The following is a 46,850-nucleotide window of genomic DNA, read 5'->3' as shown; positions in this document are numbered from 1 at the left end:
TCGCATACCTGCGTCTCTCATTTTTCTGTATCATACCCTCATTATAGCACCTTTTTATCTATTGGTACAGCTTCTCATAATTGACAGGCTCTCCAGTTTGCTCAGTCCGGACAGCGGTGCAAGACTGGGGTTGGCCCCCGAGCCAACGCCATCCAGTGTCAGCGTCCGCAGCTCCGTCAGACTGGACAGAAAGGACAGCTCGCCGGAAATGAAGGAGACGGACAGATCATGCAGCTGGGTGAGCCCGGACAGCGGTCCCATATCGAGAAAGGCCAGGGTCTCATCGTCCCAGTGGTTCCACGCCAGATTCAGTGTTTGCAGTCTGGTCAGGTGCGCCAATGGAGTCAGATCCGCGCCCCGGGCTACACAGACATACAGATCTTCCAGTCCGGCCAGCGTCTCCAATCCGGTCAGGTCCGTTAGGTTGATGCCCTGCAAATGCATGGTCTTCAGCTTCGTCAGCCCCGCCAGATCAGAGGCAGACACTTTCCATCCAGCATCCCTTCCGTTGTTCCATCCCGCCCTGTCGTCAATGTACAGTTCCTCCAATTCCGTCATGCCGGAAAAGGATGGAACAGAGACATTCCCGATCTCACCCTCCAGGTGCAGACTGTGCAGATTGGTCAGGCCGGACAGAGCTTCCATGCCATCCGGGAAATACAGATCCCTGATGACCAGTTCTTCCAGGCCGGTCAGACCGGTCAGAAAGGACAGGTCAACGTCCCCGTATTGAGATTCGTGCCGCAGTGTCAGGGAACGAAGTTCAGACAGATTCGCCAGCGGGGAAAGGTCGGTGATTTCGTCATTCAACGTAAGATTCAGTTCTGTAACAGCAGTCAGCTGCCCCAGCTTGTCAATATCCGCCTGAGTCCACCTGATATCCACAGGGATTTCCTTTGTGTCAATGGGAACGGACCTTCCCCCCAGGGTAACTGTGGGTACAGGCTCCTGTACGGACTGGTCCCGCACTGCGGGTATCTGCTGGCCCTGCGGCACCGACGCTTCATTCTGCGGCTGCCCGCCGGTCCCGCCGCCCAGGAACACGCCTGCCCCTACCGCCGCAGCCACGGCCAACGCTGCCGCAGCCAGCAAAATGGGATTCCGTTTCTTTTTGGGCGCGGCGGCAGGCTCTGCCGCCGGAGCAGCTCCAGATACATCCACTGCAATCTGGTTCTCAACAGCATCCAAAAACTCCGCCGCAGACTGGAACCGGTCCTCCGGCTGGACGGCAAGCCCTTTCAGGATCGCCCGGTCCAGCCAGTCCGGGATATCGATCCCCGCCCGGGACACCGGCACCAGCTCATCCTGGTCCAGCCGCTCCAGAGATTCCGGCGGCAGGAAGCCGGTGAGCGCAGCATAAAAGCAGGCCGCGCAGGAGTATACGTCTGTGTAGGGCCCCTGCCGCCCCCGGCGGCTGTACTGCTCCTTTGGCGCATACCCCACCTTCAGGATCACGTCCAGACTTTTGCTCTTGTCCCCGATGAAGTACCGAGCGGAACCGAAGTCCAGCAGCTTCACATTGCCGTCCTTGGATATGTAGATGTTGTCCGGGGTAACGTCGCGGTGGATGAACCCCTCAGCGTGGACCGCCGTCAGCGCCCGCAGGACGGGGATCATCACGTTCAGCGCCTCGTCCACCGAAACCTTTCCGCCGTTGTTGGCGATATAGCTCTTGAAGCTGACGCCCTCGATGTAGTCCATGACGAAATAGGAGGTATTGTTTTCGTCAAAACAGCTGGACACACCGGCAATATTGGGATGGCCGATGAATTTCGCCAGGGTCCGGGCCTCCTCCCGGAACCGCTCCGCGCCGTAGGCGAAATCGTCCGCCCGAGTACCCGCCATAACGGAGACCGTGCGTCCCTCCACCCGGGCCGCCATCTCGCCGGGCATGTATTCCTTAATGGCCATCTTGGCCTGGAGTTGGGCGTCAAAGGCTACGTAGGTGATGCCGAAGCCGCCCTGGCCCAGGACGCGGCCGACGACGTATCGGTCATTCAGCACCGTCCCGGCCCGGAGGGCCACCGGGAATTTCTGCTGGTTTTCCGCTAAGTCAAAGCCGCAGTACGGGCAGGGGGCGGCGGGGTCTGTCACCTGCCGAAAGCAGTTGTAGCATAGGGTTTGGGTGGTTGTCATAGCGGGCTCCTCCTTTCTTAAAACAGCGTTTTTTCGTTCTCGCTGAATAGCTTGTCATTGATTTGTGCCAGAGAGGTGCGGTGGAGGATACCGCGAACAATGATGGCGTCCCGCTTCAGCTTGGGGTAAAGGGTGGGGAATACCCCACCCGCTTGAGCAGCTGCTGCGTTTCCTCCAGACTGGTCTCCATGCTGATGCACAGGCACAGCAACCGGTCCCGGGAGGGCCTGCGCCGCCCGGAAAAAAACTGGTGGAGATAGACCTCGCTTATCCACGCCCGCCGGGCCAGCTCCGCTTTGGACAGGCCGGATCCCTTCATGGAGCCGTGTCAAAAAGACTGAGATATCCGCGTGCCTCCAATAACCCTCGTTTTCTGTCAGATACTGGTCCAGGTTGGGCTGAGCCATCAGCTCCTGGTTCAGGTCATCGCTGGATTTCTCCCACATATTCGTTCCTCCCCTTTGCTTCCGCTAAAAAGCCAGTATAATATAATTGCTGTTGCCTCTTTTTTTGGATAAGCTCCTTCTGGATTTCCTTCAGAATCCTGTGACCTCCCGCCGTTTCTTCCTTAGCGGCCAACTTAATGACATTATATAAGCAGAGAGTCAGTTAGCACCTCGGAAGCCTGTTCCCAGTACATTCCAGGCCCACAAAGGCCAGCGGCGTAAAGCGGGGACCGGGTGCGTCACGCAGATCAACGAGAAGCTTTGGGAAGGGCGCTACTCTCCCATCTGGCCGGATGGCAAAAAGCGCCCTCGGAACATCTACGCTCACAGTGAGGAAGAGTGCGAAAAACTGCTGGCAAAGATGATGGCAGAAATGAAAAGGGAAATTGCCGCCGAAAGGGAGCGTCTGAAAGCAGGCTGACAAAAATCTACGGCTCAACGAGTGGGATATCCCCTCGGAGAGCCGTTTTTCTCTGTCTGTGGCTAATTATGAGGTAAATCCCTCGACATCTGAAAGATGAGGGACTGCCCATAGGGAGAACGATAAAACAGCCGCTTAGAGTATATTTTTCAGGCAGGACCCATACTACACCCCTACAAAAACATCTTCTTGTTCCTCGCTGCACTCCATCCGCCCGATCCACTGGGACAGGAATGCAGCAGCCTTTTTCCGATCCAGGTTATCGTGGATTTTCTGGTTATAGTAGTTACGCAGACAGTGATAGCAGGAGCTGTCACAGCCGCAGCGCTCCACAACATACAGCGCCCGTCTCAGCACCGCTTGGAGGGCTGCGCCATCTTCTGTGGCGATGCGGCGAACGTGTCCTGCGCCACCGGCTACCGCGTCGTAGAGGACGACGGAATAGACCATTGTCCCCTCTACTGCGGTGCGGAAGAGACAGCCCTTGATATCGGTGCGCTCAATGCCCATCTCTTGGGACAAGCCCTCCAGCAGAGCGTAGAGGACAGACAGCATGGTGTCATAATCTGCCGCCTCGCCCGTGGCAAAGGTGAGTTTGGCAACATCCGTTTTGAAGTCGTGGGACAAGCGGTATGCTGTGCCCGTTCCCTCTTTGTTGATGCAGGGATATCCCCGCATATTTTCGTGTTTCAAGGGAATATCCCCCTTTTTGCTGTCTACCGCATAGCCGCAGACAGCACACACCTTATACTCGTTTTGTCCGATGACCACCAGGGAATCGTTGGAGGTGGACTCTACTCCCAGCTCCTGCCCGTTCACCTGGAAAGCCAGTTTGCATATCAAATTTCGCTGGGGGTCGCCAATGTAGTAGTCATCTGTTTTATAGTCATGCTGAGGACGGCTTAACGGAGCATCCACAGCCCCCTTTTCCGCGCAAAAACCAAAGCGCGGCTCTAATGTCCTCTGCCACGCATATTTTTTGATGACCTGATGGCAGGACACGCACTCCCGCCCTTCCCGGGTGACAGGCTCCTTGGTAAAATTGGGCTGGCCGCAGTGGGGGCATTGATAGCAGTAATATCCCTTCTCCCAAGAGGAATCCCCGTTTTTGCCGGGCATACGGCGGATATACCGGCTGGTATACATCTTTCCGTCGGCGATCACCTGGGCTCCGGGGGCGTACTCCGCCACCGCCATTTGCAGGTCCCGGGCCAGTTGGAGGGCCTTGTCCCGGCCTATGGCAGAGGCATCCGGGACTAATTCTACCGTATCCACCGGGAAACCATATTTGGGCAGTACGTTATTGCGGACCAGAAAGCCGATCAGACTCTTTTTGCCGCTTTTGTCGTCTTTGGCACAGCGGAAATTCCGAAGATTGCGGCTCCATTTTCCCGCCTCCTCCAGTTCGCCGCTCCGCTTACAGGCGGCGATGGTCTTTTCCAGCTCGGCCACCGTTCCTCGAAAGTCCTGAACAGCCAGTTCCAGCACTCCATCCGAACCGTAGAGGCGCTGGGTCCAGCTCCAGTCCTCCAACCCAAGCCGGCGGTGCATCTGGACAGGGATGGAGCGCAGCAGCAGCGATTGCAGATACTCCGGTTTTCCCTCCAGATAGTTCTTCAGCCTTTCATAGCCTTCCTCGTTGAGGAGTACCGTCTGGTCGTCTCCCGCGTACACCTCCGGGAAACGGGCAAAGAACGCGCTGAGAGCCACAGCGAAGACATGACGGCTCAGAATTTTCTCATTCTCCAGCTCGAACACTGGTACCTTGATTTTTCCGGAAATCATGGCAGCGGGGTCCTGGTAGTAAGTAAAGTCGTGGGAGGACAGCTTGGCGTAGGTGAGAACGAAAGCGGCGGAGTGCCGGGCACGGCCCGCACGGCCCGCACGCTGAACATAGTTGGCTGGGCTTGGGGGCACATCCCGCAGATAGACCGTCTCCAGGCTGCCCACGTCCACGCCCATTTCAAAGGTGGTGGAACAGCTGAGAGCGTTGATCTTTTTCTGGACAAACGCCTCCTGATAACGGGTCTGCTGGTCCTTGGCCAGCTGGGCGGTATGCTCCTTGATGAACAGCGGGTCAGCCTGTTCGCTGCGATACAGCCGGGCATAGTGATTGTCCTGGTTGGCGGACAGGGGCTCATAGGGCTCCAGTGTCCCTGCGCATTTTACGCTGGCGCACCGCCCCTTCACGCGGAAGGGGGTAACCCGCCCGCATTTTTTACAGCGGTAAAAATTTGTCCTCTCGGTACCGCCGATACGGACACGGAAGTCGCCGGCGTTCAGAGCAAACTCCTCGGTGTCCGGAGCAAACACGCCATCCCAGTAGTCCCCCAACAGGGTATCAGCCTCCTCATCCGGGATGTCCAGCGCCCGGGTCAGCCGGGTCATGCGGGTGTTGGGATAGTAGGTTCCGTTGGGCCTGGTACGGCCCTGCCAGCCAGACAGCCAGCTCTTTTTTGCCGCCGAAGCGGTACGCACCTTGACCAGCTTTTTGGGGTTCGGTGAAAAGAATATGTACTCTCGTTCTGCCTCGTTCAGCTTGACCGCTTTGGTATCCACTGCGCCGCTGAACACCCCGTCCTGGGCCAGCAACTCCAGCAAGGCCCGGGCGTCCGGCAGCTCCAGGCCGTAGCCCTTCTGAAAGCGCTCTGCCACAGGACTATTCCGGGTATATTCAAAGTACAGCACCCCCATAGACACCAGGCTGGTGCTCCGCCTGGCATTGAACATCTCGTTCAGCACCCCAATCCAGGCGTTCCGGCGGCTGACCGCAGTCAATGAGCCGGACTCCTGTTCCTCCGCGGCGTCCCACTGGACGAAGCACCGCTTGTCCTCGTACCACCGGGCCAGTTCGTCGATAAACTCTTCCATCCCCACAGAGGACCGGCCCGCCGCCCGGAACTGTCCGGCAACGTGCCACAGCCCCCGGCGGCGCAGAAATTCCTGATAGGAGCGCTCCATATAGGAGGCGAAGAAAGCGGCCTCGCTCCGGCTGTCGGAGAAGCAGAGGAACTGTCGGGCGGTCTTTTTCCGAATCTGCCGCCGCTGGGGCACAGGGGAAAAAATGTTCCGCCGCCCCTGGGTAGGGGCTGTCTCGGTAAGGACCACCTCTTCGCTGGGCAGCTGCTCATACAGCTGGGTGCCCAGTACGGCGGTGGCAGCCTCCGCCCCCAAGTAGAAACGCCGGAAGCTGCCGAAGCCGCAGGCGGGACACCTCGCTGTGCCCTGCTTGGTTTTTCCCACATGGCAGACCCTCACATACCTTGCTGGGTCATGCCCACAGGGCTTTTGAAATTCGCTGTCTGCCTGAGGCGCGATGGCCCCGCACTCCGGGCAGAGGACGTAGTCCTCCGTTCCGTCCCGGGACGCTTCGTCTTCGCCCTCCGGTTCCTCCAGCAGCTCGCCGTCTGTGTCCTCCCGAAGATAGTAGAACTCAGCATCGTCCTCTCCGCCCTTGCGGGCCGTGTGCTTGAGGCAGTTCCCCGCCGTCTTGCCCACCACGGCCAGCCGTCCGCAATCGGTACACACTGCACCCTCGAAGACGGCACGGCCCGTCTCCGGCTCGGACAGCTTTCGCTGGAGGTACAGACGCTTGGGCGCGGTCAAGGTGATGTAGGCCCCCTCCAGTGCTCGGACAAAGAAGTGATACCGGGGCTTGATGAGGCTGGCGCCGTCCCGCTCCGCCCGGGCGCAAAGGGACACCAGGTCCACCACGGCTTCCTCCGTCACAGACAGGGCCTGCCGCAGCTGCGCCACGGTGACCGGCTGGGCAGCCGCCTGACGTAGCAAAGCAAACAGGCGGGCATGGAGAAACAGGGCGTACAGCTTCTCTCCCGCGTCCCCTTCGGGAGCGAAGTCCGCCCCGTACCGGGCCAGGATAGCCCCGGTCTCCTCCGGGGACTGGCACAGCTCCCGGAACAGCTCCGGGGGAAAGTCCCGCGCCTCCTCCATGGGGGGACGTCTCTCTTTTGAGCGAATGATGCCGCCGGGCTGAAAGTCCACGTCGCACAGGCTGTGGGCGAAGGCCAGGATATCCCCGTCCGCCTCCGGCCCACCCAGGGTGGCGCTGGTGAGGATGTACTGCACGCTGTCCGGCTCGCTGATCTGGGCGCGGAGGCGGCGCATGAGCAGCGAGGTCTCCATGCCGGTGGCCCCCTTGTAGATGTGGGCCTCATCCATAACGATATACCGCAGCCTGGCACCCCGGAACACCGCGTCGTCCTTGGGGCGGAGCATCATGTACTCCAGCATGGAGTAGTTGGTGATGAGGATATGGGGCGGTGCGGCCTGCATCTCCTCCCGGGAGATGATCTCGTTGGGCTGGGGGTCGGTCTGGAGGGTGCGGCGGTAGGCCTCCAGGGCCCGGGCCTGGGTGTGCTCGGTGTTGCCGTTGTACAATCCAAAGGTGATGGCGGGGTGGCCCTTGAGCAGGGCCCGCATCCGCTTCATCTGGTCGTTGGCCAGGGCGTTCATGGGATAGATGATGATGGCCCGGACGCCTGGGCCCAGCTCCCCCCGCTCCTCCTGCCGGAGCAGGTGGTCCAGGATGGGCAGCAGAAAGCTCTCCGTCTTGCCCGAGCCGGTGCCGGTGGTGACCACCAGATTTTCTCCGCTGGAGGCCAGGGTCAGTGCCCGCTCCTGGTGGCTGTACAGGGGCCGGTCCAGCTTCAGCTCCCGTTCCTTCTCCGGGACAGGCTCCAAAGTGCGGAACAGGGCGCTGGTTTTGCCCTCCGCCATCAGCTGGGACAGGGCGGCCCCCGCCTCGTAGGAGCCGCCGATGTCCAGATAAGGCCCCTTGGCCACCATTCCCTCCCGCTGGAGCTCCGAGCGCAGGGCCTGGGCGTAGTCCGGGTCCGCCAGGTCGAAGGTGGTGGTAATGTAGTCGATATAGCTAGCCTTGATCTCACGGGATGCCTTGATAGGGTCAAACATGGGGGTGCGCCTCCTTCCAGTTCTGCTGTAAATGTATATCCATACAACATACTTGTGCAGCTTTCGTACCTGCTCAAAATCTCCGCCAGTTTTTTTGCTTGTGATCGTGATGCTAAGTACATATTTTCATTCTTTTGCCGTGCATTAAGAAATCCATTTTATAATCATATCACAGTTCATACAACAAAACCATATGCCCGTTGCATAGGATCACGGCAAGCCCCTTTCCATAGCCTCTGCCGCAGTATATTCAAAGTAATCCGGCGTATCCAAAAACCGCTGGGCGGCCCTGTCCAGGCTCCGGTTGATAATGGTGTTGTATCGGGTGTCGATGTCCACGCCGCCGCCGTCCGCATCGTGACATTGCAGGATAAGCAGACGGTCGTTGACCAGCCAGACGTGGACCGGGTTGACCAACTCATATCCCTTGGAATTGGGATTGCCGTTGAAGGAGTGCCGCCGCCCCCGGGCATCCTCAAAATGGAGGGCGGCGGTGTAGTGGGGCATGGGGACTTTCTCCCAGGGAGGAGCGCCAGTTCCCACATAGGTCAAACCGCACAGGATGCCGCAGCCGTCCCGCATTTTCACCTGCTTCAGCGCCTCCTGGCCGAAGTCCCAGCACAGGGCGTTCTGCACATAGATCTCCTGGTTCTGGAAACGGAAGGAATCGGCCTCCCCAACCAGTAAATCGCCCCGATAGAGCACCACCGCCGAGCCGGGGGCAAAAACGCTCCCGCTCTTTTGGATCACCCGGTAGGCGTACCGCCCGTCGGGGCAGGAGAAGGGCTCCTCCAGCGCCTTGTCCTCCCCGGCGGCGGTCTGGAAGGCCCGCGTCCCGCCGGGCAGGTCCAGCTCCAGGGTGAACCGTCCCCCGGCGGTGCCCAGGAAAGTGCCCTCCCCCCGCCACAAAAGGCGGTCCTCCTCCAACTCCAGCGGCGGCTGGAGGAACCGGGGCACAAAAACGATATTGGTCAGCTTGATCCGAACCCGCTCTGCCCCCTTGGACAGCACCAGCCCCAGGGGCTCCGTCTCCCGGAGATCCCGGCCCGCCCGCAGCTCGTTGCCCAGCTCACAGTGGACGCCGTCGGGGGCGGGGATCTCCCAGGTCCCCAGCATCAACCGGCAGCTCCAGCCCTCCGGGGGCCGGACCGCCGTAAACTCTTCGGCGGGGATGTCCTTGTGCCACAGGGCCTCCGGGGCCTGGAAAGCGTTTTTCCCCAGCAGAGTGCAGTGGAGGGCGGGAACGTCCAACTCCAGGGTAAAGTCCAGCTCCGGCAGGTCAAAGCTGACGGTGTTCTCCCCCTCGGGGATGGGGAGGGTCAGCTCGACCTCCCGGCCTGCCCAGGAGAAGCCGGCTCCCGCCTCGTCTACCCCGGACCGGTAGAGGGTCTTGTCCAGCCGGCAGGCACAGTTGGGCAGGACGGCGTAGCGGTACTCATACCGGACCAGTCCGGACCGGATATCCACCAGCCGGACGCTGTGGACTGCGCTGTCTTTGGGGGCACACGGAATGGTCAGCGCTCCATCATCCCCCTGAAGCTCTTTCAGATGATGGCGCCCGCCATCCAGCGACAGCTGATAGAGCAGGGGATTCTCCTCCCGGGGCAGGACCAAGGACAGGGTGAAGGCACCAGGGAATATGTCCAGCGTTCCACTGCCATCCAGACCGCGGAGGTTTTTGACCGGGCCGGGAATCGTGTGCCGGCGGAACTGGGTGGAAGCATCAGGCCCGACAAAGATCTCCCGTCCGTCCACCGCCACAGAGGAAGCCTCCCCCAGATCCAGCCGGTAGAGCTGGCCGGGATGGGGCAGCTGAAGGACGCCCTCCTCCTGGGAAAACTCCACATCAGCCCCATCTCCTGTGAATAAGTAAGCCCGTCCGGCTTTGACGGTCCGGTCACTGCCAGAGGTGTCAAAAAGCAGATAGTCCCGCTCCAGCTTCCAATCAGAGCTGTAGAGAGGCTTGCCCATGTATAGGATCTCCACCTGGAGACGGGGCGGGACGCTGAAGTCGAAACCGGTCTCCCGCAGAGAGAGAAAGCGGCTCTTGGTGGTCAGGCACAGGTCATTGCCGGTGACCTGAAGCTCTCCCTGCCAGATCACGGCCTCATTTTGCAGCACACGGAAAAGGGGACGCCGTCCCCCCACCTCCTGGAGGCGGATGCAGGGGACCCGCAGTCCCACCAGACCGTCCTCCAGGGCATAGCGGACAAAAATGCGCTCCGCCGTGGTAGCCACAAATTCCGCCTTCTTTTCCCGACGCTCCCCCTGGACCCGGCTGCGCTCGGCGCTGCTCTTTTTCCGGTACCACTGGACCAGCAAGAGGTCCCAGCCGTTTCGGATGGGGTCCAGTCTGTGCTCCTCCCCCCGGAGCAGCGCGTCCATCTTCTCTACCAGGCTGTCGCACAGCACGGCCATATAGCCGGGCCGCTGGTTGAACAGGGCCTGGAGACCGGAAAACACCGCGTCCGACCGCAGCCGCAGGTCGTCCTGGACCGCCACGCCGCTGTTCCAGCGGGCCCGCATCCCCTTGGTGAACTGCTTGTAACTGGTGTCCTCCGGGACGTATTGAAAATCCAGATTTTCCACGTAGAAATCAAACAGGATATTGAACAGCCCCTCGATGCTCCGCCGGGGGGCCAGGGCGTGGAGGAGGAGGGTGGTGTAGTAGCGCTGGGTCTTTTCCGCCGGGGCGAAGAATCGTTTATAGCGGCCCAGCGTGTCCCGGACGGCCTTGCGGAAATGGGCATACAGCCGGTCCCGGGCCGCGTCGGAGCGTCCGGCCTGGAAGCCGTACTGCATAAAGATATAATCCCAAAAGGAAACGGATTCCTCCCCGTCCTCAGCCAGATCGTTGGACCAGCATTTCAGCAGGTCGATGGTCTCCAGCACCAGCACCGCGTTTTCCCGAACCGAGATGCGGGTATCATTGTTCAGCACCTTCTGCACCGTCTGTCTGGCTGACTGGTACAGCAAATCGGCCTCCCCATCGGTGAGGACGTACTCCCCGGCCAGGGGGTATTTTTTGAATACCCAGTCGGCCAGAGCGAAGGCGTCCTGGGGCGGATTGGGAAGCTCTATGTCCCGGACCAGCATATCCGGCTCGATATAGCCGGTTTCTTTCCAGGTATAGCCGTGGGCGGCCAGCCATTGGAGCCGGGTCTGTCCCGCGGCCCGGAAAAGCCGGTGTATCTCCCGGGTCAGCGGGATGCCCAGCTTTTTCAGATATTCCTCGTTGTAGATCACTCCGTCCGGAAACACCGCTTTCAGCCGCTCCAGGACCTGTTCTTCTGTCATTGCCAATGTACTCACCGCCTGTTATGTAGTCATTTCAGGAATTTGAACAGCGTTTCCTCCGTGATGATCTTGATATCTTTCCCATTTTCCTGGAGAGCCTGGGCCTGCTCTACCTTCTTCTCGCCGAAGCTGCCCTGGCTGCCCAAAACCAGGTAATTGGTTTTTCCGCTGACTGAAGCGGTACAGCGTCCACCCTTAGCCACGATCAAGGCTTTTATCTTGTCCCTGTCGTCGTTGTAGTGGACAAAAGTTCCTGAGAGGACGAAAGCGCTGCCTTGAACTGTAAGCTCCGTGACTTGCTCGGCATAAATTGCTCCATCTTGGACTGAGAAAACGAGTTTTTTCCACTCATTAGCTGTGAGATGAACATTACTATCCTCTTCCCAGGAGAATTCGCAATCAAAAGAAACCATTTTACCAAAGAAATACTCATTCCCATCCGTATCCAAAAAATGGGGGACACTTTCGCATTCCCGCACAGACAATGTTCGGTCAGGCAGGGCGGCGCACAAAATCTTCAGCAGAATATCAGAAGGACAAAGCTCATACCAGGGGCAGTCACCATCGCCAAACAGCCAAAAATCCCAAAGTGAATCGAAATATTCCTCGATGCTGCCCTGATTCTCCACATCTTCCTCACTGATCTCTGTGGACAGGCAGTGCCACTCCTCATCGGGGCTAAGCTGCAACAAAACACGTCCACCGCTTACGGTCAAGCCCATATCCATATCTTCCCGCACGATTTCGAAATCAGAAGGAAATCCCACTATTTTGTCTACATTAACCTGATATTCCTTTCCATGGATATCCACCATACCGCTGACCTGATAGGGGATGTTGTAGCTGCCAGCGAATTCGTTCCAATCTTCATCAGGCCACACCCGTCCAAACTCTCTGTGCTCAAGTCCAAATCGTGTCACATCCACGCTCAAATAAACCTCCAGCTGGGCAAATTCCGGCTATGCCTTACAAAGCTTTCTAAATTGTACCTTTACATCTTCCGCATCACAATAGGTATAGACTTCACCGCACGTTCCATTTAAAGTTGCAATCTGATTGTCTTTCAGCCCTTTCAGCGAGTCAGTTCCGCCGAATCCATAGGAATCGAATTGAAACGGCATCTCAAGCTCTATACTTTCAATGAACTCAGGCATCTTCCGCAGAATTTTTACTGGTCCCTGAAACCGAACATCAAAAAATGCCTCTGTTGCCATAATAAAAAACCACCTTTAAAAAATGTTGAGACTGTACGATATTTTGTTTAATACTTACCATACCGCCGGGCGATTTCCTCCAGCTCCTCCGCGTCCGCGTTCCGAATTTCGTCCGCGTCCAGAAGCATGGCCCCAAAACCGGCGAAGGCCCCGGCACAGGCCTCGTCTAAAAGCTCCCGGCGCAGGGCCTCTGTCTTGTCATACGGTTTCATAACCAAACCTCCCTTGATTTTGGGATGGAGCGCGGCGGTTTGCCGCGCTCCATGTGGGATCAGAGGAACTGATACAGCGTTTCCTCACTGATGCCCTGAATAGAAGAACCTTTGGCCTGTAACTGACGAACCGTCTGCCCTGGAAGTCCAGGGCGGACAGCTCCACGGTGGTCAGATCTACGGAGTCTTCCCACCCGTTGACCTAGGGCTCTTCCTGGCAGGTCCCCAGGGCGGACGTCAGCTCCTCCTCCCCGATCAGGCGCAGTCCGCCGCCCTGCTCCGTCTGCTCCCTGGCCTTGACATAGTTCTCCCAGTCGGACCAGTTCAGACCGCCTTCACGGCCCAGGACAACGTAGTCTGTCGCTTTGGTGACCCTGTCTGTGCAGCGGCCTTTCATACATTCGATCATGTGGGTGATCTTCGCCTTGTCGCCGCCGCAGAGGCTAAACTGGCCGGCCAGGACAAAGCGGGAACCTCTTACCGTGACAGGCTCGCCGCTGTCAAGGGGGATGCACACCGGTCCCAGCTCGTATTCCCGGCTTTCTTGACCGCCGTCATATCCGGTATCCTTTTCGGAACTCCACGCCTGATACCATGCCTCGTCCTCCTCAGTCCAGTCCGGGCTTTCATCGTTCTGGAGCGCGTCCATGAGAAAGCCCAGCACCTGGCCCTGCTGCTCCTCGGTAAGCTCTACCGTATCGCCTGTTTCGGTATGAGCGTCCCCCAGCGAGAGGTTGATCTTCACAGTAAATATTGCAAAGCCGAAGAAATACTCGTTGCCTTCCCCGTCCAGGAAGTGGGGCAGCTCACTGCTTTCCAGTTCTGTTGTCTCCATGCGTAGCTCCATGCCCAGCAGCAGCTCCATGGCTCCTTTGAGAAAGTTCCCGTAGTCCGCCGATTCATCGTCCCCGTTGTCGTCATCCTCGCTGTCGTCGTCCTCGTCCGGCGCGGCAAAAATCTCATCAAACTTAAACTGCCCGCCGAACTGTTCCTCCAGCCGAGCCACCTTTTCCAAAAGCTGCCCATAATCCGCCGGGTCGAAGCTGTTGGCCACCCGCCGCCATGTTCCCTCGGGATCAAGGCGGAAAACCATTCCCCGGATGGTGGTGTCTGTACCGTCGGGATCCTCCAGTTCATTGCTGGAGAAAGTACGCACCTCTCCGGCGTGGTCCACCGTGGCCAGGATCATGTCAGGCTCCAGCTTCCCGGCGGAGCCGTTATGGACCACTTTGCTCTTGACGTTCAGCCCTACCGACAGATCCTGCTCCTCCCGGACGAATCGCGCACCGGCGCAGAACGCAGTGCCGTCCGCCTTGATGCCGATGCTGACGGCGTTCCCGGCGGCGATGGAGACTACCCCCGTCCAGTCCGCCACCTGGCATTGGCCCTTGTTGTCCAGGCCCGCGGCCAGCACTGTGCCGTCCGCCTTCAACCCCAGGATGTGCCAGTCCCCGGCGGCGATGGCGGTGACGCCCGTCCAGCTCAAAGCCTCCTCCATGCCCTGAGACAGCTCGCCCGCCAGCAGCACCCTGCCGTCCCGGGTCAGGCCCGCAAGGAACTCTTCCCCCGCGTCCAGCGCGGCCACGTCTGTCCATTGGGCCGTTGCCTCACAGCCCTTTGCGCCCGCGATGATTACGGTGCCGTCCCCGCGCAGGCCGAAGGTCCGGTTCCCTCCGGCGGCGACGGCGGCGATGCCCGTCCAGCCAGCGGTGTCACACTGTCCGTCCCGGTTTTCTCCGGCGGCTTTCACCGTGCCGTCCGCCTTCAGGCCGACATAGTGGCCGGCCCCCATGGAGATGGCGGTGATGTCCGTCCAGTCCTCGAACTCGTCGCTGATATAGCCGTACTCGTCATTGCTCACGGTACCGTTTTCCCTCAGCACCAGTATGCCTTTTCCGCCGGCGGCCACATCCACGATGGGCGAGTTTCCGTCTGTAAAAATGGTAAACGCATCAAATTTGTTAAAATATCCCTCGTTCCATGCGGAAATGGCGGTGCCGTCCGTTTTGAGCCGGATCACATAGTCCCGGCCCACCGCCGCCTGCTTCACATCCTTCCAGGTAGGTACGTCCCAGGGAAACTCGTCCCGCCAGCCGTACCGGCGGCGCAGCTCCTCGTGCTCCGCAATGTTGGTGAAGGCAACTGACAGGCCGCCCCCGTACCCAACGGTATAGGTCACCGTTCCCTCTTCCAGTTTTACCTCCAGTTCGTCCTCGTGCTCCACCCAGAAGGGGACCTCCGGCTCCGCCGGATGAGTTTCCGGGGCGATGTGCCAGCCAAACTCTTGTTCGCACTCCTCCACAACAGCGTCCCACGCTTCGCCTTTGGGCGAGAAGGTGGCGCAGAAATCCTGGAAGCGCTCCTCGTCGAAGGTGCCCTCAGCGTTTTCCGCGTAGAGATCTCCCAGGTAGGCCGTCCCTCCGTAGAACAGGTAAGACGGCCCAATGTTGACCTTGACCCACTTTTTGATTCGTCCCGGGTCTGCGTCAGGGGCGAGACGCTGAAAATAGAGGACGGCCCCGTCAAAATAGCTGCGGCTCAGCTCCGTCCAGCCGTGCTCGGCCTCCTGGCAGGACAGGGTCTCATAGTTCAGGCTCTCGCCGTCGCTGGTAAACACGCCCACCTCGTCCAGATCATAACCCTCTTCACCCTTGTCGTTGAACTCCACCCGGATGGACAGGTCGTTCTCATTCATGACCTGGAGGAGGGCGTCATACTGCTCCTGGGTAAGCCCGTCCTCCTTTTCGACCCAGTCCCGGGTCCAGTCGTCGAAGCTTCTCAGGGTTCCGGCGAAGGACCAGCGGCCGCTTCCTGTAAAACTCACGCTGGGTCGGTTGGACGTGGGCATCCCATATGCGCTCATCCCGTATGCGCCGTAAAACTCCCAGCTTTTCAGAACCGGCTGGAACAGCTCCACAGCCCTGTCGCTCCAATATCCCACCAGGGTCAAGGTCCCGCTTGCACTGGATATATTAGCCATTGTCTTTGCCTCCTTCTTTGTTCAGCAGCAGATCCGCCATGGCGGAATTGATCACCCAGAGCTGGCGCTCCCCCAGCTCCAGCCTGCGGGCCCAGGGCTCCTTGCCGGGGTGGACGCCAACGATCCAGTCCAGCTCCGTCAGCGTCTCTCCTCCCACGCGGCCCCCCAGGGCCTGGATGCGCCGGGCCATCTGCTCCCGCTCCTCCGGGGCGGCGTGCCGCCCGGTGACGAAAACCCGCTTTCCCTCACAGGGGAGCTCGTCCGGATAGTTGAAATTGTCGTCGGCGGCGCGGGTCCAATACCGGAAGCACTCGTATTCCCAGAGCTTGTCTGGGGCCATGTCCAGCACGCCCAGCTCCAACAAATATTCGGTGGAGCCTTTCCCCTGACCGTCCCGGGTCCACTGCCAGAAGTCTTTGAAGGGCAGGTCCGGGCTGTCCCGCCGGACCGCGCAGATGGTGGACGGTTTCACGCCGGCGGAGGCATACCGCTTTTGCAGAATGGCCGACATCTTCGCCATCCGTTCCGACAGCGACCCGCTGTCCAGGTCCATCAGCAGTCCCCGGCTGAGCAGATAGTCATTCGCCCTTTTTTTATGTACGCTCATGATCCAATTGTCCAGCTCGGCCAGCTCCAGGTCGCTGTTTTCCCGCTTGAGCTGCGCCGCGCTCTCCGGCAGGACAGAACCCTCCGGATAACGGCTTTGCAGGACCGCCACCATATCGTTGAGCTGCCGCTCCTTCCGCGCCAGAACCTGCTGCTGGGACTCGATGATGCCCTCCCGCTGCAAAAGCGTCTGCACCATCAACCCCTGTTCCTCCGCGTACAGCCGCAGGGCTTCCCGGTTAATATCAAAGTTTTTCGCCCAAAACCGGACAATCGGTTCTTCACCGTCATAGGGAGCGTCCTGATAGCGTTGGCGCAGCTTTTCCAGCTCGCCGGGGGCGGTCTCCAGGGCCTGCTGCTTTTGGGAGGCGGCCCGTTCCTGCGCTTTCGCGGCAGCAAGCTCCTGTCTCTGGGTACCGCTGGCAAGGATGCCCTCCTGCTGGAGGTATTTCGCCAAGGTCATACCAAACAGCTCGGACGCCTGATTGCCCAGGTTTTTGAATTTTGGAGCCAGGTCTGGATTTGCCGCCTTCAACTCATTCAACGTGCAGCAATTGGGCCCACCGACATAGCGTTTTTTCAGCTCGTTGATGATGGCCATGTGGTCCCCGACCGGGTGGCCGCCCTTGTCGTCCCGCACCGTGTAGCCGTAGGCGGTCAAAAACGCCTTGCCGTTCGGGTAGCCCAGCAGGCGGTACAGCTGGGTCACGGCCTCGCCCCACTTTTTATGGTCGTGATACAGGCGGAAAATCACCTTGTCCGGATAGGCGGAATCCAGCTTTTCCTTGAGCCGCTGAATCTTCTGCCGGATGGCCTCCGATTCCTGCCCTGGCTCATAAAGGATCTGGGCCGTGGTGTTGGGATCGTTGTTCATGTTGCTGCCTCCTTGTGATTTTCAGGTGAAGCCTGATTTTGTGATATACGCGGCATGAGATTATCTGCGCTCTTTTATTTACTATATTAACACTGTAGCTGGATATTGTAAATACTATACAGTTTGCATAGTGCAATCAAAGCGGCATTAGTATGAAATACAAAAAAATCCAGTTTTTCCCGCAGGAAAAACTGGACTTTCTGGAGCTGCTGGGCGGATTCGAACCGCCGACCCCATCCTTACCAACGCCAAAAGACAATTTTTTGCAATATTTTTAGGCGTTTTTAATTATTTCTGCTCCGTTGCATTTGCTTTCCGACACTCTTCACAATCGGTGTTTCCGTGTGTTCCACGTCTGTCTGTGGCTGGTTGTGTGGTCAAACTATAATACCACCCAGCGGCCCTTCCGATTGGAACCCTCATGACGGACGACACCAGCCTCCCTGAGATTTTTCAGGATTCGATCTACTGCGAACCTTGGAATATCTAATTCTTCAGCCAATGAGCGCATTGTGATATTCGGGATCTCCGAAATAGCCGAAAGTATTCGCTCGATCCGAGCAGTAGCAAAGATTGCTCTCCCCTCATTTTCGACCCCATTTCTACCTTCATGTGTAGGCAGAAATCGAGGGTGGACAAAGATCGTTGTACAGAAAGACAGGCGCTCAGGGTCTGTTTCAAAGATCGGAGCAGGAGATGCTGACCTTCTGGGTGGCTGTCGCCAAGGCAGAGGGGACCGCAGAGATCACCGCCTTCAACAGCGCCGGGGAGCGCGGGAGCATGACGCTGACAGTCGGCTCCGCCGCCCCTGCCGCGCCGGAAGCACCCGCCAGCGGGGACAGCATCGGCCTGACGGACAATCTGGAGATACGGCAGGAGATGATCCGGCTCATCAACCAGACCCGCAAGGCCAATGGAGTGTCAGAGCTGCCGATCAACGAGGCCCTGATGAATGCCGCCCAGATCTGCTCCAACCGGCGCTACACCTGGCATCACGCTCCGGAGGAGAGTCAGGCCGCTGTTGACGCCGGCTACCCCTACGGCTTCGGGTCCAATCTCACCGTGTTCACCGGCACTGCCGATGCCGCTCAACGCACCATCAACAACTGGATCAACTCTCCTGGACATTTCGAAACAATAATTGACCCCAGATGTGACTGCATCGGCGTGGGAGTAACCCAGCACGATGGTATAACCTACTGCTACATGTTCGTCGGGATACCCAACAGTGTCAACTTCTATGCGTAATGTGGAAATTCCAAAAATGCAGACCTAAAATCAGGAGCAGATCGTGATCATGATCTGCCCCTGATTTTCAGGTACCTTATATACCTTTAATGAATTGGAAATTGGACTTCAGTAGACAAAAAGGAGTCAATCAATTTTCAAAATCAACCCCAACACTCTCCGGGCGCAGATTTCCAAATCGGCACGGCTGATCGCCCCCAGTTTTATGGCCTCCTCCACCCGCTCCGGGTAGCCGTTGGCCATTTTCAGGTCGTTGCCGGCCAGGAGCTCCTTGTAGTGCTCCCCCCGGGTCCACCAGTCGGACATCACCAGACCGGCGTAGCCCCACTCCTCCCGGAGGATGGTGGTCAGCAGCTCCCGGCTCTCCGAGGCCCGCTGGCCGTTGATGACATTGTAGGAACTCATAATGGCCCAGGGCTGTTCCTCCCGGACGATAATCTCAAAGGCTTTCAGGTAAATCTCCCGCAGGGCCCGCTGGGACAGGCGGGAGTCGCTGTATTTCCGGTTGGTTTCCTTATTATTGCAGGCGAAGTGCTTGACGGTGGCGGCAATATTCTTAGACTGGATGCCCCGGACCATGGCCCCGGCCAGCTTGCCGGTGAGCAGCGGGTCTTCCGACCAGTACTCAAAATTCCTGCCGCACAGGGGGCTGCGGTGGATATTTACCGCCGGTGCCAGCCAGACCGAGATGTTGTTCTCCTTCACCTCCGCCGCGGCTACGGCTCCCACTTGGGAAACCAGCTCCGGGTCCCAGGAGGCGGCCAGCAAGGTGGCGCAGGGCCAGGCGGTGGTGCAGACCCCCACCTCGGGCTGAATGCGCAGACCGGCGGGGCCGTCGGCGGTGGTGAGGTTAGGCACGCCGTACTCCGGGAGGTTGCCCAGACCGAAGGTATTGGACACCCCCACGTTGGGCTGACCGCCCAAAAGGTGAATGAGGTCGCTGTCGCTGAGCTGGGCCATAAACTGGTCCAGCGTCAGCCCGCCCTCCGCCACTGCGGACAGGGGTTGTACCCCCTGGGCGTAGGGCTGGGACAGCATCCAGCGTCCCCGGCCGGGCATGGCGGGGGCTACCCCCTCCGCCCGAGCGGTGGTGAGGGGCTGGAACAGATTGGCGTTCGTATCCGCCGCCGGAGTGGCGGACAGGGCCTCGTAGCTTCCGTCTCCCAGCAAGCGCTTTTCCAGGTGGGAGGGGGCCAGGCTGGCGCTGAGCTGGCAGATCACCTCCGTCTCCCCCTGCTCCCAGGCCCAGTCCAGTTCTACCGCGTCCCGCACAGAGGTCCCCACATACAGGGGATACCGCCCCTGCTCCAGCACCCAGGCGGAGGGGGCGATTTTGCCCAGGTCGTCGAAGCTGGCCATGTCGGACACAGCGAAAGTCAGCTCTACCGTCTCGCTCTCCCCGGGCTCCAGCAGCTTGGTCTTTTGGAAGGCAACCAGACAGCGCTTCGGCTTCTGGAGCAGTCCCCAGGGGGCCTGGTAATAGAGCTGGACCACCTCTCTCCCCGCCTGCTTGCCCGTGTTGGTCACTCGGACGGACACCTGAATCTGGCCGTCCGCCCCTCCGGCGTGCACCGTCTCCAGGGCGAAGCTGGTGTAGGACAGGCCGTAGCCGAAGGGATAACACACCCGCTCCGCCGCCCCAGGAATGGTCTCAAAATACCGATAGCCCACGTAGATATCCTCGGTGTAGTCCACATAGTGGGGGGAGTCGTGGAAGTGTTCCGTGGAGGGGTAGTCGGACAAATCCCGGGCAAAGGTGTCGGGCAGCTTGCCGCAGGGATTGTCCCGGCCGGTGAGCAGGGCGGCAACAGCCGCGCCCCCCTCCATGCCCCCCTGATAGGCCAGCAGGGCGGAGGAGATTCGGTCGTTCTCACAGAACCAGGAGACATCCACCACGCCACCCACGTTGAGCACCACAGCCACCTTGTCAAAGGCGGCGCAGACCTGGTCCACCATGGACCGCTCCTCTTCCGTGAGGTAGTAGTCCCCCCTGGGGAAAACAGCCTTGGCTTTGCGGGGCATATTCAGCTCATCGGGCCAGGGGTAGTCCGGCTCCTGATAAAAGACCGGCTCCCGGTCCCAGCCCTCCCCGGAGAAGCGGCTGAGGACAATCACAGCTATATCCGCGTCCTTTTTTGCGGACTCCACCAGACTCTGGGGCAGCGCCGGCTCGGCCATCAGGCCGGGGACGTCCCCTGCCTCATACCGCTTCTCCACGTAGTCCCGGTAAAAATCGGACAGGGGCTCATAGAGGGATACGCCCTCTTCTTTCAGGCCATCATACAGATTTTTGATATAGGCCACGGTCACATCCCCGCTGCCGCCGCCGCCCTTCACATAGTCGAAGCTGCCCTTGCCGAACAGGGCCACCCGGGTATCCGGGGCCAGGGGCAGCAGGTTCCCGTTGTTTTTCAGCAGGACAGCCCCCTCCTGAGCCGCCTGGCGGGACAGGGCGATGTGCTCCGGACTGGCCGTCACACGCCGGTCCCCGTTCAGGGGCAGGTTGGGCTGATAACGGGCGCGAATCCATTTTTCCATAAAAATTCCTCCTTGAAAAAAGCGCCGTCGGCCGACGGCGCTTTCTGATTTATTCCTTGACGCCGCCCAGAGTGACGCCCTCCACAATAAACTTGGACAGGAGCAGGTAAATAACAATGATCGGTACAATGGCGATGGTAATCATCATGTAAATTTTGCCCATATCAAAATTCATGTAGTCCGCGCCCCGGAGGGTGGCGATCATGATGGGCAGGGTCTGCTTGCTCTTGGAGGTAATTACCAGAGCGGGGATGAAGTAGTTGTTCCAGGAGCCCACAAAGGTGAAGATAGCCTGCACCGCGATGGCGGGCTTCATAATGGGCAGGACAATGCGGTTGAAGGTGCCGAACTCCTGAGAGCCGTCAATCCGGGCCGCCTCAATCAGCTCCTTGGGCAGGGAGGACTGCATATAGCTGTGCATAAAGTAGAACACGGCGGGGGAGGCGATGGAGGGGATAATCAAGGGAATCAGGGAGTCGTCCAGCCCCATGCCGGTAATCAGCCGCAGGAAGCCCAGGGCCGTCACCTGGGTGGGCATGACCAGGATGGCCATGATGAAGGTGAAGGCGGCGCGCTTCAGCTTGAAGTCGTAGGCGTAGATGCCGTAGGCCGTCAGGGCGGAGAAGTAGGTCACGATGGCGGCGCAGCAGCCGGAGACAATCAAACTGTTCTGGATGCCCTTCAGGATGGGGATAGCCGGGTCGTTGATGACGCTTTTGAAGTTGGTGAGCAGGCTGGAGCCGGGCAGGGCAGAGAAGCCCAGCTGGAGCTGCGCGTGGGAGCGGGTGGCGTTGACAATCAGGATGTAGAAGAAGAACAGGCACAGAAACGCCAGGATAATCAGCACCACATGGGCCAGAATGGTTCGTCCGCTGGATTTTTTGTTCTCCATTACGCTTTGCCCCCTTTCTTGGCGCGCTTGGCTGCGGACTTGGAGCCGTCCGGGTCGGAGTCGGTGTTCATCTTAAAGACGAACCAGCAGAGAATGGCGCTGATGATAAACAGGAAGACGGACAGCGCGCCGGCGATGCCGTAGTTTTTGGCCTGGAGGTGCTTGTTCAGGTACATAATCAGCGTCATGGTGGTGCGGTCAGGGGCGCCCTTGCCGCCGGTGAGGATCTGGGGCACGTCGAACATCTGCAGGCCGCCGATGAGGGAGGTAATCAGGGTGTAGGTCAGCAGTGGCTTGATCTGGGGGAGGGTAATCTTGAAAAATTTCTGGATATGTGTGCAGCCGTCCAGCTCCGCCGCCTCAAAGATGGAGGGATTGATGCCCATAATCGCCGCCATCAGCATAATGGTGGTGTTGCCGAACCACATGAGGAAGTTCATCAGCCCCACCAGGGTGCGGGCCCCCAGGGTGGACTCCATAAACCGGATGGCCTCTCCCACCACACCCATGCGCAGCAGGATGCTGTTGACAGGTCCGGCGTTGGAGAACAGGGCGAAGAACAGCATGGCGAAGGCGGAGGCCATAATCAGGTTGGGCAGGTAGATGACCACCTTGAAGAACTGCTTGCCCCGGATTTTCAGCCGGGCGTCAGTAAACCAGGAGGCCAGCACCAGCGCCACGATAATCTGGGGCACAAAGCCCAGAATCCACATGACAAAGGTGTTCCAGGCGTACTTGGGCAGGTCGGAGGAGAGCAGGGAGGTGTAGTTGGACAGCCCGGTCCAGTTGGGGCCCACGGTCTTCAGTCCGAAGGCGTAGTACTCATAGAAGCTGTTGCGGATGGTGTCCGCCAGCGGGATGAGCGAGAAGATGGCATAGCTTAAAAAGAAGGGGAGGATAAAAATATATCCCCATTTGGCGTAGCTGACGCTTTTGATTCTATTCTCGTTTTTCATCAGAAGTCCTCCTTTCACAGCGGTTTACGGCCAAAGCACGCCGCCGCCCACCAGCCAGGGGTAGCGCTCGGTGATGGCCATCTCAAAGTTGTCCTTGGCCTTGTCCAGGCTGATGACGCCGTTGAAGTAATCGCCAAAGGTGTTTTGGAACTCCTCCACACAGCCCTGGTCATAGGAGGAGATGTTGGAAAGGTCCACTGTGGCCGCCACATCGGACAGCACGCCGATGTAGTTCTGTCCGCCCAGCAGCTCGATGCCGAAGTCGGGAGACTGAGCCAGCTCCTCCATCAAAGGCTGGTCGTTGCTCATCTCGCCATAGTTCATGGCCAGGGTGCGCAGAAGGTCCCGGTCGGCGGTCATGGTCAGCATGATATCCCTGACCTGGGAGGCGTTATCGGTGCCGTTGGCGGCCACCAGCCAGGTGCCGCCCCAGAAAAAGCTCTGGGGGCTGGGGCAGACGGCCCAATCCTGGGCGGCGGCGGTATCCTTCACGTTGGGAGCGATACACACATCCAGACCCCAGGCGGGGAGGAAGAAACAGAACACCTTGGAGTCGGGGCCCATGTCCTTGTTCCACTCGTCGTTCCACTGGCCCGGCACGTTGTGGCTGATGCCGCTCTCAATGTCCTCCATGGAGCGGTCCACCCAGTTCATCATGTTGGGGTCCACCACCACGGTCTTGTCGTTCTTCACCCAGGGGGCGGAGACGTTGTTGGAATACACCCGGGCGGTGTCCGCCCGGCCGGAGTACATGTAATAGCCGGCGGCCTTCATCTGTTCCGCCGTCTCGTAAAACTTATCCCAGTCGGCCACGGCGGCGCCTACGGTCTCCAGGTCGTCGGTGCCCAGGACGGCCTTGGCGATGGAGCGGCGGTAGACCAGCATGCCGGGGGTGGCCTGGTAGCTCAATCCCCGGATCTCACCGTCGGAGCCGGTCATGGCCTCCAGGGTGTACTTGTACTGGTTGGCGATGTCCGCGTCGGTAATCCCCAGCTGGGAGATGGGGAGCGCCACATTGACCTCCGGGTCGACATATTTCAGGGCGTAGTCCGCCTCCACCAGGAACATGTCAATCCGGTCGTCGGCGGCCACCCTGCCCTGCTTGAGCAGCGCCTCATCCAGCTTCTGCTGATAGACGCCGTCCTGGGTGGGGTTGACAATCCAGTGGACCTCGGTGCCGTCCTTCAGATAGGCGATGGATTTGTCGTCCGAGAGCCGTTCCACCTGGGGGTAATTCTCGTTGAACTTGCCCTGGAACTCCTCGTTCCACACATAGATGTTCAGGACCTTGCCGCCGTCGCTGGCCTGCACACCGCTGAGCAGGCCGCCGCCGCCCCCTCCGCATCCGCTCAGCAGCCCGAGAACCGTCACGGATGCCAGCGCCAGGCCTAAGATTCTCTTTTTTCTCATGTTCCACTCCTCCTATACTCACTTTGTGCAGCCCGTGGGGCTGTCGTACTGCTAATATTATAGATAGGCAGGTATCGACCGTATATAAAAACGAACAAACTAATATCAAATCCATGACATGATTCGCTGAAACCCCTTGCAAAAATGTCAAATCCATGATATATTTGTGCCAAAATTTCAGGGAGGTGCCCCTATGGACAGACAGCCAAGCTGGCAGCCCGTTCTTCTGGAGGAGGAGGGCGAAATCACCAGCCACCGGGAGCCGGGGGAGGAATTTTTGTTCTACCGCTCGGTGGCGGCGGGCCTCATTGACGCAGTGCAGGAAAATTGCAGCCGGGGGGCCTTTGAGAACATGGAGGGGGTGGGCAAGCTCTCCGACAACCCGGTGACCAACCTGCGCTACCACTTTGTGGTCACCGCCGCCATGCTCACCCGCTTCTGCATGGAGGGCGGGATGCCTCTGGAGGAGGCCTTCGGTCTCAGCGACGAGTATATCCGAAGGATGGACTGCTGCAACAACATGTCGGAGATCGTCTATGTCCACGACCAGATGGCAATGGACTTCGTATGCCGGATGCGGCAGCTGCGGAAAAACATCGCCTCCTCCAAGCAGGTGGCTGAGGCCATCGACTACATCTACGTCCACATCATGGATAGGATCACGGTGAACGAGCTTGCTGAGGCTATTGGCATCTCCCCCACCCACCTGTCCCGGATCTTCAAGCAGGAGACGGGCATTTCGGTGAGCGAGTACATCCGCCAGCGGAAGATCGACATGGCGAAAAATCTCCTCCGGTTCAGCGACTACGACTACGTGGAGATCGCCGTCATGCTGTCCTACTCCTCCCAGAGCCACTTCATCCAGCATTTCCGCTCCCAAACGGGGATGACCCCCAAGGCCTACCGGAAGCAGAATTATCTGAACAACTGGAACGTCAATCGGGAGCCCGCCCTTACATAGTCAGAACAATTTCCGTCGTCTCAGTGAGCACTTCCGCCGGAATATAGTTCCCGGGCAGCTCCGCCCCGTTTACCGTGAGCTTTTTGCAGCCCGTCTCTTTCCCCTCCGGGTTCTCGATTTGGATGTGCAGCTTCTTCCCCCTGAAATCCTTCCATATCTCCAGCGCCTTCCACTCCTTCGGGATGGAGGGCGCTATTTTGATGCCCCCCAGGTCGGGCCGCATGCCCAGAATGCCCTCCACGCACCCCACCATGACGGTGGAAGCCGTCCCGGTGAGCCAGTGGACGTGGGACCGCCCGGCGTGGGGACTGGCTTTGCCCTCGGTGAACTGGCCGTAGCAGTAGGGCTCGATTTTGCGAATTTCCGCCCGGTCGTTCTGCATGGAGGGGGCATTCTCCTTAAAGTATGTAAAGGCCCGGTCTCCCCGGCCCATCAGGGCCTCCGCCAGAATCAGCCAGCCCTGGGACTGGGAGAACACCCCGGCGTTTTCCTTCACCCCGGCGTTGTAGATGACCGCCAGCGCTCCGTCGAAGGCGTGGGCGTGGTAGGGCGGGTCCATCAAAATGGCGCCGTACTCCGTGTTCAGCCGGTTGTAGACGTTGTCCATGACCAGCTCGGCCTGTTTTTCGTCCGCCAGGCCGCTGATCACCGCCCAGCTCTGGGGGTTGAGCCACAGGTTGGCCTCCGGGGCGCGGTGGTTTCCAATCACCTCGCCTGCCTCGGTGAAGCCCCGGATAAATCGGTCCCCGTCCCAGCACAGGTCGTTGAGCAAGGTTTTGAGTTTTCCCTGCTCCCGCTCCAGCCAGGCCAGATAGCCGCTGTCCTTCTCACAGGCGGCAAACTCCCGCAAGACGGTAAAGGCGTAGTAGAACTGGAAGGCCACAAAGGAGGATTCTCCGTTAGCCCCCAGGCGCAGGCAGTCGTTCCAGTCGGCGTGAAGTCCGGCGGGCATCCCGTGGGGTCCCAGGTGCTTCAGGGAGAAGTCCAGCGCCCGCTTCAGGTGGTCGTACACGGTTCCCTCGTCCCGGTTGGCGTAGGGGATGACCTCGTCCAGGAAGGCAGTGTTCCCCGTCTCGGCGATATACTTGTACACCGTGGGGAATAGCCACAGGGCGTCGTCCGCCCGGTAGGCGGGGTGGCCGGTCTCCCGGACGTAGGACGCGTCCTCGGGGGTGTCCTCGTGGCCGGGGTCGTGGGTAAACTTCACCAGCGGCAGGCCGCCCCCGTGGTCCACCTGGGCGGAGAGCATGAACCGCAGCTTTTCTCCTGCCGCCTCCGGCTCCAGGTGGATAATGCCCTGAATGTCCTGCACCGTGTCCCGGTAGCCGTAGCCGTTGCGCAGGCCGCAGTAGAAGAAAGAGGCCGCCCGGGACCAGGTGAAGGTGATAAAGCTGTTGTAGGCGTTCCAGGTGTTGATCATCTCGTCAAATTCTGGGCATGGGGTTTTCACCTGGAAGTGGGACAGCCGCCCGTGCCAGCGGCGGATCAGCATATCCAGCTCCCGCCGGCATACCTTGTGAGGCTCCTGGTATGCGTCCAGAAGGGCGGCGCTGTCCTGGGCGGACTTCTCTCCCAGCAGGAAAGCAATCACCTTACTCTCCCCCGGTTCCAGGGCCACAACCGTGGACAGCGCCCCGCAGCTGTTGCCGTTGTAGTTGAGGGCACCGCCCAGATCGCCCTGCTCCACCCCGATGGGGTTGCCGTAGCCCCGGTAGGGGCCCAAAAATTCCGCCTTGTCGCCGCAGAAGGAGGAGACCTCCCCCCCGGCCAGGCCGAAGAACCGCTCAATTACAATTTTCGCGTCCACATCGCCGCTCTGGGCGTCCAGATTGCCATGGATCTGCTGGCGGACGCGGTTTTTGTCGAAGATGGTCCGGGTAATAAACTGGGAGTACTGCAAATTCACCTGGTCCTGCTCATAGTTGCCGTTGTTGGTGAACTCGGCGTAGCCCGTCAGGGTCAGCGCCCGCCGCCGGTCCGACCGGTTAGTTACCGTCAGCAACCACACCTCGTGGGAGGCCCCCAGGGGGACATAGTACGCCGCCTCGCTGTGGATGCCGCTGTAGTCGGCCAGCATTTTGGTATAGCCCGTCCCGTGGCGGCACTCACTCTGATATGTATCCAAGGATTTGCCCACCGGCTGCCAGGAGGCCGACCAGAAGTCCCCGCTGTCGTTGTCCCGAAGATATATGTACCGCCCCGGCTGGTCGAACTGGTTGAACACATAGCGCAAAATCCGCCCGTTGGCCCCGGACCGGACAAAGCTGTACCCCCCGGCGTTGTTGGAGATCAGCGCGCCGTACTCCGGGGACCCCAGGTAGTTGGCCCAGGGCGCCGGGGTGTCGGGCCGGGTGATGACATACTCCCGGGTTGGGCCGTCAAAATATCCGTACTGCATTTTTTCATCTCCTCACGTCAATTCCACTCTGATGGTATTCCCGCTCTCCGGCAGGCTGTTGATTTCCTCCCGGCTGAGCACCGTCCTGGGGGCGCGGTACACCCCAAAATCCTTGCCCTCCGGGTTGGCGATTACAACATGGAACTGCTTCCCGGCAAAGGAGAGGTCGATGGCTGCCTCTCCGTTCCCGTCGAACTGTTCTCGGACCAGCTTGGGCTCGATCACCAGGTCGCCCCCCTCGCCGTGAACACCGAAGACCTGGGTGATCACCGTCAGCATATACCAGCTGGCCGCGCCGGTGAGGTAGTGGTACATCCCCCGACCGTCGGCCCGGAAATACTCGGGGATGCCAGGATAAATCCTGCTGGTTTGGAAGTCCATGGCCGTGTCCGCCAGGGCCAGGAGGGCCTTGTACCCCTCCCGGACAAAACCCCGGCGGTAGAGGGCGTTGGCGTACATCACCGTCATGTGGGAAAAGACCGCACCGTTCTCCTTCTCCCCGTAGGCGAAGCCGAACATCCGGCCCATGTCAAATTTCAACTCCCGGAAGTCGGTGTTCAGCCGGTAGCCCCCCGCCTCTTTTTTGTAGAGGTAACGGTCCGCGCTGCGGGCAATGGCCGCAACCTGTTCGTCCTCTGCCGTGCCGCTCATGATGGCGAACACCTGCCCGGTGAGCATCATGCGGACGCTGCCGTCGGGCCGTACACCCTCCACCGGGCGGCCGTGGTTGTCGTAGTAGCTGTTGAACCAGCCGTTCTCGCCGTCCGATATCCACTCCTGGCGGCGGAGGTGCTCCATGAGCCAGTCCGCCTTGATCTCCAGATTTTCTGCCAGCTCCTGGAAGGAGACCCGAACCGTGCGCCCGCTGACGTTGTGGATACACCGCCGGGTATATCGCTCCAGAATAGTGGTCTTAGCCGGAATATCCGGGTAAATTGCGGGTCCGCCCGCCAGCAGCTCCTGGACTTCCTCCAGCAGGCTGACGGTATCCCCTTCCTTCGCCATCCGGCGCAGCAGTCCGGCCAGGTCCCGGAGGTTTCCGGCGTAGGCACAGGTAAAGGCCACGCTCTCCCCGTGCTCGGCGGCCATGTCCAGGGCGTCGTTCCAGTCCGCCCCCCGGAGGCGGAAAATGTTGTGGGCTCCCACCTCATAGAAAGCGGCCAGGTGCTGGATGAGCAGGTGCTCCAGGATGGTGCCCTGGTAGATTTCTCCGCCCTCTGTCCGTTGCCGGTTTCCGTAGGCGTCGTTCCAGTCTTTGTCCATGCCCGTCCCCCGGAGGGCCTGGGGGTCCTTGAAATAGGGGGCGGGAGCGTTGAGGATATCCAGGTCCCCAGTCTGGTCAATATACAGCTTGGTGGTCATCAGGGGCCAGAGGGCGTGGTCCATCCATACTCGAGCGATGCCGTTGCGGTCGGCGATGAAGTTTCCGTCTCCCGCACCGATGATGGTGGCGTTGGTACCGTCCACCCGCACACCGCCGAAGTTTTTTCGGATCATATCCCCCACGTTCTGGGGATCCATGAGCAGCAGGGACAGGCAGTCCTGCCACAGGTCCCGCCAGCCCCGGCCTCCCCGGCCATAGTCGTGGTGGGGGAGGAAGGAGCAGCCGTAGAGCCGGCGCAGGAAGGGCTGGAAGCTCACCCACCGCATCCAGCGGTCGAAATCAGGGTTTCCGGTGTGATAGCGGACGTTCACCTGCTCCTGCCAGTGAGCCCTGGTCACGCTGAGGGCCGCCCGCACCTGTTCCACTGTGTGGAAGGAGGAGAGAACGCGGTCAATCTCTGCCTCATCCTCCGAGACGCCCAGCAGTATGATGTACTCGGCGCTCTGTCCCGGCTCCAGGGTAACAGCGGGGAAGCAGATGCCCCCCATGGCCTCCCGGCCATTTACCTTCGTTCCGGCGGGGAGGCCCTCCGCCCCCTCATAGACCGCCCGGGGCTTGAGGAAGGTGCCTCCCTCGCCAAGGAAGCCCTCCACTGTGGGGTAAAACGCCGCCGGTTTTTCTCCGGTCCCGGCGGAGCCCAGCACATAGTAGATTTTGCGGTTCTCCCGGTGGCCCTTCTCGTCAAAGGACATGGTGGGCTTCACCAGCACCCCGTGGTCCGTGGTTTTAATGCGGTGGAGCATGGAGGTCACGTTCCGGTGGTCCCTGAGGTTGTCCGCGCTCCGCCCGTAGATGGGGACGGCGGCGATGCCGGTCACATTCCGGGGGACAGTCCCCGTGTTGGTGAGCTGAACCTCCATGATCTCCACATTGTCCTGGGGCGGGACAAAGGAGGTGATCTCCGCCTTGAGGCCAAGCCGCTTCGACTCCCGCTCCACTGTCTGCCACATCAGGCCGGCGGTCAGGGCGCTCTCGTCCTGGCAGCTGGTGAAGCGGTCCGCCTCCTGTTGGGCTGACACCCCCGCAGCCGACCAGCAGCCCTCCTCCGTGGCGCACCAGAAGTTCCGGGTATTGCGGCTGGTGTGCAGGTTTTCGGAGCTTACCGGCTCCAGAAGGAAGGTCTCCTGGTCCAGCTTGCAGTCCCCACCCAGACCGGGGGTAATGGCGCTCTTCAGCCCGGCCTCGCTGGCCAGGGGGAAATAGAGACAGCTGACCGCCTCGGGATCGTTCAGCGTAAAGGTCCCGTCGTCGTCCAAAAAGTGAATTGGTTCCATTGCTTCCACCTCCAAAAATTACGGTTTCTTTTGATAGACCCGCACATAGTCCACCGCGAATACGGCGTTATCAAAATCGGTGGTCTCGTCGGGATAACCCACCCAATTCCCGCCTACAGCCAGGTTCAGAATGACATACATATCGTGGTTAAAGGGGGCAGGGAAGTCTTTTCTGATCCCGTCCTCCCCGGCGGAGTACCACTGGCTCACCTGGTAAAACTGTATGCCGTCCACATACCAGCGGAGCAGTCCCGGCTCCCAGAGGAGGGCAAAGTTGTGGAACTCCTCCGTAAAATCCCCCTGGTCCAGTGTCACCGTCCCCTGGTCCTGCTCATGAGGCAGGCCATAGTGGATAGTTCCATGGTTTGTCCCGGTCCGGTCCCCCATGACCTCCATAATGTCGATCTCCCCGCACTCCGGCCACTGGCCGTATTTGTCCTCATCGGTGGTCATCAGCCAGAAGGCGGGGAGAAAGCCTTTCCCCCGAGGCACTTTCAGCCGGGCTTCAAACAGCCCGTAAGTGAAGTCATGCTTATATTGCGTTGATATCCGCCCGGAAGTATAAGCGGCCCTTCCGTCCTCAAGGGCCGTCTTCAGGGGGCGGATCAGCAGTTTGCCGTCTCTCAAAAAAATGTTCTTCTCAGAGTCCACATACTCCTGCCATTCCTCGTTCACCCAGCCCGGCTCATGCAGCTCCACATTCCAGCGGCTCCGGTCCAGCACCGGACCGTCGAAGTTGTCCTCAAAAACCAATTTGTAATTCTGGTAAGAGAGCATATTGTCCATTTCGGTTCAGCCTCCTTGCAACGCTTCAAAGATTCTGTTCAGATAGAAGGAGTTTACCCAGGCTCCCGCTCCAAAGCCGAACAGCAGCCAGAAAGCGAACACCACTCCCAGCGAAAGAGGAATCAGCATACAGAGCAGGAGGGGCAGCAGATTGACTGTGGTCAGCAGAAATGTAACCGGCAGATTGACCAGAGCTAGCCGGGCTGCGTTGCTCAGGTGGTTGGAAAAGGTATTCTCAAAGCGGGCCAGCAAGGGAAACAGCCAGGACAGCAGGGCTGTCAAAAAAACGGCGATGATTGTTAACAGAATGAACAGCATCGGTGATATGAGCAGCGTCTCGGCATAGAGCGCAGCGCGGAGCACTGCCAGAAGAGTCACATCCACAAAGAGCATGATGGCGGCCGGAAACGATGGCAGGAAGTTTTCCCTCAGTGCCCGGAGGAAGTCTTTGATAGGTGTGTAGTCCTGTCCCCGGATCATTTTCAGTGTTACGGTGTACAGCGACGTGACAGCCGTTCCCGAAAAGACAACGGTCACACAGGAGAGGACCAACGCCAGATTCAAAAGCAACAAGTCACACACCTTTGTCAAAAACCGAATCAGCAGACCGTCTGGATGAAACATATCTGTATCCCTCCTTTTGATTATTTTATCTTAATCTAACTTTCCTATATATCAGTGTAATATCAAAAATATTAAAATCAATTCATTCTTCAATTTCAGTTTGCACCTGCGTATACAAAGAGGTCTACAAAGATTTTTTGGACAAATTTTGATAGTTTATAGGCGTTTCCGCTCCATTTTATTTACTCTCCGGCACTCTTTGAAACCAGTGTTTCCACGTGTTCCACGTCTGTCTGTGGCTAATTATGTGGTCAAGAAAATCGGTGCACCGAAAGAGGCCCTTCACAAACACAACGAAGCACTGTGTAATACGCTCGATTTTCACCCCTGTATTTCTCCGTTTATCCCTATCGACTTTCGTCTCCTATTTCGGTATTGTGCTACTTGCGAACCCCCACAAAATACTGAATCAGGAGGAAATACAAATGACCAGAGTAAAAATGCGCACCGCCGCCACACTGACAGTAGCCATCCTCACAACTGTCCTCACTGTCCCCGCCATGGCAACGGAAACGCCTGACAAATCCGTCCGGGTGAGCAGCTACAAGGGCAGTACCCTGGAGGTAGGAGAGCGTAGCGGCCTCATCATCGGCCCCAGTGGTACGGAATACACCGTCACCTCCAACGCCCCGGATGCGATAGCAGTAGAGCAGGTGCTGACTTTCTGGGTGGCTGTCGCCAAAGCGGAGGGGAGCGCGGAGATCACCGCCTTCAACCGCGCCGGGGAGCGTGGGAGCGTAACACTGACCGTCGGCCCCGCTACCCCCGCCGCATCGGAATCCCTCGCCAGCGGGGACAGCGCTGGCCTGACAGACAACATGGAGATACGGCAGGAGATGATCCGCCTCATCAACCAGACCAGAAAGGCCAATGGAGTGTCAGAATTGCCGGTCAATGAGGCCCTGATGAACGCAGCACAAGCCTGTTCCAATCGGCGATACACTTGGCATCACGCCCCGGAGGAGAGTAAAGCCGCCGCAGATGCCGGTTACCCCTATGGTTTCGGTGACAACCTCACAGTGTTCACCGGCACAGCCGACGCTGCCCAACGCGCCGTCGACAACTGGATCAACTCGCCGGGCCATTTCGAGACGATGATCGACTCCAGATGTGACTGCATCAGCGTGGGCGTTACCCAGTACGACGGCATCACCTACTGCTACATGTTCGTCGGCATACCCAACAGCGTCAACTTCTATGCATAAGCGAATAGTACTTAAGGAGGGCCGTCCAGGAAGATGGATGGCCCTTCCTCGTGGCGGCACAGAGTATAGAAAATACAACACCGGGGAGCAGATTTACTGCTCAGATATTGCGTACCAGTAAACAAGGAATTAAACCCTTTTATCAGCCCCAAAGGGTTATAAAAGGAACTCCCATTTTTGAGGCGCGACCTCATATTTTGAAAAGGTTCTTGACAAATGTGTCTACACAATGTAGTCTATACGAGAGACTATACCATGTAGACAGGAGGCTGTACTTATGGCAGAAATTCAATTAGGGGCTGTGGAGTCCCGCTTTGCGGACATCATCTGGGAGAGGGAGCCAGTGACCTCCGCCGAACTGATCAAGCTGGCCGCGGCGGAACTCACCTGGAAGCGGACAACCACACATACGGTACTGCGCCGGCTCTGCGACAAGGGCTTGTTTCAAAACAATAACGGCGTGGTGACTTCTCTTTTGTCCCGGCAGGAGTTCTATGCCCGCCACAGCAAGAAGTATGTGGATGAAACCTTTGCGGGCTCGCTCCCCGCTTTTCTTGCCGCCTTTACCAGCGAAAAGAAGCTGACAGCCGAGGAAATTACCGAGATTCGTGAGCTGATCGACAAGGCAGGTGAATGATATGGGCGAACTATTCCTGAAAACCTTGAACATGAGCATTGCCGCAAGCTGGCTGATTTTAGCGGTGGTGCTGCTCCGGTTCGCGCTGAAAAAAGCGCCGAAGTGGATTGCCGTCCTTTTGTGGGGCATTGTCGCTCTGCGGTTGACAGTTCCCTTCTCCTTCGAGAGCGCGTTGAGCCTGATCCCCAGCGCCGAGACCTTCAACGCCCATAACATCCAGTATGAGACGCCTGTCATCAGTAGCGGCATCCCCGCCGTCAACAACGCCGTGAATCCCATCTTGGATGAGACCTTTGCGCCGAATCCGGCTGGCAGCGTCAATCCACTCTATGTCTGGATATGTATTGTGTCGGTGATCTGGCTCATTGGGATCGCCGCTATGCTGCTGTATGCGGTCATCAGCTATGTGCGGGTACGCCGGAGCGTTGCGGAAAGAGCGCCCTATGAGGAAAATATTTTTCTGTGCGACCAGGTGAAGTCTCCATTTATTTTGGGACTGGTCCGGCCCAAAATCTATCTGCCCTCCAACATGGACGCCACATCCATAGAGCCGGTGATTGCCCACGAAACGGCGCACCTGGCAAGGCGTGACCACTGGTGGAAGCCCATGGGCTTTTTGATCCTGACAGTCCACTGGTTCAATCCCCTGTGCTGGGTGGCCTATGTACTGCTGTGTCGGGACATTGAGCTGGCCTGTGATGAAAAGGTCATTCGGCAGATGGATCTGGACGAAAAAAAGCAGTATTCCACTGCCCTGCTGGAGTGCAACACCCAGCGGCGGCTGGTCACAATCTGCCCGCTGGCCTTTGGAGAAGTTGGCGTAAAAGAGCGGGTGAAGAATGTGCTGAATTACAAGAAACCGGCGTTTTGGGTCATTGCTGCGGCTGTTGCCGCCTGTGCAGTGGTGACAGCATGCTTTGCAACGAACCCGAAGCAGGAACTTCCCCAAGCACAGCGCACAGTTCAGGCGCGAATTACTGAGGTCGAAGATCGCTCCTTCCTGGTCACACCAGTGGAGGGGGCTTGGGAGTTATCCTCCAGCGATTTGTTCCGTGTCTCCATCACAAATATGCCCCCGTCCTCTGAACCCCAGGTGGGAGACATTGTGGAGATAACCTATGATGGTTATATTCGGGAGAGCTATCCGGCTCAGTTCAGCAATGTTCTTACCATAAGAGTGATTTCACAGGCCGAAAAACTGACCCTTGATGATGTGGTCACGCTGTCACAAAAGGGAGACGCGCTGAGTTGGTCAGATTTTGAGCGGTATCAGGGGCGGGAAGTCGGCTTCGGTCTGTATATCATGCGTTATGAGATTGATGAACTCTTTGATGTTCTGGTGGGCGGCGTTCCAGACGAGACGCCTTGGTATATCTATCTGAGGGTCAACAATGAGGCCGATGATAGAATTGATATTCGGACAGAGGATGTTTCCATATTCGTTGAAGCGCACAGAAACGATGTGCCAAAGGTTATTGAACCAAAACCTGATGGCGGCGGTGAACCCTCGCCGGAGGAGCCCGATTTTTCCACTCTCTCCGAAGAACAGGCCGCGATCCGTCAGGCGATTCTGGAGCATAACAAATCATCCTACCCACTGGAGTACGATGTGGCCTGTTGCAGTTTCATCACGTTGGAGACACTCTCCGCCACACCTCTGGCGGGAAGCAGCACCCATAAAATCACCTATTACGGGTGGGCGCTTTATCAAGAATACCAAGTTACGAATCGCGGCTTGGAAACAACCGGCGGCAGTCATATCCCTGTGGCACTTTCCTTTGACTTGGACGAGCGCGGTTATACTCTGACCAAATATTGGGAACCCAGAGACGGCAGCTACTATGCCCAGGACATCCGCGAAAAGTTCCCTGCGCACATCGTCGAAGATGCCCTCCACGGTCAAAAGTTCGTCCTTCAGCAGACACAGGAGTGCTACGCCCAGGCGGTAGCGGCTACCGGACTGGATACCGATAAGGTGATTGGTTCTCTCATTGAGACAATTTGCAGCAGCCCTGCATTGTCCTCAAATCCGGGGGATTATATTGAAGAACACTCCATCGAGTACCGGGAACTGACATACTATGGCCGGTACACCCTGAAATACTGTTTTGCCCGGTTTGAGGAGGGCGACGAAACCGGGCTGGCCGGGCATATCATGATGTGGGCGTGTGAGGAAATTGCGACCAGCTGGGGCGAAGCCTTACTGACTGATTATGTAGTGATTACTGGTCAGGCGTGGTACGATGCGTTCAAAAGCAACGCGCTGGGTCTAGTGGAGCAATATGCGGAAATTGAGCTTGCAGAACGCTACCCGATGTCCTATCTCCTGCTCAGTATGCTTGAGAAAGTATAGACACCTCTATGCATGATCGAACAGCACCCAGGAAGGGCTGTCCAGAAGACTGGATGGCCCTTCTTCGCAGTGGCAGAAAACAATGAAACAGCGCCTTGTAACTAAAGGCTTTATCCGTTATAATGGAGTAAATTGCCGAAACAGGGAGGGAACCGTGATGTCACCAGAGGAAAAGGCCCGTCTTGCAATAGATCAGAAGCTGATTCAGTCCGGCTGGGTGATTCAGGACATGAAACACCTGAATCTGTTCTCTGCCACGGGTGTAGCTGTGCGGGAGTTTCCAACCAGCACAGGCGAGGTGGACTATGCCCTCTTCATCGACGGAACCCCTGTAGGCGTTGTGGAGGCGAAGCGGACAGAGAGCGGAGAGAAGATCACCACGGTGGAGGATCAGTCCGCACGTTATGCCGGAAGCAAATTCAAGTGGATCAAGGGAGATACAGCCATCCGCTTTGCCTACGAAGCGACGGACAAGCTGACCCGGTTCACAGACTATCACGATTTGAAATACTGCTCCCGGACGGTCTTCTCCTTTCACCGTCCGGAGACGCTGCGGGCGCTGCTAAGCGCGCCGGATACCATCCGCAACAACATGAAGCATTTTCCGCCCTTTGACACCACCGGCTTTCGGGACTGCCAGATTCGTGCGATCACGAAATTAGACCGTTCTTTCTCTGAAAACAGGCCGAGGGCACTGGTGCAGATGGCCACCGGAGCCGGTAAGACCTTTACCGCCATCACCGCCGCCTATCGCCTTTTGAAATTCGGGAAGATGAACCGTATTTTGTTCCTGGTGGACACCAAAAGTCTGGGGGAGCAGGCGGAGCGGGAGTTCCTGGCCTATACCCCCAACGACGATCCCAGGCCGTTTTCCGACATCTACGGCGTGTACCGTCTGAAGTCCTCCCGGATACCGGCCAATACACAGATTTATATCAGCACCATCCAGCGGATGTACTCTATCCTGAAGGGGGAAGATCTGGACGAGTCTGCGGAGGAAACCCCGTTCAGCGGATATGTGACTGCCAACAGCAAGGCGCCAAAGGAAGTGGTCTACAACGAAAAATACCCGCCGGAGTTCTTCGACTGCATCATCGTGGACGAGTGCCACCGCTCCATCTACAACGTCTGGAGCCAGGTGCTGGAATATTTTGACGCATTTATCATTGGCCTGACGGCCACACCGGACAAACGTACCTTTGCCTTTTTCCATCAAAATGTGGTCAGCGAGTATTCCAGAGAGCAGGCCATTATCGACGGCGTCAACGTGGGCGAGGACATCTTTCTCATTGAGACAGAAGTGGGGCAGCATGGCGGATATATCGTGAAGCAGCAGATTGAATACCGGAACCGCCTGTCCCGGGAGAAACGATGGAAGCAGATGGACGAGGATGTCAGCTATGTGCCCTCCCGCCTTGACCGGGATATCGTCAACCCCAGCCAGATCCGGACTGTGATTCGGGCGTTCCGGGAAAATCTGTATACCGTTCTGTTTCCCCGCAGAAGCGAGGTTCCCAAGACGCTGATTTTTGCCAAAACTGACAGCCACGCGGACGACATCATCCAAATCGTCCGGGAAGAGTTTGGCGAGGGTAACGAATTCTGTAAGAAGATTACCTATTCTGCGGATGACCCGGAAGGAGCCCTTTCTGATTTCCGCAACAGTTTCAATCCCAGAATTGCCGTCACTGTGGACATGATTGCCACCGGAACGGACGTGAAGCCTATCGAGTGCCTGATCTTCATGCGGGACGTGCGGAGCAAGAACTATTTCGAGCAGATGAAGGGCCGGGGAACCCGGACGCTGAGCAAGGATGATCTGCAAAAGGTAACTCCCTCCGCCACAGAGAACAAGGACCATTTTGTCATCGTGGACGCAGTGGGCGTCACCAGATCCAAGAAGTCGGACACCCGTGCCCTGGAGCGTAAGCCCTCCGTCTCCCTGAAAGAACTGATGATGAATGTGGCGCTGGGGGCGAAGGATGAGGACACCCTCACCTCCCTGGCCAGCCGCATCGTCCGCCTGAATGCCCAGATGACAGCCTCTGAGCGGAAGGAGTTCCAGGAGATTACCGGGGCCTCCGCCGGTCAGACCGCCCAGGCTCTGTTGGACGCCTTTGACCCGGACGTCATCGCAGCCCATGCGGGGGTGTCCCTGCCAGAGGAGGGCGAACCCACCCAGGAACAGCAGGCGCTGCTGGATGCCGCCCAGCGGGAGCTCTCCTCTGCCGCCGCCGCCCCGTTCCACAGGCCGGAGGTGCGGGACTACATCGAAAACGTCCGCCGGAACCACGAGCAGATTATTGACAATGTGAACATTGATACGGTGTTATATGCCGGGTACGACGTCAGCCAGGAGGAGACCGCCAGTCGGGTCATTGAGACCTTCCGAGAGTTTATCCAGGAAAACCGGGATGAGATCACGGCCCTGCGGATTATCTATGACCAGAGATACAAGGACCGCCCCATGGCCATTGCCAAGCTCAAGGCGCTGTATGAAAAGCTGAAGGCCCGAAACATCACGGTTGACAGGCTGTGGGACTGCTACGCTATCAAACAGCCAGACAAGGTGAAGAGGGGGACGATGGTGCAGCTGGCCGACCTGGTATCCCTCATCCGGTTTGAGACGGGCGCGACGGATACCCTTGTCCCCTTTGCCGAGCGGGTCAGCTACAATTTCCAGCAGTGGTCCTTCCGCCGCAACGCCGGCGCCGTCCACTTTACCGAGGAGCAGATGGAGTGGCTTCGGCTCATCAAGGACCACATCGCCGCCTCCCTCAGTGTGGTGCTGGTGGACCTGGACCTCAGCCCCTTTGACCGCAAGGGCGGCCTTGGACGGTTCTATGAGGTGTTCGGGGAGGATTATGAGAAGATTTTGATGGAATTGAATGTGGAGTTGGTGGCGTAAAGCATGTACAAGATAAAAAAGCTGAAAGATTGCGCTACGATTATTGCAGGCCAGTCTCCAGAATCAAAATATTACAATACAGAAGGCATTGGTATACCTTTTTTTCAAGGCAAAGCGGATTTTGGAGAGTTATACCCAACTGTACGCGTGTACTGCTCACAACCTACAAAAATTGCAGAAAAAGACGATATACTGTTATCAGTTCGCGCTCCAGTCGGACCAACAAACCTTTCTCCTGGACGAGTTTGTATTGGCCGAGGTCTGGCAGCAATAAGGCCGTTTTCAGATATGAGTTTGCGTTACTTATTATATTACTTTAGATTTTTTGAATCGCAATTATCTGCTAAGGGCACGGGAACTACTTTCAAAGCAATTACACAGGCGACAATAAAAAATCTTGATGTGCCTGTCCCACCCCTTCCCGACCAAGAGCATATCGTTTTCCGCATCGAGGAGCTGTTCTCCCAGCTGGACGCCAGCGTGGCCGAACTGAAAACGGCAAAGGAACGGCTGAAGGTGTACCGGCAGGCGGTGCTGAAAGAGGCGTTTGAGGGAGACTATCCACAGGTACAGTTAAAGGAAATTTCAACTGCTATAAGCGGGTATGCTTTCAAAAGTAAATTGTATACGTCAGATGGCAAATATATTGTGGTCAAAATCGGGAATGTAAAGGAACGCCATTTTGAATTTAGCCGGGACTTAACTCGAACGAATGAAGCTGATGAAACAATTCTTGACAAGTATCTGCTACAACGTGGAGATTGCTTGATAACCTTGACTGGATCGCGAGGAAAGCGGGATTATGGTTTTGTAACTATGATTAAAGATCAAACAAACTATTTATTGAACCAGAGAGTTGCCGCAATTAGATTTAATAGGAAAGAAGCAATACCCGAATTTTTTCAGTATTATCTTGCTTCTCCATCCTATAGAAGCGCTTTTTTCCGTTATGAAACGGGTAATGTTGGCCAAGGGAATGTAGGTATCAAGGCGTTAACAGAACCAATAGTTATTCTGCCTAATATTGAGCAACAATGGCGAATAGTTGAGGAAATCGAATCCCGCTTATCTGTCTGTGACAGCATTGAAAAAACGGTGGACACCGCCTTGCAACAGGCCAAAGCCCTGCAGCAGAGTATTTTGAAGAAGGCGTTTAAAGGAGGATTTTAACATATGTCATTTATTATTACTGTATATACCAATGAAGGCATTATTATGGCAAGCGACAGTCGAACAACCTATTCAAATCAGACTGTTTTACCAAATGGAGAAATACGACATAATTTTGGAGTCCAAATAACGGATACTACATATAAAACATTTATCTGTAACTTGCGCATTGGTTTATCAACGTGTGGTGATGCCTCAATAAATGGCACTCCTATAGCCGGTTTTATTGAAAACTTTATTTCTCAGAAAGTGACAGATGACGATTCTGTTGAGGCAATATGTGACAAAGTGATGGAACATTTTTCACAATATGATCCTGTCCCTGCAACCAGTTTCATTGTAGCCGGCTATAATATTGACGATCAAAAGCAACATATTTGTAGGGTATATATTGCAACAAAAGAAATAATTCCAATTATAGATACAAGTATTCCAGGAACTTTATGGGACGGAGAGGCTGATATACTTAAAAGGTTGGTTAAATTCGTCGGAATAAAAAATGAAGATGGTACTTATACCGACTTGCCCAACTATTCTATAGGATTTAATTTCTTTACTCTGCAGGATGCGATCAACTTTGCTGAATATGCCGTTGATGTTACTATTAAGACAATGTCATTCCAGGATTGTGTTAAAACTGTAGGTGGACCGATTGATATTTTGGCCATAAAGCCAAGCGGGATATTCTGGATTCAACATAAAGAGCTACATATATAAGGAGTAACAACCATGTCTGACCAAACCTCCACCATCATCTCCAAAGTCTGGGGCATGTGCAACCCCCTGCGGGACAACGGTGTGTCCTACGGCGACTATCTGGAGCAGCTTACCTATCTGATCTTCCTGAAAATGTCGGACGAGTACTCCAAGCCACCCTACAGGCGGGAGACCGGCATCCCCTTCGGATATACTTGGGCGGACATGAACACCCTCAAGGGCGCAGAACTGGAGGAGCAGTACAAAGCCACCCTGGAAAAGCTGGGGGAACAAGGCGGCATCCTGGGGAAGATTTTCAAGGGCGCGGTAAACAAGATCAGCAGCGCCGCCATCCTGTACCGCATCGTGCAGATGATTGATCAGGAGCGGTGGGTGTCCATGTCCTCCGATGTGAAGGGCGAGATCTATGAGGGACTGCTCCAGAAAAATGCGGAGGACGTGAAAAGCGGCGCAGGGCAGTACTTCACGCCCCGGCCCCTCATCCGGGCCATGGTGCGCTGTGTTCGTCCGGAGCCCATGAAAACCATCGCGGACCCCTGCTGCGGCAGCGGCGGCTTCTTTCTCGCCGCACAGGAGTATATCGCGGATGAAGCCCACTATACCCTGGACCGGGAGAAAAAAGAGTTCCTCAAAAACCAGACCTTCTATGGCAACGAGCTAGTCCCCTCCACCTTCAAGCTGTGCCTGATGAATTTGTATCTCCACAACATCGGGGACATCTACGGAAACGTCCCCGTCACTCTGGGGGATGCACTGCTGACCGACCCCGGCTACCGGGTGGACTATGTGCTGACCAACCCGCCCTTTGGCAAGAAGTCCTCCATCACCTTCACCAATGAGGAGGGGGAGCAGGAGGAGGAAGACCTGGTTTACAACCGAACCGACTTCTGGACCACCAGCTCCAACAAGCAACTGAATTTTGTCCAGCACATCAACATGCTCCTGAACGCCAGGGGCAAAGCGGCGGTGGTGGTGCCGGACAACGTGCTCTTCGAGGGCGGCGCCGGAGAGACGGTGCGCCGGAAACTGCTGGAGACCACCGACCTGCACACGATCCTGCGCCTGCCCACTGGGATTTTCTATAAGCCGGGCGTCAAGGCAAACGTGATTTTCTTTGACAAGCGCCCCGCCAGCCCGGAGCGGCAGACGAAAGAGGTGTGGGTGTACGACTTCCGCACCAACATCCATTTCACGCTGAAGCAACATCCCATGACGGACGCCGATCTGGAGGATTTTATCTCCTGCTTCCATCCGGAGAACCGGCATCAGCGCCATGAGACATGGTCGGAGGATCAGCCGGATGGCCGCTGGAGGAAATTCACCGTTCAGGAAATTCTGGACCGGGATAAAGCCAGTCTGGATATCTTCTGGACCAAGGACAAATCTCTTGCGGACCTGGACAGCCTGCCCACACCGGATGAATTGGCTCTGGATATTATCGAAAATCTCCAGAGCGCACTGGATGGTTTCCAAGAGCTTATGCAGCAACTAAACACGATACCGGAATGATAGTTCTATGCACATCTATCATGATGTTTCACGAAATACACCTGCAAGGGTCAACCTCTGTAGGTGTATCTCTATTTCTGTGTTACTTACAGCAAAACTATTTATTATGTGCTGTTGCAAAAAAATTTATACGCTCCCTCTTGACAAAAGCTGCCTGATCGAGTATCCTATGCACAGAACGTATATTCGAGTACAACAACTGAATAAACTGCCTCGCTCTACTTCCGACTTACATATCCGAGGCTGTGCAAGATCTCGCGGTACAATATTCTGTACCGCTGGTTGTTTTGCCAGCAGGGATGTGCAGGTTTTTTTATTTTCTCTGGTATGGCAAGAACAGTGTGGACGGCTATCACACTCTGTCCTGTGCTCCAATGCAGAGAGAAAAATCATCACAACTGATAAGGAGAGCAAGTACAGTATGAAAGAATCCAGCTACAAGAGATACGACGAACTGCCGCTGTTCCTGAATGCAGCAACGGTGGCAAAGGTGCTGGGTGTCTCACCGTCCAGCGGGTATGAGCTGATGCACGAACCGGATTTTCCGGTTCTGAAAGTTGGCAGCAGGCTCGTAGTGCCCAAAGAGAAATTTGTGGAGTGGGTGTCGCAGCACACCCAAGGAGGTGCGGAGTGAAGTACACACCGTGGCCCAAGCGTGATCCGGTCAAGAACTACTTCCAGCTGCCCAACGAGATATTCCTGCTGGGCCTGTCGCCTGGTGCGCTGGCGGTTTACTCCTACCTGCTCTGCTGCGAAAACAGGAAGACGTACCAGTGCTGGCCCAGCTACAAGACTATCGGCAGAGCGGTTCGGATGAGCGCCAACACTGTCCGCAAGTATGTGTGTGAGCTGGAGGAGCGGCAACTCATCAGTACAGAGAGCACGACGGTCACCACCAAGGCTGGTCTGAAGCGCAACGGCAACCTGCTCTACACCATCCGTCCGATCCAACTGGCGCTCGACCAGTTCTACGAACAGCAACTGGCGCAGATAGATGTGGCGGCTGAACGTCAGCGAGTCGCAAAGGCACTCGCTCTCCACAGCAACAGTGCGCACTCAGCGTGACAGCCTGTGCGCCGCTGTGTGGCCTCGCTGGTACCCAGAGGGTAACAAGCCGCCGCTCACCGCAGATGCGGTTGTGTCCAAAGCGTGTGGCCTGTGTGCGCCATCCAACAAATTCAGCACAGCCGAAAGTGGCAGGTGAACCGGGGGGTCGAAAAATGTGCAGGATAAAGGCAGGTGGTCGCTTACGCGCCCCCCTGCCAGCCACACCGCCCCGCAACGCGGGTCGGGGCTTTTCCATAGGTGGTCGGTTTTACCCACTATTGGCTGTCTCAGGTGGTCAGAATGAAGGATAACAGAGGAAAAACCGCCCTGTTTCAACCTTTTCCAGGGTGGCTGTGGCAGGTGGTTTTCCAACAAAAAGGAGGAATTTTTCAATGAGCAAAAAAACACACGTTTCGGTAGAACCAAATACATCCGTAGAAGTCAAGACGCGCATTCCCGTCTGGCTGTACCCGTCCACGCTGGAGGTGATGGACAGAGCGATGAAAATTGCGAACTGCAAAAGCCGCAGTGAGTATCTGGAGAAGGCCGCGCTGTTCTACGCCGGCTACGTCTCCGGTCAGGACGCTACCGCCTATCTGCCGCCCGCGCTGGCCTCCGTCCTGCGCGGAACGGTGCAGGACACGGAGAACCGAATCTGCCGTCTGCTCTTCAAGCTGGCGGTGGAGTTGGACATGGTGATGAATGTGCTGGCTGCAGGGATGGAAATTCCTGATGAACAGCTCAAGGCACTGCGGGGCCGGTGCGTCCAGAACGTGAAAAAGACCAGCGGCAGTATCTCATTGGACGACGCTGTCCGTTACCAAAGGGGCGGCCTGTGATCACCCATCCCCCGCTCAGATTCTGCGCCGCAAAACAAAGAATAAAAGTCCTCGAAAAAAGTAGTAGCTATTCCCGCCAAGGTGTGGTATGTGTTGGTGTTGCAAAGGAGGCAGCTGGAGATGAGAAAAACACTGGAAGATCTCTACTATGGCAACATCATACCCAACGAACAGCAGATGACACCTGGCTCAGAACTGAAGCGGGCAGTAGACCGTGTCGCCAAATATGAAAAGCAGCTCATGGAACAGCTGGAGGAAACCGAGCAGGAGACTCTTACAAAACTTATCCGGTCACAGCATGAGATCAACAGCATCACAGCAACCGAGAATTTTATCCTGGGCTTTCGGCTGGGTGTCAGGATCATGGCAGAGTGCATGGATGACAACGATGGTGATATTCGGAATGGAGGTGAATGACAGATGGCAAAGCGCAGACCGTCTGGCGATGGCATGGTGCGCAAACGCGACGACGGTCGGTGGGAGGGCCGCATCGTGGTGGGCCACAAAGAAAACGGAGACTCCATCTTCCACTACGTCTACGCTCCCACGCAGAAAGAACTGTCCGTAAAACTCCGGCAGGAGATCAACGCCTACCAGGGTGTAGACCTGACCGAGGACAGTTCTATGACGCTGGGCGATTGGCTGGATCGCTGGCTGGACGGGTACATGGCAGGCACTGTGCGCCCCAGTACCCTCCAGGCCTATCGCCGCTACGCTGACCTCTACATCAAACCCACCCTCGGCGACAGGCCGCTCAATCAAATTACCCCGGCAGAAATACAAAAGCTGTACGCCCATCTGAAAAAGCGGGGCCGAGTCCGCAAACACGAAAAATACGGACAGCAGTTGTCCGACAGCATGGTACACTGTATCCACACTCTGCTCCACGGGGCGATGGGCGCGGCGGAGCAATTCCGGCTAATCCCCAGAAATCCAGTTGCGGAGGTCACTGTACCCAAACGAAAGCTGCCGCCCAAGCAAATCCTCAACGTTGAACAGCTCGATACGTTCATGGCCGCGATTCAAGCGGACGATATTTGGCACGACTTTTTCTACACCGAACTGACCACCGGCCTGCGGCTGGGTGAGATATGCGGCCTGCGCTGGGAGGACTTCGACGCGGAGCATGGAGTGCTGAACATCCAACGCACCGTTCATGTGGAGAAGGGTGGCGTACTTACTACCGGGGACACCAAAACCTACGCTGGTACTCGTAAAATCGTCCTGCCAGCCAGTACGGTACAGTGTCTGCGAGAGAGAAAAGAAGCAGCACTCACCGATTGGATATTCCCCAATCCGCTGAAGCCAGAGCTGCCCGTCAATCCCCGCGCCGCCTACAGCCGATTGAAGGTACTGCTGAAAGACACCGACCTGCCCAGCATCCGATTTCACGATCTCAGGCACCCAAATGTCAAGCCCAAGACAAAGAATTTTTATTCATTTCTCAGCCATTTATGCGTTCAACGAGTCACTCTTTCCCCAATTACATTTTGAGCAAAGCGTCTGTAAATTCTCAATTACAGTTTCTCCACCTTTTGCCCATGGTTTAATGTGATCGACGTGTAAATCTACTGATGGGTCTTTCGCAGGCGATGCCCCACAAGAACAACATTTGAAATTATCTCTTGACATTACTTTGAAACGCATACGCAAGTTAATATCTCTGCTGGTCTTATGAGTGGTATTAGGCTTTGCTTCGATTTGGTAAACCTCCAAGCTTTCTTGAGAGTTGTAATAGTCAACAAATGATTTTAAGGCTACTGACCATTTACCAAACCTACGTTCATACGCTTTGTAAGAGATGGGAGATTGAAAAAGAGACAAGTCACGCCTTGACGGTTGGTGTCCAATTTTAATCCATAACTCGGCCAAATTATCAAATAGCTCCCGATCTGCATATTGTCTGTTGGAAATTTGCAATCCCGCTATACTCAAAGCTTTATTCCAAGTCTCAAAATGCCGGATAATTGTAGACGGGTCATAGCGTCCGTGCTCTTTGTATTCTGCTATTGTGAGTGACTGCTTGCCCGTTTCATTTGACACCCTTTGAAGGTCTAACAATAGTTCAGTATCTGTTACGCTATTAGTTTTGTCCGTATATTCTAATAACATAGTCATTTATCTCCAATTTCTTTAACATGTATATGGAGCTATTATACTATGCAAATAAGAAAAGTGTCAACAAATTAGTATCTGCTTTCATCCCGATAACCAAAAACGTAGCAAGCAGGGCATCGGAATATCGTTTTCGATATTCCGATGCAGCTTGTTGGGGTTCCCCCAAGCCCCGGACTGGCCGCTTTGCGTCCAGTCGAACGCACCTGTCGGTGCGGCACCATGCTTCGCATGACCAGCAGGGAGAAAGTGATGTAGCAACATCATGGGGGTAGCCGCAGAGCGGCGCAAAGGGCGTGCCCCTTGTACGGAGCAAAGCGACGCAAGCTGCCTGGAGCGGTGACAGGTCAGCGATCCAGGCAGCAGCCTCGCAGAGCGCACGGATACATTGCCGCAGGCCATGTATAGAAGTGCGCCGTTCCTCGCAGGTACTCGGAACGGGAACGGCTTAATCACTTGCACGAGGCGCACGGACTAACCCGCACTGGTCCGCCTGAGCAGTCCTAGGCACAAGACCCGCCGCAAGGCTCACCGTCCTGTCTCCTGCTGGTAAAAAGCACCCAGCCGGGACGCTATGCGGTCCCGGCTGGATGCTATACACTGTCTTTGTCCTTTACGTTACACCTCGCTTTTTGGCTTCCCTCGTTGCGCCTATTTTTTGCAGGGGATTAGGTGGAAAAAGAACTAGGCTCTGTTCACATAAGGGCATCAACGATAAGCGCAAAATGGACAAAGGCCAAAAAGACAACATCAAGTTTGTC

34 protein-coding genes are annotated in these 46,850 nt (G+C 57.0%); 15 read left to right on the top strand and 19 right to left on the bottom strand.

The window, feature by feature from the left end; all coding sequences use genetic code 11:
• Nucleotides 1–54: 54 nt before the first annotated feature.
• From NFS22_RS16815 to NFS22_RS16775, 9 genes are all read right to left on the bottom strand, one after another.
• On the bottom strand, nucleotides 55–2,136 hold the full coding sequence (locus NFS22_RS16815; RefSeq protein WP_251318862.1) for a protein kinase domain-containing protein: 2,082 nt from the start codon (nucleotides 2,134–2,136) through the stop codon (nucleotides 55–57).
• A 17-nt stretch (nucleotides 2,137–2,153) separates the two neighbouring features.
• Nucleotides 2,154–2,582, bottom strand: a complete 429-nt coding sequence (locus tag NFS22_RS23880) for a hypothetical protein (protein WP_338147991.1) — start codon at nucleotides 2,580–2,582, stop codon at nucleotides 2,154–2,156.
• 586 nt (nucleotides 2,583–3,168) lie between these two features.
• Nucleotides 3,169–7,935 carry a DEAD/DEAH box helicase gene (locus tag NFS22_RS16805; protein ID WP_251318860.1) on the bottom strand — a complete coding sequence of 1,589 codons (4,767 nt, stop codon included), beginning with the start codon at nucleotides 7,933–7,935 and terminating at the stop codon, nucleotides 3,169–3,171.
• Nucleotides 7,936–8,145: 210 nt separating this feature from the next.
• A complete protein-coding gene (locus tag NFS22_RS16800) occupies nucleotides 8,146–11,238 on the bottom strand; it encodes a hypothetical protein (RefSeq protein WP_251318859.1) in 3,093 nt (1,030 codons plus the stop codon).
• Nucleotides 11,239–11,261: 23 nt separating this feature from the next.
• Nucleotides 11,262–12,158, bottom strand: a complete 897-nt coding sequence (locus NFS22_RS16795; protein ID WP_251318865.1) for a BRCT domain-containing protein — start codon at nucleotides 12,156–12,158, stop codon at nucleotides 11,262–11,264.
• Between the two features lie 33 nt (nucleotides 12,159–12,191).
• Nucleotides 12,192–12,446 (bottom strand): hypothetical protein, encoded by a 255-nt coding sequence (locus NFS22_RS16790; protein ID WP_251318858.1) that lies wholly within the window; start codon nucleotides 12,444–12,446, stop codon nucleotides 12,192–12,194.
• 47 nt (nucleotides 12,447–12,493) lie between these two features.
• Entirely contained in the window at nucleotides 12,494–12,658 is a 165-nt protein-coding gene (locus tag NFS22_RS16785; RefSeq protein ID WP_251318857.1) for a hypothetical protein, read from the bottom strand.
• 202 nt (nucleotides 12,659–12,860) lie between these two features.
• Nucleotides 12,861–15,638: a hypothetical protein gene (locus NFS22_RS16780; protein WP_251318856.1), complete on the bottom strand. Its 2,778-nt coding sequence runs from the start codon at nucleotides 15,636–15,638 to the stop codon at nucleotides 12,861–12,863.
• Entirely contained in the window at nucleotides 15,631–17,118 is a 1,488-nt protein-coding gene (locus NFS22_RS16775; protein WP_251318855.1) for a hypothetical protein, read from the bottom strand. Before NFS22_RS16775 ends, NFS22_RS16780 begins: the two co-directional genes overlap by 8 nt.
• Nucleotides 17,119–17,270: 152 nt before the next feature.
• Here NFS22_RS16775 and NFS22_RS23775 point away from each other — a divergent pair, with 152 nt between their 5' ends.
• On the top strand, nucleotides 17,271–17,396 hold the full coding sequence (locus NFS22_RS23775) for a hypothetical protein (protein WP_277614839.1): 126 nt from the start codon (nucleotides 17,271–17,273) through the stop codon (nucleotides 17,394–17,396).
• Between the two features lie 104 nt (nucleotides 17,397–17,500).
• Here NFS22_RS23775 and NFS22_RS24135 read toward each other — a convergent pair whose 3' ends face one another.
• Nucleotides 17,501–17,665, bottom strand: coding sequence for a MarR family transcriptional regulator (locus NFS22_RS24135; protein WP_420908884.1), 165 nt, complete (start codon nucleotides 17,663–17,665; stop codon nucleotides 17,501–17,503).
• A 149-nt stretch (nucleotides 17,666–17,814) separates the two neighbouring features.
• On the opposite strand from NFS22_RS24135, the gene NFS22_RS16770 reads away from it, so the two are divergent.
• Nucleotides 17,815–18,366 carry a CAP domain-containing protein gene (locus tag NFS22_RS16770; protein WP_251318864.1) on the top strand — a complete coding sequence of 184 codons (552 nt, stop codon included), beginning with the start codon at nucleotides 17,815–17,817 and terminating at the stop codon, nucleotides 18,364–18,366.
• Between the two features lie 126 nt (nucleotides 18,367–18,492).
• Here the strand turns inward: NFS22_RS16770 and NFS22_RS16765 are convergent, their stop codons facing one another.
• From NFS22_RS16765 to NFS22_RS16750, 4 genes are read right to left on the bottom strand one after another with little or no spacing between them, the layout of a single operon-like run.
• Complete coding sequence (locus NFS22_RS16765) at nucleotides 18,493–20,904, bottom strand: glycoside hydrolase family 3 protein (RefSeq protein WP_251318854.1); 2,412 nt, start codon at nucleotides 20,902–20,904, stop codon at nucleotides 18,493–18,495.
• A gap of 49 nt (nucleotides 20,905–20,953) precedes the next feature.
• On the bottom strand, nucleotides 20,954–21,796 hold the full coding sequence (locus tag NFS22_RS16760) for a carbohydrate ABC transporter permease (RefSeq protein WP_251318853.1): 843 nt from the start codon (nucleotides 21,794–21,796) through the stop codon (nucleotides 20,954–20,956).
• Nucleotides 21,796–22,752 (bottom strand): carbohydrate ABC transporter permease, encoded by a 957-nt coding sequence (locus NFS22_RS16755; protein WP_251318852.1) that lies wholly within the window; start codon nucleotides 22,750–22,752, stop codon nucleotides 21,796–21,798. Before NFS22_RS16755 ends, NFS22_RS16760 begins: the two co-directional genes overlap by 1 nt.
• A gap of 24 nt (nucleotides 22,753–22,776) precedes the next feature.
• A complete protein-coding gene (locus NFS22_RS16750) occupies nucleotides 22,777–24,162 on the bottom strand; it encodes an extracellular solute-binding protein (protein ID WP_251318851.1) in 1,386 nt (461 codons plus the stop codon).
• Nucleotides 24,163–24,355: 193 nt separating this feature from the next.
• On the opposite strand from NFS22_RS16750, the gene NFS22_RS16745 reads away from it, so the two are divergent.
• A complete protein-coding gene (locus NFS22_RS16745; protein WP_251318850.1) occupies nucleotides 24,356–25,123 on the top strand; it encodes a helix-turn-helix transcriptional regulator in 768 nt (255 codons plus the stop codon).
• Here the strand turns inward: NFS22_RS16745 and NFS22_RS16740 are convergent.
• From NFS22_RS16740 to NFS22_RS16725, 4 genes are read right to left on the bottom strand one after another with little or no spacing between them, the layout of a single operon-like run.
• Nucleotides 25,116–27,521, bottom strand: coding sequence for a glycoside hydrolase family 94 protein (locus tag NFS22_RS16740; protein WP_251318849.1), 2,406 nt, complete (start codon nucleotides 27,519–27,521; stop codon nucleotides 25,116–25,118). The genes NFS22_RS16745 and NFS22_RS16740 overlap by 8 nt on opposite strands.
• A gap of 12 nt (nucleotides 27,522–27,533) precedes the next feature.
• A complete protein-coding gene (locus NFS22_RS16735; protein WP_251318848.1) occupies nucleotides 27,534–30,179 on the bottom strand; it encodes a GH36-type glycosyl hydrolase domain-containing protein in 2,646 nt (881 codons plus the stop codon).
• Between the two features lie 18 nt (nucleotides 30,180–30,197).
• A complete protein-coding gene (locus NFS22_RS16730) occupies nucleotides 30,198–30,965 on the bottom strand; it encodes a glycoside hydrolase family 16 protein (RefSeq protein WP_251318847.1) in 768 nt (255 codons plus the stop codon).
• 6 nt (nucleotides 30,966–30,971) lie between these two features.
• Nucleotides 30,972–31,589 carry a DUF624 domain-containing protein gene (locus tag NFS22_RS16725; RefSeq protein WP_120485501.1) on the bottom strand — a complete coding sequence of 206 codons (618 nt, stop codon included), beginning with the start codon at nucleotides 31,587–31,589 and terminating at the stop codon, nucleotides 30,972–30,974.
• A gap of 425 nt (nucleotides 31,590–32,014) precedes the next feature.
• Between NFS22_RS16725 and NFS22_RS16720 the strand changes: the two genes are divergently transcribed.
• From NFS22_RS16720 to NFS22_RS16665, 12 genes are all read left to right on the top strand, one after another.
• On the top strand, nucleotides 32,015–32,794 hold the full coding sequence (locus tag NFS22_RS16720; RefSeq protein WP_251318846.1) for a CAP domain-containing protein: 780 nt from the start codon (nucleotides 32,015–32,017) through the stop codon (nucleotides 32,792–32,794).
• A gap of 277 nt (nucleotides 32,795–33,071) precedes the next feature.
• The gene (locus NFS22_RS16715) at nucleotides 33,072–33,431 is read left to right on the top strand and encodes a BlaI/MecI/CopY family transcriptional regulator (protein ID WP_251318845.1); all 360 of its coding nucleotides are present in this window, start codon (nucleotides 33,072–33,074) and stop codon (nucleotides 33,429–33,431) included.
• Nucleotide 33,432: 1 nt separating this feature from the next.
• A complete protein-coding gene (locus NFS22_RS16710) occupies nucleotides 33,433–35,784 on the top strand; it encodes a M56 family metallopeptidase (RefSeq protein WP_251318844.1) in 2,352 nt (783 codons plus the stop codon).
• Between the two features lie 157 nt (nucleotides 35,785–35,941).
• Nucleotides 35,942–38,692, top strand: coding sequence for a type I restriction endonuclease subunit R (locus tag NFS22_RS16705; protein ID WP_251318843.1), 2,751 nt, complete (start codon nucleotides 35,942–35,944; stop codon nucleotides 38,690–38,692).
• 3 nt (nucleotides 38,693–38,695) lie between these two features.
• Nucleotides 38,696–39,862 carry a restriction endonuclease subunit S gene (locus tag NFS22_RS16700; RefSeq protein ID WP_251318842.1) on the top strand — a complete coding sequence of 389 codons (1,167 nt, stop codon included), beginning with the start codon at nucleotides 38,696–38,698 and terminating at the stop codon, nucleotides 39,860–39,862.
• 3 nt (nucleotides 39,863–39,865) lie between these two features.
• Entirely contained in the window at nucleotides 39,866–40,579 is a 714-nt protein-coding gene (locus NFS22_RS16695; protein WP_251318841.1) for an Ntn hydrolase family protein, read from the top strand.
• Between the two features lie 12 nt (nucleotides 40,580–40,591).
• A complete protein-coding gene (locus tag NFS22_RS16690) occupies nucleotides 40,592–42,088 on the top strand; it encodes a class I SAM-dependent DNA methyltransferase (protein ID WP_251318840.1) in 1,497 nt (498 codons plus the stop codon).
• Nucleotides 42,089–42,509: 421 nt separating this feature from the next.
• Nucleotides 42,510–42,722 carry a helix-turn-helix transcriptional regulator gene (locus NFS22_RS16685; protein WP_251318839.1) on the top strand — a complete coding sequence of 71 codons (213 nt, stop codon included), beginning with the start codon at nucleotides 42,510–42,512 and terminating at the stop codon, nucleotides 42,720–42,722.
• The gene (locus tag NFS22_RS16680; RefSeq protein ID WP_251318838.1) at nucleotides 42,719–43,153 is read left to right on the top strand and encodes a helix-turn-helix domain-containing protein; all 435 of its coding nucleotides are present in this window, start codon (nucleotides 42,719–42,721) and stop codon (nucleotides 43,151–43,153) included. The genes NFS22_RS16685 and NFS22_RS16680 overlap by 4 nt, the downstream gene beginning before the upstream one ends.
• Before the next feature lie 374 nt (nucleotides 43,154–43,527).
• Nucleotides 43,528–43,974 carry a hypothetical protein gene (locus NFS22_RS16675; RefSeq protein ID WP_420908882.1) on the top strand — a complete coding sequence of 149 codons (447 nt, stop codon included), beginning with the start codon at nucleotides 43,528–43,530 and terminating at the stop codon, nucleotides 43,972–43,974.
• 120 nt (nucleotides 43,975–44,094) lie between these two features.
• Nucleotides 44,095–44,391: a DUF6809 family protein gene (locus NFS22_RS16670; protein ID WP_251318837.1), complete on the top strand. Its 297-nt coding sequence runs from the start codon at nucleotides 44,095–44,097 to the stop codon at nucleotides 44,389–44,391.
• A gap of 3 nt (nucleotides 44,392–44,394) precedes the next feature.
• Complete coding sequence (locus NFS22_RS16665) at nucleotides 44,395–45,468, top strand: tyrosine-type recombinase/integrase (protein WP_251318836.1); 1,074 nt, start codon at nucleotides 44,395–44,397, stop codon at nucleotides 45,466–45,468.
• Here NFS22_RS16665 and NFS22_RS16660 read toward each other — a convergent pair.
• A complete protein-coding gene (locus NFS22_RS16660; RefSeq protein WP_251318835.1) occupies nucleotides 45,427–46,086 on the bottom strand; it encodes a homing endonuclease associated repeat-containing protein in 660 nt (219 codons plus the stop codon). The two genes, NFS22_RS16665 and NFS22_RS16660, sit on opposite strands and share 42 nt — an antisense overlap.
• Nucleotides 46,087–46,850: the final 764 nt, after the last annotated feature.

The sequence above is a fragment of the Flintibacter muris genome, from assembly GCF_943192995.1.
GTDB classification, from domain to species: Bacteria; Bacillota; Clostridia; order Oscillospirales; family Oscillospiraceae; genus Lawsonibacter; species Lawsonibacter muris.
The sequence above is the reverse complement of the archived record's forward strand: the minus strand, read 5'-3'. Positions and strand labels throughout refer to the sequence as shown.

What these genes read in the sequence shown, in the direction of transcription:
- NFS22_RS16815 (WP_251318862.1), bottom strand. Translation starts at nt 2,136, where the DNA reads ATGACAACCACCCAAACCCTATGCTACAACTGCTTTCGGCAGGTGACA.
- NFS22_RS23880 (WP_338147991.1), bottom strand. Translation starts at nt 2,582, where the DNA reads ATGTGGGAGAAATCCAGCGATGACCTGAACCAGGAGCTGATGGCTCAG.
- NFS22_RS16805 (WP_251318860.1), bottom strand. Translation starts at nt 7,935, where the DNA reads ATGTTTGACCCTATCAAGGCATCCCGTGAGATCAAGGCTAGCTATATC.
- NFS22_RS16790 (WP_251318858.1), bottom strand. Translation starts at nt 12,446, where the DNA reads ATGGCAACAGAGGCATTTTTTGATGTTCGGTTTCAGGGACCAGTAAAA.
- NFS22_RS16785 (WP_251318857.1), bottom strand. Translation starts at nt 12,658, where the DNA reads ATGAAACCGTATGACAAGACAGAGGCCCTGCGCCGGGAGCTTTTAGAC.
- NFS22_RS16780 (WP_251318856.1), bottom strand. Translation starts at nt 15,638, where the DNA reads ATGGCTAATATATCCAGTGCAAGCGGGACCTTGACCCTGGTGGGATAT.
- NFS22_RS16775 (WP_251318855.1), bottom strand. Translation starts at nt 17,118, where the DNA reads ATGAACAACGATCCCAACACCACGGCCCAGATCCTTTATGAGCCAGGG.
- NFS22_RS23775 (WP_277614839.1), top strand. Translation starts at nt 17,271, where the DNA reads ATGAAATACAAAAAAATCCAGTTTTTCCCGCAGGAAAAACTGGACTTT.
- NFS22_RS16770 (WP_251318864.1), top strand. Translation starts at nt 17,815, where the DNA reads ATGCTGACCTTCTGGGTGGCTGTCGCCAAGGCAGAGGGGACCGCAGAG.
- NFS22_RS16765 (WP_251318854.1), bottom strand. Translation starts at nt 20,904, where the DNA reads ATGGAAAAATGGATTCGCGCCCGTTATCAGCCCAACCTGCCCCTGAAC.
- NFS22_RS16760 (WP_251318853.1), bottom strand. Translation starts at nt 21,796, where the DNA reads ATGGAGAACAAAAAATCCAGCGGACGAACCATTCTGGCCCATGTGGTG.
- NFS22_RS16755 (WP_251318852.1), bottom strand. Translation starts at nt 22,752, where the DNA reads ATGAAAAACGAGAATAGAATCAAAAGCGTCAGCTACGCCAAATGGGGA.
- NFS22_RS16750 (WP_251318851.1), bottom strand. Translation starts at nt 24,162, where the DNA reads ATGAGAAAAAAGAGAATCTTAGGCCTGGCGCTGGCATCCGTGACGGTT.
- NFS22_RS16745 (WP_251318850.1), top strand. Translation starts at nt 24,356, where the DNA reads ATGGACAGACAGCCAAGCTGGCAGCCCGTTCTTCTGGAGGAGGAGGGC.
- NFS22_RS16740 (WP_251318849.1), bottom strand. Translation starts at nt 27,521, where the DNA reads ATGCAGTACGGATATTTTGACGGCCCAACCCGGGAGTATGTCATCACC.
- NFS22_RS16735 (WP_251318848.1), bottom strand. Translation starts at nt 30,179, where the DNA reads ATGGAACCAATTCACTTTTTGGACGACGACGGGACCTTTACGCTGAAC.
- NFS22_RS16730 (WP_251318847.1), bottom strand. Translation starts at nt 30,965, where the DNA reads ATGGACAATATGCTCTCTTACCAGAATTACAAATTGGTTTTTGAGGAC.
- NFS22_RS16725 (WP_120485501.1), bottom strand. Translation starts at nt 31,589, where the DNA reads ATGTTTCATCCAGACGGTCTGCTGATTCGGTTTTTGACAAAGGTGTGT.
- NFS22_RS16720 (WP_251318846.1), top strand. Translation starts at nt 32,015, where the DNA reads ATGACCAGAGTAAAAATGCGCACCGCCGCCACACTGACAGTAGCCATC.
- NFS22_RS16715 (WP_251318845.1), top strand. Translation starts at nt 33,072, where the DNA reads ATGGCAGAAATTCAATTAGGGGCTGTGGAGTCCCGCTTTGCGGACATC.
- NFS22_RS16710 (WP_251318844.1), top strand. Translation starts at nt 33,433, where the DNA reads ATGGGCGAACTATTCCTGAAAACCTTGAACATGAGCATTGCCGCAAGC.
- NFS22_RS16705 (WP_251318843.1), top strand. Translation starts at nt 35,942, where the DNA reads ATGTCACCAGAGGAAAAGGCCCGTCTTGCAATAGATCAGAAGCTGATT.
- NFS22_RS16700 (WP_251318842.1), top strand. Translation starts at nt 38,696, where the DNA reads ATGTACAAGATAAAAAAGCTGAAAGATTGCGCTACGATTATTGCAGGC.
- NFS22_RS16695 (WP_251318841.1), top strand. Translation starts at nt 39,866, where the DNA reads ATGTCATTTATTATTACTGTATATACCAATGAAGGCATTATTATGGCA.
- NFS22_RS16690 (WP_251318840.1), top strand. Translation starts at nt 40,592, where the DNA reads ATGTCTGACCAAACCTCCACCATCATCTCCAAAGTCTGGGGCATGTGC.
- NFS22_RS16685 (WP_251318839.1), top strand. Translation starts at nt 42,510, where the DNA reads ATGAAAGAATCCAGCTACAAGAGATACGACGAACTGCCGCTGTTCCTG.
- NFS22_RS16675 (WP_420908882.1), top strand. Translation starts at nt 43,528, where the DNA reads ATGAGCAAAAAAACACACGTTTCGGTAGAACCAAATACATCCGTAGAA.
- NFS22_RS16670 (WP_251318837.1), top strand. Translation starts at nt 44,095, where the DNA reads ATGAGAAAAACACTGGAAGATCTCTACTATGGCAACATCATACCCAAC.
- NFS22_RS16665 (WP_251318836.1), top strand. Translation starts at nt 44,395, where the DNA reads ATGGCAAAGCGCAGACCGTCTGGCGATGGCATGGTGCGCAAACGCGAC.
- NFS22_RS16660 (WP_251318835.1), bottom strand. Translation starts at nt 46,086, where the DNA reads ATGTTATTAGAATATACGGACAAAACTAATAGCGTAACAGATACTGAA.